The sequence below is a fragment of the Leuconostoc sp. C5 genome, assembly GCF_056530425.1.
In genome coordinates, this window is the sequence record NZ_CP134351.1 from 1,248,258 (window position 1) to 1,305,928 (window position 57,671).

The following is a 57,671-nucleotide window of genomic DNA, read 5'->3' on the forward strand; positions in this document are numbered from 1 at the left end:
CGTTTGATAATAAAAACTCTGGCGACACGCTTGGAGACCAAGAATCATCGCCACCAACACCCATATGATAGCCATCAATGTTCAACCAAACACCCTCTTCAGGTTTTAATAGGTGTTGATGGGTGGCTGCTGACAATTGCGCTTGACTAAATTGACTCAAATTAAATGAAAAACGTTGTTCGAGTGCCCGAATGACATGATGATCAAATTTAAGATACGCCACTTCAGTACGCAAGCCATTTTCACTAGGAAAAACATACGGTGTATAAAGTTCCTTCAAGGAAGCATCCCATTTGCCACGAATAGCCGCTGAACGCCTATCTGGATAGTTTTCCATTGGTCCCAATCCACTATAAGTCACTGCGTCAGTCGTTGCGTTAATTTGAACACTCAATCCAATACGTGCTGGCTGTGGATCGGCAACTTGCCGCCAAACATCCACATATACTTTTAAATCACCAACATGATTTATTCGATATTCTTTACTAGATATAAACATGATATGTTGATCAATCGGTGATAAAAATTGATGTTGTGTCGTGATTCGTACCTCATCTTTTAATGCTGTCCAATTGAATTGCACAAGCTTTTCATTCAAGTGATTGAACCCTGTTGCTTGCCATCTTTCAAACCAAGCATTTGGATCAATATTTGTTACCTCACTCACTCCAATATCATTATCCAAAGCTGCTCTACTAAATTGATCTTTCAATGGAGTCAGTACTTTTTCCTGCCCATTCTTTATCCAATTAGATAACCAACCTGTACGCTTATTAAACTGCCAGATAGCATCATCTAAAGAAATGGACAAGGAGTCTGTCGCATCATTTATAAGGAAATCTTCATAATCATCAGATGATCGTACGTCACTAATCATTATCGGTTTATTTCTCAAAATAAATTGCTTGTAAGCCAGTAATGTACCAGACCGGATAAGGCCATCAGTGCTATCTTGAACAATCTGGCAGTTCATATAAACATCTTCATTGCTGTTATCGGAGAAATTCAAACTGACTCTCTCTTCAGTTTGGGGTGCCAAATTAAGTTTGATTTTTTTAGTCTCAATCACCTGATCATTTGACAAAATTTGATAAATTAAGGTTGCATCATTGACTGTTTTGAATAAATGCTTATTTGAGACAGTCATATAGTTAACTTTTCCAGTTGGATCTTTTTCCAGTTGGAAAGCGAAATATTGTTGACAGTATTTTGCCTCCAGCAAGGCTGGTTTTGGAGTGCGATCGGGAAATAGTAACCCATCCAAGCTAAATTGGCGATCATTAGGATAATCACCAAAATCACCACCATAAGCATAATATGATTGGCCTTCGTTATTTTTTGTGAGCAGGCCCTGATCTACCCAATCCCAAATGAAGCCACCCTGAAGTCTTGGATATTTTTCAAAAGCCTCCCAATATTTATTAAATCCACCTAAACTATTCCCCATGCTATGCGCATATTCACACAATATCAGTGGTCGATTTTCTTTTGGCAAGCCAATCCATTTTTTAATAGCCCATTTTGAGTTGACCTCTTCCACTTGATCTTGGTCAACACGTGCATACATCGGTGCAATAATGTCCGTTGCCGGTGTATCAGCACCACCACCCTCATACTGAATTGGACGAGAGGGGTCGGTATTTTTAAGCCATTGATACATTGCATCATGATTATGTCCATAGCCAGACTCATTCCCCAACGACCAAATAATAATTGATGGATGATTATAGTCTCTCTGAACCATTCGTGTCACTCGCTCCATCATCAAGGGTAAGTATTTAGGGTCATTTGTAAGGTAATTCATTGGCTTGACACCATGTGTCTCGATATTTGCCTCATCTACTAAATATAATCCATATTGATCACACAGCTCGTACCATCGTGAAGCGTTGGGATAATGAGAAAGCCTTACTGCATTAAAATTATGCTCCTTCATCATACGGATATCATCAATCATTGTTTTTTCATCAACATAGTATCCTGTTTTTGAATTAAATTCATGCTTATTGACACCACGAATTAATAACGGTTGATTATTTAAAGTCAGTAAACCATCTTTAATTTGAACCTTCCTTATACCAACTTTCTTATTTTCAATTTGATAGTTTTCTTCCCCATCGTGCAAAGAAACTTTTATATCATATAAATTTGGTACTTCAGCTGACCATAATGCCGGATTTTTTACTGGTAATTCTAAACTAACTTGACCATCATTAGTACCACGTTCGTCGATTACTCGATTACCAAATTGTTCTGTTGCTTTGAACAAGCTCATACCATGGTAAAATAATTCAGCAGTCACACTCAAGTTATCCGCCGAATTTCCAACTAATTGTGCCCTAACCTCAACAGTTGCGTCATCAAGATCTTCATCCAGTTTTGTCTCAATTGCTAAATCCTGAAATCTTGTTTTTGGAACACGAATAAGATCAACATCACGGAAAATTCCCGACATTCGCCACATATCTTGATCTTCAAAATAGCTCCCCTTGCTCCACTTCAACACCAAAACCGCAATACGATTTTCACCAGCTCGCAATTCTTCAGTGATGTCAAATTCTGCTGGTAAGCGACTGTCTTCCGAATAGCCGACCCATTCTCCGTTAACCCAAAGATAAAATGCAGACCCAACACCATTAAAGACAACATGTGATTCTGTGTTATCTGCTAACCATTTATTATCAAGAAAGACCTTTTTGGAATAAGCGCCAACCGGATTCTCAGTCGGCACATACGGTGGATTTACTGGAAATGGATAAGTAACGTTTGTATAAACAGGAACATCATAGTCCCCCTGTAACTGCCAATTACTAGGAACATGAATAATTTTTGACGTAGGCAAGTCTTTTTTTCGCCATTCTTCGTCAATGTCTGATAGATTTTCAAAATAACTAAACTGCCAAGGTCCATTGAGGCTTTTTCGTGGTTGTTTAATTTCTCGTTTGTTTCGTTTATTAGCGTAGCTCATACTCGTGTGTAGTGGTAATCGATTCCAATTCGTTACCACTGGATTTTCCCAATCATGGCGTGCTAATATTTGTTTTATACTTGTCATATTTAATCCTCGAGAATTCTTCTGCCAAATTATACACACATCTTATCATCGATGTTCAGAAATGTAAACGCTTACCTATCGGAGTTCATCTACTTTTGGGACGCAAAGAACTTGTTAACCCTTTATTCATCACTATTGAATAGCTTGAATACGACAGCAACTGCAACTATAATGAAGGAATTAGGAGTGTTGTATTAATTTCATTGATTCATTGGAGGAAATAATGGACAAGAATAGTAATCCACACGTGTTAAAAAAAATACCTTTGTCTTTACGCCATCATATGACGATTCCTTGGGCCACTTTTATTAAAAGCGAAAATATTCCAGCTAAAAATGCTAGTCTCCAGGAACGCGCCTCAATTGTTGGTCGAATTGGTATTCTCATGTTGTCTTGCGGTACTGGCGCATGGCGAGTGCGAGATGCAATGAATAAGGTTGCTAGAAAACTAGACCTCACATGCTCTGCCGATATTGGATTAATTTCATTGGAATATACTTGTTTTAGCAATAATCAAAGTTATTCTCAAGTATTATCGCTGCCAAATACAGGTGTAAATACCGACAAGCTAAATATTTTAGAGCATTTCGTTAACAATATCCAAGATGATTTTTCATCTTTAACTATTGGTCAAATTCATCATACGATTAACGACATTCAAAATCGACCAAAGCAATATACGCCGATCATCTCTGGACTTGCTGCTGCTCTGGCATGTAGTGCGTTCATTTTTTTACTTGGCGGCGGTATTCCAGAGATGATCTGTTCATTTATTGGTGCTGGGATTGGAAACTATGTCCGTTCAATTTTAGGTAAACATGCTATAACCACCATTGTGGGCGTCGCTATCAGTGTTGCCACAGCATGCATCACCTATATGTTTGCATTTAGAATATTCGAATTTTATTTCCATATTTTAGCTCAGCATGAAGCCGGATATATTGGGGCTATGCTCTTCGTTATTCCTGGTTTTCCTTTTATTACTAGTATGTTAGATATCTCGAAATTAGACATGCGCTCTGGTTTGGAAAGACTAGCTTATGCCATAATGATCACGCTAATTGCCACATTAGTTGGTTGGTTAGTCGCTTCGCTGGTTCATTTTAGACCAGCAAATTTTTTGCCACTTGGCTTATCGTCAGTCACACTGATGTTACTTCGTATCCCAGCCAGTTTTTGCGGCGTATTTGGTTTCTCAATCATGTTTAACAGCTCGAAAAAAATGGCTGCTGTGGCTGGATGCATTGGTGCAATTGCCAACACTCTGCGACTAGAACTAGTCGATTTAACTACTATTCCTCCCGCAGCGGCGGCATTTTTTGCCGCTTTGGTTGCAGGATTAATCGCATCGATGGTCAATCGTTACAATGGTTATCCAAGAATTTCCTTAACTGTTCCTTCCATCGTCATTATGGTGCCTGGTTTGTATATCTATCGTGCAGTATATAGTATTGGTAATAACCAAATCGGTATTGGCGCGCTATGGATGACCAAGGCTGCTTTAATTATCATGTTCTTACCACTGGGGTTGTTTGTGGCACGTGCCATACTAGATAAAGACTGGCGGCATTTTGATTAATATAAACAAAAAAGCAGTAATACTCTAAATTAGAGTATTACTGCTTTTTTAAAAGAATATCAATATCCTTTATTTAGATCAACAACATTTTGAACGAACGTACCATCAGCCATAAATGAAGGAACATTTTTTTCAAACAAACGAAATAATCCACCAACACGACCAGCACTTTCTTGTTCACCCCAACTTGTATGTTGTGTCAATAAGATTTGTGGCCGCTCAAATAATGGATGATTCATTGGTAATGGTTCAGGTGTTGTGACGTCTAATGCAGCATATTTGACACGAGAATCATCAATTGCTGAAAGTAGGTCGTCCTGATTCAAAGTTGTGCCACGCCCAATATTGATAAACAAAAACAATTGATTAAACTGTTGGAAAAAATGCTCATCAAAAAAGTTTTCGGTTTCTTTTGTCCCTGGTAACCCGTCAACAACAACTTGCGATTTAGCTAGTGCTTCTTGATAGTCAGAAATTGCATAAGTTGCATCGAATCCTTCAACTGGACGACCTGTAGTATTTACACCAAAAACTACACCGCCCAATGATTTTACAGCGTGAGCAATTTGCTGTCCAATTCGACCAGTACCAAACACCAAAACTGGTAATTCACTCATCAAATACTGATCTGTAAAAGGCTCCCAATGTTTTCGTGTAGAATAAACATTTAAGCCACGAGCAAAGTGGAGAATATAGCCCAAAACAGTTTGAGCTATAGGTACCGCTTTTAACCCACTCGCATTTGTCACAGTAATTTGACGCTCCTGTAGTGTTTTCAAGGGTAAGTAGTCAACACCAGCCGATTGCGCCTGAATCCACTTTAATTTTGATTCTGGGTTAGCAAGGATTTTATGCCCAATTTCTGTATCCCAAGCATAACTTATCAATACCTCAGGTAATTGCTCATCGGTAATCGTGTCCGGTGTCACAACGCTAATATCATATTGTGCAAGAAATTCACGGTTTTCTTGCGTTATTGCTTTCACTGCCAGTAATAATGCCATTTTAATTCATCTCCAATAATACTTGATTTATCACTGATATGATAAATAATTTTAGTGATGTTGTGCAATGACCTAATTCATAGGCTTCAGCACTACCTTTAATTATACGAGATTTCTAAATAATTAACATTAAAAAGATTCATCGTTAGCTATTGCACAATTTCCTTCTAAGCGTTATAGTAGTTTTATCATATTTTTCTAAGAAAGAAGGACGTATTATGTCAGAACAACGAAAGGCTAAAGCTGAAGATTTTGATTGGGACAACTTGGGATTCGAATACCATGACCTTCCTTATCGTTTTCGTGCCTATTATAAAGATGGTAAGTGGAGCGAAGGTGGTCTCGAAACAGACTCAAACATTCCAGTCAATGAGGCAGCAACCGGACTTCATTATGGTCAAACAATTTTCGAGGGGTTGAAAGTTTATCGCCGTAAGGATGGTGGTGCAAACATTTTCCGTCCTGACCGTAATGCAAAGCGTCTACAAAATTCAGCCGCTCGCTTGATGATGGCTCCCGTCCCCGAAGAACTTTTTGTGCGTGCTTTAAAAGAAGTTACGAAGGCAAACCAAGATTTCATCCCACCTTACGGAACTGGCGCAACACTTTATCTACGTCCCTTTGAATTTGGTGGTGGCCCAGTTGTCGGCGTGCATCCAGCAGATAACTATGTCTTTGAAGTATACGCAACTCCTGTTGGTGCTTACTACAAGGGTGGATTAACACCAACAGCCTACGTTACTAATCATTATGATCGTGCTGCTCACGGTGGTACTGGTGCAGCCAAGGCTGGTGGTAACTATGGTGCCTCAATGCTTGCTGGTGATGAAGCCCATGCTGCTGGTTATTCTGATGTTGTTTACTTGGATCCTCGTTTGCATGAAAATATTGAAGAGTTGGGATCAGCCAACTTCTTCGGTATCACAAAGGATGGTCGCTTCTTAACACCAAAGTCACCTTCAATCTTGCCATCTGTAACCAAATATTCATTGCTTCAAGTAGCTGAAGAACTTGGCCTAAAAGCTGAAGAAACAACTATTTCAATCAATGATCTTGATCAGTTTGCTGAAGCTGGTGCAATGGGAACTGCTGCTGTAATTTCTCCTGTAGGTTCAATTACACATAACGGTAACAAGCACGTATTCTATTCTGAAACTGAAGTTGGTCCTTGGACACAAAAGCTTTACGATCGTTTGACAGCCATCCAATATGGTGACCAAGAAGGTCCCGAAGGCTGGGCAGTTGACGTACCACTTGATTAATATACTAAAAAAACGTCTTAGTGACGTTTTTTATTTTGTACTTAAAAAGTATTGACAGCGCTGCAGATTCTTGTTATTCTATTATAGTTGTTTGATTCAAGCAAATAACAAATTGATCATGGCTCGTTGGTCAAGTGGTTAAGACGCCGCCCTTTCACGGCAGAATCGAGAGTTCGATTCTCTCACGAGCTACTAATTAAGTTACAACTTTGGTTGTAGCTTTTTTTGTTTCTATATATCAATAAATCAAAAAATAAGAGCCTAAAATGGCTCTTATTTTTGCTTAATCACAAATGATTTCTTGTTTTTTTGTTTAGCTGCAGCCACTTTTGCTCTTGATTCTTTTTTATGAGTTACGGGCCGATGATGCTTACTTTTATTCTTATTTTTGGAACGCTCGTTCACCTCAGGAACACGAGGATTAATATTTTCTAGAACAAAGTATGGTGCGCCAAAATTCACATATTCATACAAATAATCCTGTAAAGATTGAATTTTATCATGATTATTCACTGCTTTATTATTATTATAAAAGCCCTTCAAGCGTAATTGTTCAGCAGAAATATCCCCTACAATATAATCATACTGAGCTAATAGCGGTGTGTATCGTATGGCTAGTTTATCTTCATCAAAGGCATCTTTAAAGTCTTCAACTATTTCTAGCGTCAAACGGTCAATTTCAACCTCGTTACCCAGCTTTTTAACTTTATAAGTCCCTTTGCGTTCCTCTTGTTGTTTGAGTGTACGTTCTTTTAGTGTGTCGTGATCCATTAGTTATCCTTATATTTATTCGCATAATAGTTTGCCATAAGTTCACGCAAAAGTAGATTTAATTCTATTTTTGCTGGCGCTTGCGCTACATCTGGGAAAAAAGAAATCCACTTGTAATGATCGAGTGTCGCTATTTTATACAATTTACCTTTATCGATCGCCTCTCCATTATACAAAACTTCACCATTCTTTTGTCGATCAATACCATCAAAGCGCATATAACCAAAAATTTTACCTCGAAACCCACTACCTTTCATAGGATACTGCGCTAAGTTCGTTATCTGTTCGTCAATACTGTGCAATAAGGAGAGCAGCTTTTCTCCAGATATGGTAATTAGCATTGGATTAATTGCGTGTGGCATACTTTCTAGTAGTTCATAGCGACTTAGTTTTCCTTTTGGTAACTCTTCACTAAACATCCCTGTAGAAATCATTGACACTGGCACATTATAATACTGCTTCAAAGCACGTAAGCCATCATAAACTTGTTCATCTGATGTTATCTCACGAGGCAATGTGCACACGTACTGTTGTTCGAGTAATTCTCGCCCTTTAGCAATCCAACCCCGAACTGTTTTATAATCATCATCGTTTTCTGCTAACTCATAAGTGGGTGTTGCTATCGCCGACTTATGAATAATTCGATGACCCTTGATAGTTAATGTGATATCACCGACATTTTCGCCATAGCGCCCTGCCGCTGCTAACAGAGTGCCACTAACCATTTTACCTTGCGGTAGCAGATGATGCGTATGGGCACCCATAATAACATCTACGTCATATTTCTGAGCAATATGCTCATCTGTTGGCAAACCTAAATGAGAGAGTAACAAAATAATATCTACTTGATCACGCAAAACTGGTAAGTACTTGTCTAACGTCTCATCAATAGCAATGGGATCCCAGCCAAGTGCCGGATAAGTTAGTTGGTATGGCGCTGTTAATCCTATGACACCTATTTTCGTGTTATCTTTAGTGGTCAAAATTTTATAATTTTTAGCCCACTTAGGTTGTGTATCATGAGGCATTTCCTTCAAATTAGCCAATAATACATCAAAGTTAGCATTATCATATAAATGATTCATGGTGTCATGTGAGAAAACAAGCCCCTCGTTGTTTCCAATAGTCACACCATCATAATGTACATCATTCATTAACGAAACATTGCTCAACCCCTGAGTTGCTTCAGTCAATGGATGTAACCTGTCGATTGCATCCCCAATATCAAATGTAAAGCTCTCATCATACTTAGCCTGACCTGCTAATAAATAGCGTGATATGCGCGGCCAATTTTCGAAATGCGAATGAATGTCATTTGTATGTAATAAGTGAATTGTCCCCATTGGTTTCCTCTCTAGCCGATCACGAAATGATTTATATTTTAATTTTACACCTATCTACGTAAAAAGACGTCAACCGACGTCTTTTTATTGTCCAAAACGATACAAAAAATGACTAAAATCGTCCAAATTTGCAGGAAAAGCATTTAATCCCCAAATAAATTGCTCTTTTTCCCCTGGTACTTTGAAACGAACGCCCCATTCATCATTTTTACTAGGATCATCATAAGATGGGCCACGGTATTCACTCATCCAAGTCGTAATATAGGCCATTGCCTCCTCTGAAAAATGATCCCAAACTTTTGTTATATCAACCCAATCCTCACGATAACGCCAATTAAAAGGCTCCCCTTTGTCATTTAAATGTGGATTATAAAACATAAAGTCCTTATCTAAAATATCTTTTGCTTCCTGCGCCTTGAGATCACTCTGCCAGAAAGCATGCCCTTCTTGACGTTTTACGTATATGTAATCAAAGCCCGTAACCAAATTACCTCGATAAAATACTAAAAAGTCTAATCGTTCTTGTGCCATTCTATTCCTCAATAACTATTAAATCTTTAGGCAACGCCGCTGTCAAATTTTCAAAACCATCTGTCGTAACAATAACGTCATCCTCAATACGGACGCCACCCTGATTAGCTAGATAAATCCCTGGTTCAATTGTTAGCAAATGCCCAACTTGCATTTCATCACTAGAACGTGGGCTAATTGCTGGACCTTCATGAATGTCCAGACCAACGCCATGACCACCACCATGATTAAATTGCTGACCATAGCCATGTTCTGTAATATAATCACGTGCCACTTTATCAATTTCGCTACCCGATATTCCTGGTTTAACAACATCAATAGCATTTTGATTAGCCTGTTTAACAATTTCATAAATAGTCTTCAGTTCATCACTAACATTGCCCACAGCAATTGTTCGTGTTACATCCGAAGTATAGCCATCAACATAATACCCAAAATCGATGGTCACTAACTCACCATTTTCAATCACTTTGTCAGTTGCTTCACCGTGTGGTAATGCTGATCGATATCCAGAGGCAACAATTGTATCAAATGATGCTTTTTGTGCACCATATATTTTTTGTAGTCTGTCCAATTCATTAGCAACTTCACGCTCTGTCTTACCTGGTTTTATAAAGGGTAGCAAGTCCTTAAATGCTTTCACTGAAGCGTTAGCCGCCTTACGTAAAGCTTCTAATTCTTGTACGTCTTTGACTTCGCGTAACACTTCAATAGCTTTTGGCAATGCATCAAAATCAATATCTGCTGGCAATAATTCATCCAAGTAATCATAAATGTCATAAGGTAAGCTTGCTTCGAAAGCCAACTTCTTGATACCAAATTCTTGCGCTGTTTCTACGGCAACACCGTAATAATCACGTGTGACTTTAAAATCAACACCCTCAGGTAATCTATTTTTGTAGTCTTCTTCGTAACGAGCATCTGTAATTAAGCGAGCATTCTTCTTGCCAACAACTACAATACCATCACCTGTGCCACCTTCAAATCCAGTTAAATATTTTGTATTAAAACCTTGATAAACAATCATACCGTCCAAGTTAAGCTTGGCCAGTAGCTTCTGCAATTTAGCAATACGCGCCTCATAGTACTTTGACATAAAAATCCTCTTTCCTATAACTGATTTAATTATAACATCTGCAACGTTAATCATTTGTAAGTAAAAAGACTAACATATTATCTGCATAATACGTTAGCCTTCTCAATAATTATTACTTACTTTGCAGCAGCAACAATTTCATTGTATTGTTCACGTGTGTAAACAGATACTTGACGCTTTTCGCGACCTTTACGTTCAAACTTAACAACACCGTCTGTCAAAGCAAACAATGTGTCATCGCCACCCTTTTTAACGTTTACGCCTGGATAAATATGCGTACCACGTTGGCGGTAAATGATTGAACCAGCAGTTAAGTCTTGTCCGTCAGCAACCTTAGTTCCTAGACGACGACCAGCTGAGTCACGACCGTTGGCTGAAGATCCGCCACCTTTGTGGTGCGCGAACATCTGCAAGTTTTCTTGATTCATCAACATAAGTCTATTCTCCTTTACAAGTAATGATTACGCGATTGAATCAATCTTCACGCGTGTATATGGTTGGCGGTGGCCTTGCTTAGTATGTGAATGCTTCTTGGCACGGTACTTGAAAGTAATAACTTTCTTTTGCTTGCCTTGCTTTTCCACAGTACCTTCGACCTTTGCACCTTCAACAAAAGGTGTACCAATCTTTGAATCAGTTAATACAACTTGGTCAAAAGTAACCTTTTCACCTGCTTCTGCATCTAACTTTTCGACGAAGATTGTGTCGCCTTCAGCGACTTTATATTGTTTGCCGCCAGTTACAATAATTGCGTATGCCATTATTGGTTTCTCCTTATACTTAGACTCACCATCACAGGCGGTCGGGCCCTTGTCCCGAGCATGCTTTGACCTGTTCTGAGTGGTTGTAGCTATGCTAACAACCGTTTAATTATAACAAAAATAGATCATCGAGTCAATGATTTTCAAAAGAGCTTCAAATAATCCAGAATAACTCAGATGACCATCATATCAGTTCATTACCATTGCTAAAGTCGAATAGGTTCAATCCGTTGCTGGCAACCGTGTTGGTATTGATTCGCCATAGCTCTGTAAATTCTTTAAACAAGTCAGATTGCGAAATGTTCATATTATCCGCTAACCACTTAGCCATGATGGCCCAAAAGCCAGCATTGATAACTTCCCATTGATATTGTTGCGCCCGTCGTTCTTCGTCGTTTAACTCACTGGTACGGGTTGCCATTTGGGTACGCAGCCTACTATATAGTGCATCACTAAATGGTTTGTCAATATCATGGTTCAAAACAGCATTATAAAAAGCCGCTTGTTTACTAACCGTATTGATCATGTCGGTTATTTTAAAAGTTTGTTGCGTATGTTCCAGTAGGTCATTAATCAAGGAATCATTAATCTCAGATATAAGATGTTCTTTGTTACGATAATATTTGTAGAATGTGCCGCGCGTGATATTCGCACGAGCCAATAGGGTTGTGATAGAAAAATCTGGCTGAGTTGATAGTAATAAAATTGTTTCAGCTTGAATAATGTGTTTAGTACGTACAACACGTGCATCAGTTTTATTTGACATAAATTTACTCCTGACTAAAATATTATGGTTATTCCCACTTTATTTGCTATATTCTTCAATCATCAATTTCAGTTAGTAATTATTAACCAATCAGATATTCTAATTATTCACTCTTAGTAAATCATAACATATTGAAATTAAATGAAATATTACTTTTCATGTCACGGGCAGCGACAGCATATTCACTAATCTTTTCCAATAAAAAAGTACCCTAATCAGGCACTCGTTACATAGTTTATTATATTAAACTATTGTATTTAACAGACATGATTATCCCCATCCCCGTCTATGTATGGTGATCCCCCAATAATGAAATGAATAAGGATCTTATGAAATAAAATAGAACATAGAAAAGATCACCGTATGTTTATAATAGCACTATTTCTAAAAAAGGTACAAATTAATATGACAAATATTCTAAAATTACAAATTTTAAGGTAAAAATTGCGACCACTTTTCATCAATATGATAAAAGTTGTGATTTTCTTCACTTCGTTGTATTATTAAAGCGTACAATAAAAAGGGAGAAGAATATCGTGAAAGAAACAAATTTTATAAAGTACCTAAGCTGGATTGCGACCGTCATGGCTGTGTTAATGTATGTTTCGTATATCCCTCAAATAGCAGATAATCTAGCTGGCTCTAAGGCGAACCCCTTACAACCACTGGTGGCGGCTATCAATTGTACCTTGTGGGTTATCTACGCACTAAAAAAGAATCATCGCGACATACCTGTCGCCTTAGCTAATTTTCCAGGCATAATATTTGGTCTAATCGCTTTCGTGACTGCCATTTAACTTCTGGACACCCTATATTGTGATTTTATAAACATTTTTAAAGGTTGTGTTCATTAAAATCAGGGAAACATTTTTTATAATGTTCCCCTGATTTTGTGTCATTTCATTTGTGCGTTTTTTGCTTTTTATAAATAACGTGATAATTAACCCAGGGGGTATTTATAAGAACTGTCACCAAAACTTTAACCCATGTTTCCTCAATGACTACGCTAAGAATGCAACTCCCGATAATAGTTGATACAAAGAAATAATCAGCTGCTTTCAGTTTTATTAGCTGTCTTAATACCAATTGCTCTCATGTCACTAGATAAATTTTGATGCTTTCAACATCATCAAAATTCCAGTATCGAAATTTCCAAGACTAGACTTATAGATGCGCAATACTTATCAGTAGTATCTTTATGCTTCAAACCAGACAAATAATCTTGCTCGGGTTCTTTAGACTTTTTCATGTTATTTAAGACCTTCTTTTCATCGTGTTAGTGCTATAATTTATCTATACATCTAGGGGGAAAGTATGGTAAATTTTATTGTTTCTTTATTACATCTTCTAATCTTTGTAAGTGCTATCGGATCGTTTGTGGTTTTGAAACCTTTATTCAAAACATTCACCAAAGCCCAAAAAATATGGGTTATCATTCTAGTAGTTGCTGTTATCATTGTATTTTTTACTAATGAAATGCCAGATATGATTAAAGGGTATAGCGACGGCTACAATGCTTATAAATAATCAAAAACCATCAACATTATTGATGGTTTTTATTTTGGTGTTGTCTTTTCATGATTAAGCACTTTTAATAGCGTTTTGTGCTAATTTTAAAATGGCATAATTTAAACTATTTTTTTCAAAAAATGGAACAAAACAGCAGCTATAAGAACCAAAATAATTGGAATAAATACACCAATCATTAACCATGATTCTACTGAAGCTTCATCACTCATATCGTCACCTTCAATGTGTTATTTACTAACATCATACCAGTAAATAATCACATATTCATAATCCTCCCAAACTAATTTTAAAACAAAAAGCACCGTAGTGCCTTATTTTAATGAATATAAATTGTAATGACAGTTACTAATCCGAAAAAGATGCCTGGAACGTTAGAAATTATGATTGGCCAATCTTTATATGTTTTACTCCAACCATACCCTGTCCAAAGAGAAGCGTTAATCATTGCAACTAAAGGCTGTAAAAAACCAACAGGATGACCCGAAAAGTTATTAAGTAGTTTTAATCCTGTGCACATTTGTGGATTATAAGTTGGTAACTTTTTATAGAATCTCTTCCACAACCCGCAATGACATCTTGTGAGAATTTAAAGATCACCACATCACGCACTTTTTTGACTATTTCAATATTATACTCAAAGATGAACGTAAAGCGGGTCTCGAATGTATAACAAAAAACTCTTTAAATGAACCTTACAACATTTAAATAGTTCTTTGTAAATCACTTATTCTTAATTGTGAGCACTTCTTCAATTTCTTAAATGCTTTTATCAAAAAAATTGCTGGGAATAATCTATACTTTCAAGTGAAGACTATCTATTGGGGATATCTCTTAAGCGGAAAAACGTGTTTAGAGATGTAACCACTGCGTGGTGTTTCATTAGACAAAAAGCACAAAAATCGAAAATACGATTTTTAAAAGTTTAAGAAGAACTACAATATCACTTCCCAACACCTACATAGCAACACTTAAGCAAACAAAAACCGTCCTATCAACATTCGTGATAAAACGGTGTAAATGCGCTGAGGGGGATTCGAACCCTCGACCTGCCGGGTAGAAACCGGCTGCTCTATCCAGCTGAGCTACCAGCGCGTACTATAATATAATAACATTTTATTACGTTTCATGAAAGTATTTTTTTTAATCTTAAATTGATTTATACTAACAGTAGATAACATTGGGAGAATACCACATGAGAAAAGCATTTATTGCCTTGGGTGTCGTGATTGCAGCGTTGCTCATCGCCTTTATAACTTTTAATCAACAGCCAAAGTACGCAGATGTTTCTATGCCAAAAGCTGATTATACCCATTTACAAGAATCGCGCACCAATATAAAAAGACTGATTGATGATTTAAGTAAATTTAATTACAAAAAAGACAGCACAATGGTGGCAATTGAAAAAGATGCTAAAATTATTGCTAACGAAAACAGTAAAGATCTAAGTAGTTCTGACGCACAGACGCTTCGTGATGCCTTATATGGGCAAAATGGTATTGTCACAATCGTTAAAGCCGCACAAACTGGTAAATACAACATTGACGCTAGTGTTGCTTCACGTTTCCATACCGGATTCGATTCAATCATTACCATGTCTGTCAACGCAATCAATAAAAGCTCTGCTCAGCGTGCAAATATTGTTACTCAGATGAAAAAAGACTTAAATATCGAAGAAGCCATATACCAAATTGGTGCCAAGCATGAAGAATAAAAGCGATTCTAACCAATCGCTTTTTTATTTTTGCTCTTTTCACAATAAACGAACCTTATCTCAAAATAACTCCTATTCCCTTGAACAAATTGACTACATTTAACTATTTATTATCCTGCAATCTCATGTTAAAATGGTTACCTATTATTTTTTTATCCCAAAACTAGGAGTAATAATATGATGAATGTTCGCACGGTGAAGTTAGCAGACGCACCAACATTATTGAATATCTACAAACCTTACGTCGAAAGAACAACCTCTACTTTCGAGTACAATGTTCCTACTATCCAGGATTTTGAAGACCGAATCGCCAATACGCTTGAGAAATACCCTTATATCGTCATAGAAGAAGATAACACGATTTTAGGCTATGCTTACGCTCATGAGTTTAATAGTCGTGGCGCGTACAAATGGACCGTTGAAATTAGCGTATACGTCTCACAAGAAGCTCGCAGTCGCGGAATAGGTAAAATGCTCTATTCCGAAATTGAAAATATATTAAAAAAGCAAAATGTTGTTCATATTATCGCTTGCATTACTGAAGAGAATGAAACAAGTAGGAAGTTCCATGAACGAATGGGCTATGAGAATGTTGGCTTGTTTAAAAAAATAGGTTTTAAATCTGGAAAATGGCTAGATAACTTTTGGATGCAAAAAACACTCTGTCCTTCTGATCAACCGAAAGAGTTTGTGCCTTTTAGCTCATTATAATTATCCGTACTAATTCAAATACTTAACATAAACGTGATAAATCGTTTGCAACAAGTGGTATTATAATAGTTATATTTAATTTGGGAGTATAGCTATGGAAAATAAACGTCTAGGAATTATTTCAGGCCTCTCTGCATACCTTCTGTGGGGCATGCTTGGTGTGTTCTGGGAACTATTAAGTGTTGTCCCAGCAATGGATACTTTAGCCTATCGAATTGTTTGGTCGCTTGTAACCATTAGTGTGGTGTTAACCTTTCAAAAAAGTTGGAAAGAAGTCTGGCACGTCATTATTGAATTAATCCAAAATCACAAAATGGGTTTGATTATATTAAGTGCCTTCCTAATCTCAATTAACTGGTTTTTATATATCGATATGGTTACTCATGAGCAAGCCACTGAAGCGAGCCTCTCTTACTATATAATGCCACTAATGAATGTAGTTGTCGCAGTTATTTTCTTACATGAAAAACTATCAAGATCCAAAATAGTCGCCTTAATACTTGTTATTATTGGCGTTGTCATCCTAACTATTCAAACTGGATCACTACCTTTAAATACACTACTAATGGCGGCTACATTTTGTTTCTATGGCTTGATCAAAAAACAAGTACCCTTGCCAGCTACAATTTCATTAACACTGGAAACCCTCTTCGTTGCACCTATTGCTTTAGTTTATCTGTTCTTATCTCCACATGTGATGATACAAAATGGGCCTAAGATTACAATTCTATTGATTATGAGTGGTATCTTAACGGTTATCCCCTTACTCTTATTCGCTGTTGCCAATAAAAATACTGACTTTATCACGTTGAGTTTTATTCAATATCTTAATCCAACTATTCAATTGCTTATGGCCATTTTTGTTTTGCATGAAGCCTTTAACTGGCATAAGGTCATTGTGTTTGCTTTTATTTGGACTGGCATACTCGTATTTATTATTGGTAGTTTGAATAGCTATTATAAATTGAAAAAAACAGCTTCATAATAAAAAAGCATCCAGCATATCGCTTGGATGCTTTTTTATTTTCTACATGTCGCTTTATCAATGCTTACTTTTAACAAATGACAACCAACTTCACATACTATTCTCCTGCTGTCATCTTTATTCCAATAATTGCAATGATTAGTAGAACGACAAAGAACCATGTAGCATTTGAAAATTTATCATGAAAAAGCACAACACCTACGATAACCGATCCCACAGCCCCAATACCTGTCCATATCGGATAGGCAAGACTAAACGAGAGATGCTTCACCGCTTGTAATAGGCAAAGCATACTTGCAATTAAGCCTAAAATTGTTACGGTTGCCCAACCCACTTTAGAAAAACCATCACTTAACTTCATAGCAGTTGACCATAATATTTCCGAAATACCCGCAAACAACAAAAAGATCCAAGACATAGTTATCCTCCAAAATTAAAGCAGTTAAATAATCTAATTAGTTCAATGTTTTTTAAACAATGGTAACAGCTTAGTCAATTTTTTATTTTTTAATACAATTAAAGTCAACAATGCAATGACACTTATCCAAAATGAAATTATTTGAACCGGCGTCTTTACATATTTCACATCAATTTTACTAATACCTTTTTCTATAGGAACAACGATGGCATTGTTTTTATTATATTTTTCAGGCATTTTTTCCCCATTCACGTATACTGTGAACCCAGGATAAAAGATATTTGGCAAGACAACATCAGTATACTTTTGTACTGAATTAATTCGATAATGTATGCTGTCGTATCCTGTTGTCCAACGTGTTTGTTGTATCTCTTTCTTTGGATTCATCAACGGAATAGAATGTTGTTCTAACTTATCTTTGATTTTGAATGCATTATGTGGCAAATAATCATATACATAATTATTTAGTGTGGCATTTTGAAAATCATCCCAAGAAACTATGTTAACAGCATTGCCGTTTGGGTTTCGCTTAATACTAAAATTAAGACTAGTGACTGAGAGCAATCCAATAGAACAAAATAGCGTTACCAGCAAGTAGCGACTCTTTCTATTTTCAACAATATTAGCAATGGCAATTGCCCCAAGAAAAGCTGAAATAAAAGTCGCAGTATAGAGAAATCTGCCAACGAATTGTATGAACCCTAAATATTTATCAAAAATTGGCCAAGGAAAGATATTAGTTACAAGTATTAAATTGATCAGCAAAACTACTGATAAGTATTTTAATGCGGGATGAAATTTGTTCCAGCCATTAATAACAAAGAATACAACGATTAGGCCTGATAAACCTAAGCTGTACGAAGCCAACTTGTCTGTTAAAAATACACTCATTGTAGGTAAAACAGTATTTGACAACAATAGTTTATTGACAGAAATATTTTTAACAAACAACAAATTTTGTAGAAGTGGTGCTAAGAAAAACGCTGAAAGTAATGCTGAAAGCATTCCTGCGTAAATTAACTTTACTATACGCGCTAATTTGATATTCTTAGCTTCTTTAACAGTAAATGTCATTGAGAATGAGAAGACCAACATCAAAACAACAACTACCGCATCAGGTAGATCACATAAAATGAGTCCGGCAACCCCTAAAGACATTATCCACCATTTTTTATGATCTTTTAATGCAATCTGATACATTCCATAAAAAGCAATTGGCATAAAAATAAAAATAAAAGATCCACCAAAGCTACGGTAAAACAATGTTATAGAAATCGCAAAATGACTAAATCCATATAGCGCACTACTTAATAGAGCAATGAAACGACTTTTTGTTATTTTTAATGTACAAATGTACATTGACATAAATGTTGAAAAAAAGATTAAAGCAATAAATGCCAAATAACCACCGTACGCATTGCCAAAGATTATGTGCAAGAGCACCTCTGGAAGCATAGTTATCAACGGATAAAAAAGATTTTGTGGATATCCAAATGATCCAAAAGTTTTAGTCATCACACTGGGAATTGCTTGATCCAAATGACCATGACTTAAATTCAAATAACTTTCTGCGACACGAGCCATATGGAAACGCCCATCCCATCCCTCTTGATGGATATAGGCTGGCCCATGCAAATAAGGTAAAATAATCAAACAACTGAATAACGCAAAAAGTAAGCAAACACTTATGTTTAAATGCTTACCAATTATATACTTAACTTTATTTATCATACTATTCTACTTTCCCCAAAAAAGAGCGAAATAACCTTCATTAACATCTCCAAAATAAGAAACACGCTCCTATGTATCATAACAGAAGTAATAGTGTTTTTAAAGCAAAAGTTTCTATAATAATTTCTGAAGTGAACTTTCACCATAATTTGCTACTTATCACTGTTCGATTTTCAGAAATAGCAGCTGTCTATCAAATACTTTGTAAGCATTTAATGTTTTTTAAATCTGGCTATGTTTTTATATAACATACCCCATATACCATATTTGTGATATCCTTTAATTATTAGCGTCAAAATGATACTGATTTAAAAAGGACAGAATTTCATGGATTGGAAAAATTATTCTTTGCAAACTCAAAATGCCGACTGGGCATTTTTGGATGAAATGTTAAGACGATCAAAAAGTAAAAAATTCGAGTTATCAGATTTTTTTGAAAATTATCAACACAAAAGATATGTCCTCGAAAATTGGAGTCGTAATCATTTACACAAACAAGTATTTTTTTCAAATTTTGATGAAATTATTCGGATTGAATGATTTTAAGAATAAACCCTCCATAAATTTTTTTGCAGTTTGAGTTACGAAAACAGTAAATGGCTCCTACTGTGTACTGTGCTGTTTTCTAACGTTGTATTAAGTTATGCAAAATAAAAAAAACGTTGATATAACAACGTTTTTGTACATATAAGAACATGAGATAACATATAATAAAGGAGCTAGCGGGATTTGAACCCGCACACCGCGAAATGCGGCTCGACGGATTTCGAGTCCGTTGCAGTACCGGATTGTGCCATAGCTCCATAACGAAGAACCCAAGCAGGTTCCTGATTATTTAAAATAAATGTTAGTTTGTTGATGCCTTACGACGCTTAGCAAACTTTTCACGCTCAGCTGTGTTCAAGATAGCTTTACGGATACGTACGTTTTCAGGAGTTACTTCAACATATTCATCATCATTCAAGAATTCCAAAGAAGCTTCCAAATTCATGATGCGTGGTGTCTTAATTGAAGATGTTTGGTCTTTGTTTGATGAACGAACGTTTGATTGTGGCTTCAATTTTGTAACGTTGACTGAGATGTCATTGTCACGCGCATTCATTCCAACAATCATTCCTTCATAAACTTCAATACCAGCGCCAACAAACATTTGTCCACGATCTTCAACACCCATAATTGCATAGTTTGTAGTTGTTCCTTGGTTAATAGAAACCAAAGCACCATTACGACGTCCTGGTTCCCAGTTACGAACAACTGGACGATATTCAGCATACGTATGGTTAAAAATACCATATCCACGTGTAGCTGACATAAATTCAGTTGAATAACCAATTAAGCCACGTGAAGGTGCCATATAAGTCAAACGTGTTTGTCCGTTACCAACAGACTCCATGTTGACCATCTCACCCTTACGTTGGTTCAATGAATCAATAACTGTTGATGAATATTCATCAGGTGTATCGATTTGAACTGATTCATATGGTTCTGATTGAACACCATCAATTTCACGGTAAATAACCTGTGGACGAGAAGCTTGTAACTCAAAGCCTTCACGACGCATCGTTTCAATCAAAATTGACAAGTGTAATTCACCACGACCAGACACTGACCAAGCACCAGCTTGTCCAATATCTTCAACGCGCAATGACACATCAGTATGCAATTCACGACGCAAACGATCTTCAATTTGACGTGCAGTAACAAACTTACCTTCTTTACCTGCAAACGGACTGTCATTTTGACGGAATGTCATTTGCAAAGTAGGTTCGTCGATACGTAAAATTGGTAATGCATCTGGATGAGCAGGATCTGCAACTGTTTCACCAACAGAGATATCTTCCATACCAGAGACAGCAATCAAATCACCAGCTTTAGCTTCTTGGATATCTACTTGGTCTAACCCGATGAAACCAGCAAGCTTAGTTACACGGAAACTTTGTGTTGAACCATCCAACTTCAAAACTTCAACGTTGTCACCAATTTTAATTGTTCCGCGCTTAACACGGCCAATACCGATACGACCAACGAAATCATTATAGTCCAACATTGCCACTTGGAATTGTAATGGTTCATCTGAATTGTCAACTGGTGAAGGAATTGTATTAAAGACAGCATCAAAAATTGGCTTCATCGTATGTTCTTGATCGTCAACATTTGGTGACAAAGAAGATGTACCGTTCATCGCTGAAGCAAAGATAACTGGGAAGTCCAAATCTTCTTCATCGGCACCTAATTCAATAAACAAATCCAATACTTCGTCAACAACTTCTTCAGGACGTGCACCAGGACGGTCCACTTTGTTAACGATAACGATTGGTGTCAAATGTTGTTCGAAAGCTTTTTTCAACACAAAACGAGTTTGTGGCATTGTACCTTCAAAAGCATCAACGACCAACAAAACGCCATCAACCATACCCATGATACGTTCAACTTCACCACCGAAGTCCGCGTGTCCAGGTGTATCCAAAATGTTAATTTGCTTGTCCCCAACCTTAACGGCTGTGTTTTTTGACAAGATAGTGATACCACGTTCTTTTTCAATATCGTTAGTATCCATTGCACGATCACCCAATTCCTTGCGTGAATCCAATGTGTCTGATTGCTTCAAAAGTTCGTTAACCAGCGTCGTCTTCCCGTGATCGACGTGGGCAATGATAGCGATGTTACGAATGTCTTCGCGATTTGCCAATTTTCTAGTACTCCTTTAATTTAAATGCTGCCACATACAAAAGCTAGGGACACTTCGTTCCCTAGCTTCTATGCAACGCCAAAATATCGCGATGCGCTCGATTCGTAGCAACTAATACTATGTTAGATGATAACATATCTAACTGCTTTCCGTCAATATCTGAAACAATTAATCCTAATGTTTTTGCTAAAACTTGACCAGCAGCAAAATCCCATGACATCATTTTTGAAGAATATCCAACGGCTTGACCACGTAAGACACGGATAAAAGACGGACCAGCAGCGCCAATAACTCGGTATCCCAAGGCACTTTTAGCAATTTCGTCATATCCAAACATCCCATAGAGCAAGCGCGCACCACTCAATAAAACAATTCCTTGATTAAGCTCATCATTTTCTGGTGGATCTAACCGCAATTGATTGGCAAAAACACCCATTTGAGGACCCCCATGATAAACAATATTATTTACCACATCCATAATCCATCCTAAAATAGGTTGGTTATCAATGTAAAGTGCTATCATAATAGCAAAGTCATCGTGCTGTTTATAGAAATTCATGGTACCATCAATTGGATCGACAAACCACACATGTCCAGCCATACTAATTGGTTTATCACCAAATCCCTCTTCACTCACAATTTGTGCATCTGGATCAAATTTTCGAATGTACTTGTTGATTATTTGCTCATTGCTTTTATCAATATTTGTAACTAAATCACGTGCATCGTGTTTAGTAGCTACATCTAAATGCTGATTCATTGCCGCTATTGTAGATTTTTGCAATTCATCAAGCCACACTAATACAGTTTGGTCAATTTCTTGAATTTCAAATGGGCTTAATGTGCTCATAAGCGTACTCTGTCTTTCGTCGAATTTTGGACAAATTTTATGGTTTTATATATGCTGTATCCCGTTTGGCGTTCAAAATCCTTATCAAATTTTTTCTGCTCGCTTTTGGCAGGCATTATTTTTCTGTATGCATCGTAGTTTTTTAATACCTCTTCACGAGAAGATCCTTTTTCATAAACACCTAACACACTGTTTATAAAATTTGTCACAATAATAATATCTTGGGTCGTCCAATCACCATCGATTGGTAATACATAATTTTCATTCATAATTTTATTTTAACATGTTATAACGTTTGATATACTAGATTGTGAGGTAAAAAAAATGACAATCAGATTTACTATGGATAAAATCACACGGGACGGGGATCCCGTACTACGTAAAACGGCTGCGTCCGTTTCTTTCCCTTTGAGTGAAGAACACGCACAACTTGCTAAAGATATGATGGAATATTTAGTTGTATCTCAAGATGAAAAACAAAATGAGAAGTACGGTCTACGTCCAGGTGTTGGATTAGCTGCTCCACAAGTAGGCTACTCTTTGCGTATGTCATCAATTTTAATACCTGCACTTGACCCAGAAGACACAATTGACGAACCTTATTTTAAGGGCACAATTTTCAACCCTGTAATTATTTCAGAGTCCGTCAAGCGAGGTGCCTTAAACGTCGGTGAAGGTTGTCTATCAGTTGATGAAGATGTGCCTGGCTTCGTACCTCGTGCTTATCGAATAACAGTACGCTACCAAGATGAAAATGGTAATAAGCAAACAATTAAATTGCGCGACTATCCTGCCATTGTTTTCCAGCATGAAATTGATCACTTACATGGGCACTTATATTATGATCACATTAATATGCAATCGCCTTGGGAAGTTGATGAAGATACAAAATATATTGATTAATTTGGTCAATCTAAAAAGCTCTGCAGATAATCACTGCGGAGCTTTTTGATTACAATTTATCGAAGAAACTCTTTTTCTTAGTTGTACCGTCGGTAGCTTCCTTGAAAGCTTCCAACGCCTTTTTCTGATCTTTATTAAGTCGTGTCGGTACTTCGACAGTCACAATAACAAATTGATCTCCGTGTCCATTGCCACGCAAACGCGGAGCACCCTTACCACTCAAGCGGAAACGCTTACCAGTTTGAGTACCAGCTGGGATTCTTAACTTCACTTCACCGTGAACCGTCTTGACTTGAATTTCGTCACCCAACGCAGCTGTCACAAAGCTTATCTTTTGTTCTAAGTAGACATCTGCACCATCACGTTCAAATCCATCTCTTGATGGTGATACTTGGAAGACAACGAACAAGTCTCCTTGTGGTCCACCATTAACACCACTTTCACCTTGTCCACTCAAACGCATTTGCTGCCCAGTTTCAACACCAGCAGGTACAGTAACCTTAATCTCGTGTTGCTTACCATCACCACGGTTAAACTTAATCGTAGTTTCCTTACCAAAAATGGCCTCTTCAAAAGTCAAGTTCATGCGGTACTGTAAATCTTGTCCTTTGCGCGGACGATTTGGATCAAATCCGCCACCAAACATTTGACTAAATATATCACCCAAATCGGAGAAGTCGCTAAAGCCACCTTGGCCGCCAAAACCGCCTTGGCCACCAAAACCACCTTGTGCGCCGTTAGGTCCAAATTGATCATATTGCGCACGCTTTTGTTCATCACCTAGCGTCTCAAAAGCTTCTTGAACTTCTTTATATTTTTCTTCAGCACCAGGTTCATGATTCAAATCTGGATGGTATTTTTTTGATAGCTTACGATAAGCCTTTTTAATTTCATCTTGACTGGCGTCTTTACTAACGCCGAGACGGTCATAATATTCAGTGTTATTCACGCGCCCGCTCCTTCTAATTTATGTACACAAACCGCACTCAATGAATGCGGTTTGTTTTAATAATTACTTCTTATCGTCTTTATTTGGATCAACTTCTTCAAAATCACCATCAACTGTGTTGTCATCAGCAGACTTTGCGTCTCCTTCAGCTCCGTCCTTTGGCGCTGCTTGTTGATACAACTTCATTGCTAATTCACCAGCTACCTTAGTTAATTCTTCTGACTTAGCCTTCAAATCTGTCAAATCAGCATCATCAGCTGCGGCATCTTCCTTAGCTTTTTTCAAAGCTTCCAAAGCGTCTTGTGTTGGCTTCTTTTCATCGTCACCCAACTTGTCACCAACTTCTTCCAAAGTCTTTTCAGTTTGGAAAATCAATTGATCAGCTTCGTTGCGTGTATCGACAGCTTCTTTCTTCTTAGCATCAGCCTCTTCGTTTGCCTTGGCATCGTTCATCATCTTTTCAATTTCTTCGTCTGACAAACCACCAGCAGCTTGGATTGTAATCTTTTGTTCCTTCTGTGTTCCTAGGTCCTTAGCAGAAACATTAACAATACCGTTACGATCAATGTCAAATGTCACTTCAATTTGAGGTACACCACGTGGTGCGGCCGGAATATCTGCTAATTGGAATCGACCCAATGTCTTGTTGTCGGCAGCCATTGAACGTTCACCTTGCAAAACATGAATGTCAACAGCTGGTTGATTGTCAGCTGCAGTTGAGAATACTTGTGACTTTGAAGTTGGAATCGTTGTGTTGCGTTCAATCAACTTAGTGAACACACCACCCATTGTCTCAATACCCAATGACAATGGTGTAACATCAAGCAAAACAACATCCTTAACATCACCAGTAATGACACCACCTTGAACGGCAGCGCCCAAAGCAACAGCTTCATCAGGGTTAATTGAGTGGTTAGGTTCCTTACCTGTCATCTTCTTAACAGATTCTTGTACGGCTGGAATACGAGTTGAACCACCGTTCAAGATAACCTCGTCGATGTCAGAGAATGACAATCCGGCATCCTTCAAAGCACTCAAAACAGGTTGCTCTGCTTTCTTAATCAAATCAGCTGTTAATTCGTTAAACTTTGCACGTGTCAATGATGTCTGTAAGTGCAATGGTCCGTTATCACCTGAAGCAATAAATGGCAAATCAATTTGAGCTTCGTTTGCAGATGACAAAGTCTTCTTAGCTGATTCTGCGGCATCCTTCAAACGTTGCAAAGCTAATTTGTCATCCTTTAAATCAACACCATTTTCTGACTTAAATTGTTCTGCCAAATAGTCAATAACTTTGTTATCAAAGTCATCACCACCAAGATGAGTATCACCGTTTGTTGACAAAACTTCAAACACGCCATCTCCTAATTCAAGGATTGACACATCGAATGTTCCACCACCTAAGTCATAGACAAGAATTTTTTCATCCTTATCTAGCTTGTCCAAACCATAAGCCAATGCGGCAGCTGTTGGTTCGTTAATGATACGTTCTACTTCCAGACCAGCAATCTTACCGGCATCCTTAGTAGCTTGACGTTGTGCGTCGTTAAAGTAGGCAGGAACTGTGATAACAGCTTTTTCAACCTTTTCACCTAAGTAATCTTCAGCATAGCCCTTAATATATTGCAAAATCATTGCTGAAATTTCTTGTGGTGTGTAGTCTTTACCATTGGCATTAACTTTATAACCAGCTTCACCCATGTGAGACTTGATTGAAATAATCGTGTCTGGGTTTGTAATTGCTTGACGCTTTGCAACATCACCCACTTGACTTTCGCCATTTTTAAATGAGACAACTGAAGGTGTTGTACGACCACCATCTGGATTTGTGATGATCTTTGGTTCGCCACCTTCAAGGACAGCAACAGCTGAGTTTGTCGTTCCTAAATCAATACCAATAATTTTTGACATAAATATTTTCTTCCTTTACTTTAAAATCATTTTCATCTTTTTAAGGTGTGGTATCTCATCGATTGAATCACCATGCAAAATCGTTCTTATTTCGCCACTGCAACCATTGCTGGTCGAATTACGCGGTCTTGTAATATGTAACCCTTTTGCAAAACTTGTGCAATCTGGTCAGATTCAACTTCATCTGACTCAACACTTTGAATTGCTTGGTGCTTAGTTGGATCAAAAGATTCACCAATTTCACCCGTTGACGTAATACCATTGTCTGTTAAAGCTTGATTTAACGTCTTAAGCGTCATCTCCACACCTGTTTTAATTTGCTTTGACACTTCATCGTTAGCTTCAACTTGAAGGGCTCTTTCCAAATTATCAACGGCTGGCAATACTGCACTGGCTAATTTTTGTCCATCATACTTGCGTACATTTTGTAGTTCACGCGCATTGCGCTGTTGTATATTTTGAATTTCTGCTTGTGAACGTAATAATTTTTCTTCGAGGTTGTTAACTTGCTCTGTTAGCTTATCAATTTCCGCTTGTTTCGGATCAGGCTCCACCTGTAAATCATCAGCTTCAGATTCAATTTCTTCGGTCAAATTTTCATCAGTTTGATCAGAAATGTTCTTATCTTCTACAACTTCTTCGTTTTTTTCTGTCACAAGTGTGACCTCCTAGCTATGTATATTCAATCATTTTGCGACTTAACGCTTCACCAAACGCGTCTGTAAGCAACGTATTGGTACTATATGACATAGGAATTGGACCAAGTAAAGCAATAATACCACTTCCTTGATTTGGTACCAAAAATCCACGCGTAATCAAGCTGAACTCTGAAAGTAATGGCTCGCCAATCTCACGTCCAATTTTAACTTGAACATCTCGTGTTGGCGAAGCAATTTGTCTAACATCCTCAGCATTGTTCAAAAATTCCAACAGAGGCTTCACATCAGCGATATCTGTTTCTTTACTAAAGTCTAGAACATTCAATCGGCCGCCAATATGGACGTTATCTCCGTTCGATCGTGCTAACACGTCGCCAAATAGTTGCAAAAAAGCTGCCGGCGTTTTAATCATGCGACTCATTTGCGTAGGCAACTCATCAGACTGCATCATACGCAACACATCATTAACCGGTCGACCGACCATCTGATCATTGATGTATGCAACCATACTTTCTAACGATTCAATCGCCATTTCATTTGGTAATTTAAATGTCTGGCTAGTCACTTTACCATCATTAGTAACCAATACTGCAATCAGCTGATGGCCCTCCAATGGAACCAATCGAAATCCCGAAACTTTAATATCAATTCGCCTTGGCTTCAAAATTAACGCAGTATAACCAGTTAAATTTGATAAAGTCCTAGCTGTTTCGTCTAGCAAATCATCTATCTCATGGAAGTTTCCACGGAATGATTGAATGACCGCTTGTACATCGCGATCAGTCGCTCTGCGTGTCATCATCAGGTGATCTAAATAATAACGATACCCTTCGTATGATGGTACACGACCAGCAGAAGTATGCAATTTTTTTATAAGATCATCAGATTCTAGCGCTGCCATTTCGTTACGAATCGTAGCAGAGCTAATTTTAATATCTAGATGTTCTTGTAGACTTTTTGAACCAACCGCATGCTCACGCTGTGTATACTCATAAATAATGGCGGTTAAGATTAACTTTTGTCGTTCTGTTAGCGCCATATTATCGACTCCTTTTAGCACTCACTATATCTAACTGCTAACACTTATTATAATACACTATTTGAGAAATAATGCAAGTCTTTTTAGCACTCTTTTTATAAGAGTGCCAACAAACTGTATTTTATAATTTTGTATTAAAATAATGCCTTGTTTGTCTTGCATCTTCATTAAGTTGATCTATCAGTGCTTGAACGTTTTCAAATTTCACTTCACCACGCAGATAATGACACCATTGTATCTGAACAAACTCACCATATATTTCTTCTTGATAATCTAAAATGTTAATTTCAACTGTGATTGGACGAGCATCACCAAACGTCACATTGCGTCCGATGCTAGCCATTCCTAGATACCAAGTATCATATACTTTTATTTTTACAGCATAGATACCAATACCAGGCAGCCATTCCTCTTCAGGTGTTTGTATATTGGCAGTTGGGAAGCCTAATTCACGGCCTCTAGCTTCGCCATGGACGACTATACCTGATGTCGAATGGACACGACCAAGCTGCTGTGCGGCGCCATCTACGTTCCCCTGATCTAACATAGATCGAATTGTTGAAGAAGAAACTTTCTGATTATAATCATCAAATTCAGACACAGTAATAACATCAAAGCGATTAGTTGCATATGTTGCTAAATGTAGCATATCACTATCCGTTCCCGCTGCACCATACAAATGGTCGAATCCTGCTACCACCGTAACAGGGTTTAATTGCATGACCACCTCATCTACAAACTGTTGACCACCTAATTTAGCAAGTTTAGAAGTAAATTGCATAACATAAACCCGATCAACACCTAGCTGTCTCATGATGGACTTCTTTTTGGCTAATGGTGTTAAATAACGCAGTGGTTTTTTCAACGTCTGAAAAGCTACAATTGGATGTGGATCATAGGTCAACACAGCCAAGGGCACCCCTTGTTTTTCAGCTTCTGCTTTCGCACGAGCTAAAACAGCCTGATGCCCGCGATGAACACCGTCAAAAAAGCCCATTGCAACGACCTGTTGAACCGGCTTTTTAAAATCTAATATCGGATAATGTAAACGAATTAATTCTGTCATAGTCATTGGTTATCAAATACATAACGAGAGCGCCATAATTGCTCAATCTCGTCATATTGATATACTGCTTTCAGTTTGTTTTGATAATATAGTTGCAAATAGCTGTCATTTGCAGGCCAACTAGAAATTTTCTGACCATTTTTTACAGCAAACCATTCATTTTCACTCAAATTTTTAGTTGGCCACTTCAATACTTCTCTAATAGGTATTACTTGTTTTAATACTTCTTCATACGATAGTGTGGACAAAAAATCCAGGTCACGTGCTTCAGAAATTTTGAATCCGCTCCCCATCGTTCGAGTTAATTGTGTCATTGTTGCCGGGATCCCAATTATTTTGCCTGCATCTACGGCTAAAGTGCGAATATACGTGCCCTTGGAAACTGTGGCTTCAAACTTGAATACCTGCTTACCATCTATAAATTTAATACCGGATGTACGTTTGAAGTCATGAATTACCGCTTTACGAACTGGACGTTCAACAGTCTCACCATTTCGAGCATACTCATAGAGCCGCTTACCATTAACTTTTACAGCAGAGTACATAGGTGGCCTTTGTGTGATTTCGCCATTTAATTGCTGTATTGCTTGATCAATTTTCTGGTCAGAAAAAGGCGTTACAATATCCAGCTGATCAACGATTTCACCATCAAGGTCCTCTGTTTCTGTTGAAAATCCTAATGTAATTTCACCAATATAACTTTTTGGCCGTGTTTGCAATTCATCAATCAACTTTGTCGCTTTACCTAAAGCAACTACTAGGACACCATCAACATTCGGATCTAAAGTGCCAGCATGGCCAACTTTTTTTTGACCAATAATACGGCGTACTCTACTAACAACATCAAAAGATGTCATGCCACGAGGCTTATTGATAACTAACAAACCATCAACTATCTGATTCTTTGTCATTTTGCAATTCCCCTACTTGCCAGACGTTTTGTCCTGCATAAACAGAACCATACCGAATATTTGGTAGGTCTTGGTTTGCCCAAACAACATAAATGCGTAGTGCTTCATGATCAGCAGATAGCACCTTCTGATTTGTCGTTCCAATAACATCACCTGCATGTAATTGTTGTCCTACACCGTATTGAGCCAACCGAACGACATTTGATGTGCCCACGACAGTTACAGTTACAGTCTGTTCTGAAATATCTGTTAGCGTCAAATAATCATTAGTGGACTCAGTAACAATACCCGAAACCGGTGCCATTAAATTACCACCATGCGGCACTAGCATAACCCCGTTTTTAGTTTTAAAGGGTTCATCGCGGCTGTCGGTAATTTTTTGTAAATCCCCAGTCACTGGCGCTACTAAAACAGGCGTATCATTATTACGCGCTAATCTAGTCGCATTGATTTGACCCGTACTCTTCAATTGTGATAATTTTTTTTCTGAACCAAAAAGTCGTTTCCAGAAGTTCATCTTTAGCCGCGTACCTTTTCAATATATTTTGTCATTCGCTTCATTCCTTCTGCCAAGTCTTCATCGGACGCAGCGTATGAAATACGAATGTAAGCTTGCGCTGCATCGCTGAAGGCCGAACCAGGAATAACCGCCACTTTACCTTCTTTTGCTAACTGTAAAGCAAACACATCGCCATCAGTACCTAAATCAGCAGGCAATTTAGCAAATAAATAAAATGCCCCTTCTGGCTCAACCACATCAAACCCTAACGCCTGCAACTGTGATAACACTTTGTCTCGACGTTGACGATAAATATCACGCATCTTTACTGGTGTGTCGTTTACATCACGTAAAGCAACCAAAGCCGCATCTTGAACAAATGTAGGTACAGCGAAAACAAGCGTTCCATGTGTTTTTTGCAATTGCGCAATTGTCTCAGCTTGGCCTAAAATAAATCCCACACGATAGCCTGTCATGGCATGAGATTTGGATAAACCATTAATGTAAATTGTGCGTTCAGGTATGTATTCAGCAAATGATACATGTTCTTGATCGTAAGTTAGGACGGAATAAATTTCGTCAGAAATGACCCATAAATTATGCTTCGTAAATGTTTCAGCTAATGCAATGATCTCATCACGTGAGTATGTTACTCCCGTGGGATTAGTTGGGTAATTCATCAAAATAGCTTTAACGGGTACCGTCGCATTTTTGATGGTTTCTTCGACCATATCAGGTGTTAATTTAAAATCGTTTGCTGTTGTATCAATGGACAAACGCACACCATGTGCTAAATCAAGAGAAGAAAAATAAGGTCCATAGGCTGGTTCTGGTACCAACAAGCCATCATTATCATTCAGGAGGGTTTGAAATATAACATTTATGGCTTCACTCACACCCTGTGTGATGATAATATTTTCTGGACCATTATAATTTAAATGATACTCACGATTAAAATACGCAACAGCAGCTATTCTCAAATCTGTTTCACCTTGACTTTCAGCGTAGTGAGAACGATCGTTTGTAATTGCATCAATAGTCGCTTGCTTAATACGTTCATCAACAGCAAAACCAGGTTCACCAAATGTTAATCGTAAAATATCTGGAATATCACGAACTTTTAATTGAAAATCCAATAGTTTGTCAGGCGCCATATCCAATACTATAGAATTGAAGGGTTGAGTTGGATTAGTCATATTAAATCTCATTTTCTTAAAAATTAATTGTATAGAACTATTTTAACACAAAAAGCGCTCATCCTAATGGAGAGCGCCCAATATTTGATAATTTATTAATTTTCAGTGTGCAGCTTGCGAATCAAGTCCTCAATATGATTTCCGTATTGAACAGATGTATCACGCACAAACTTCAATTCTGGCGTTTTGTAAACCGTCAATCGTGAACCTAATTCTTTACGAATCAATCCACTAGCAGCTTCCAAGCCGGCTTGAGTTTTCTTAGCATCACTGGCCAAATCAGATAAAATGGAATAATAAATTGTTGCTATCTGCAAGTCACCAGACAATTCAACACTTGTTACTGTAACCTCTTTTACTCGCGGATCATTAATACGCTTAAGTAATAAATCAGTAACATCACGTTGTACTTCTTGAGCGAGACGACCTGCACGTTGTGGATTTGCCATAACTATTTCGCCTTCTCTTTCTTTCTATTAAAAGACACAACCTACCAAAAAGCATTCAGCGTAATCGGTCTCTTACTTAGGTTTAACTTCTTCCATTACATAGGCTTCAACAACGTCCCCAGCGTGAACATCATTAAATTTGGCCACTGTAAATCCGAATTCAAATCCCATCTTCACTTCGTTAACTGCATCTTTACCGCGCTGCAATGAGCCAACTTCACCGTCAAACACTACCACATTATCACGTATGACGCGAACCTTAGAATCCTTAGTAATTTTACCTTCTTCAACCATGGCACCGGCAATAGTTCCGACCTTAGAGAATTTGAATAATTCTTTAACTTCGACTTTTCCAATAACCTTTTCTTCGTATACAGGTTCAAGTTGGCCCTTCATAGCTGCTTCAACATCGTCGATCGCATTATAAATGACATTATAGAAACGAATATCAACCTTTTCAGAATCAGATTGTGATTTTGCCAAAGGTGTAGGACGAACGTTGAATCCGATAATAATTGCACCAGATGCTTCAGCCAAAGTAACATCCGATTCGTTAATCGCACCAACAGCAGTATGGATAATATCCACACGAACACCGTCAACCTCAATCTTTTTCAGTGATCCAGAAAGTGCTTCGACAGATCCTTGAACATCAGCCTTGACAATAACTGGCACCGTCTTCATCGCTTTTTCAGCCATTGTATTGAACAATGTATCCAAAGTAACAACTGATCCTGAATTACGAACTGCTTCTTGTGCTCGCTTTGCACGTTCTTCACCGGCTGCGCGAGCTGTCTTTTCATCAGCCATAACAATGAAACGATCACCAGCTTGTGGCACCCCATTCAAACCAGTAATTTGGATAGGTGTCGCAGGCAAAGCTTCTGATAGCTCAACGCCACGTTCGTTTGTCATTGTACGTACACGGCCATAGGTATTACCAACAACAATTGGATCACCAACATGCATTGTTCCTTGTTGTACAAGAACAGTAGAAACTGGTCCACGTCCCTTATCCAAGCGGGCTTCAATTACTGAACCACGTGCTGGCATATTAGGATTTGCTTTCAATTCCAAAACTTCAGCTTGCAACAAAATCATTTCCAGTAGTTCATCAACATTTTGACCAAACTTAGCTGAGATTTTAACGAAGATTGTGTCACCACCATACTCTTCAGGAACTAAGTCATAAGCCATTAACTGATTCATCACATCGTCAGGATTTGCTCCAGGCTTGTCAATTTTGTTAACAGCAACAATGATTGGCGTTCCCGCTGCCTTAGCATGATTAATCGCTTCAATTGTCTGTGGCATAACACCGTCATCAGCAGCAACAACAAGAATTGTCAAATCAGTTACGTTAGCACCACGTGCACGCATCTCTGTGAAGGCGGCGTGTCCTGGCGTATCCAAGAATGTAATTAATTTATCATTAATACGTGTTTGGTATGCACCGATATGTTGTGTGATACCGCCTGCTTCACCTTCAGTAACATGAGAATTACGTAGATAATCCAACAATGTTGTCTTACCATGATCAACGTGTCCCATGATCGTCACAACTGGTGGACGAGAAACTAACTTGCTCTCATCAATATTTTCATCATCAAAGAATCTGTCAATATCTGCAACGTCTTCTTCTTCTTTTGCTTGTGCTTCGATACCATAATCAGCTGCCAAAATTTCGATTGTATCTTCATCCAAACTTTGGTTTTGATTTGTAACAATGCCCAGTAAGAATAACTTTTTAATAATTTCTGCTGTATCACGATGCAACAACTTTGACAAATCTTGCACGTTCATACCAACACGATATTCCAAAACTGCTGGTAATGGTTGTTCTTTACGTACTGTTGCTGGAGTTGATGGTTGGTGTTTAGCAGCAATACGACGTGACTTTTTAGAACCGCGTGGACGATCATTACGGCGTGGTGTTTGTTGGCCAGTACCATTAGTATTACGCTTACGTGAGTTATTGCGCGCAGAATTATTACCAGAAGCGAGAGCGCCACCAAACTTCCCTGCACCAGTGGTTGTTGATGCAGTAGCTGGTTTAGTTGCACTAGTTTCTTTCTTTACAGCTGGCTTAGTTGCTGCAGCTGGCTTCTTTGGATGCTTAGCAGCTGCAGAAGCTTGGCGCTTCTTTTCATTTTCATTCACGTACTGCTTCAAGCTATTATCCGGTTTAGCAGAATAATCAACTTGCCCTTCACGTGGCTTCGTTGACCAATTTTTCTTCTCTCGAATCATTGGACGCCCTTCAGCAGGTGCAACGCGTGATCCAGGACGATTGTTGCGGTTTCCACCGTTATTTGAACGGTTTTGGCCACCAGTAGATGTATTCGAGCGATTCTGATTATTGCGATTTTGGCTTTGGCCACCATTATTTGGACGATTTTGATTGTTATTGTTAGGACGTGCAGGACGGCTTGGACGTGAGCCTCCTTGGGCTGGCGTTGTACCATCTGCTAACTTTGCCGCATGACGGCGTTGTGATGCGGGCAATTCCTTACGTTCTGGGACTGCCTGTTTTCGTGCAGGACGGTTTGAACCTGAGAATTTCTTTTCTTCTGTCATTTAGTTCCGCTCCTTTTCTGAAATTAATTGTTTAATTTTTCGACTAAAACCTTGATCAGCAATGGCGAAAACACCTCGGTTAACACCAATGGCATCCGTTAATTGCTTTTTAGTATAGTCTTGTACTAGTTTGATATTATAGAAGTTTGATTTATCGGCGAATTTTTTTGCTTGGCTTTTACCACCATCACTGGGAAAGAAAACTAGAAAAACCTTTTGCCCACGAATAGCTGATAACGTAGGTTCTGTTCCAAGTACTAGTTTACCAGCGCGCATTGCTAAACCAACTAAATTCAATATTTGGTCATTCTTATTTATCACCAAACAACTCCCGACGTGCTTGTTGATGGTCAACGTAAGCAATGAGTTCATCATAGAATTCATCTGCTACTTTCACACCAAATGCTTTATCAAAGATACGCTTTTCTTTAGCCATTTCTGCATTTTTTACATTTAGGCTAACATACGCACCACGACCATTGGCTTTCCCTGTTGGGTCTAAAGTCACGTCACCTTCTTTACTACGCACGACTCGAACGAGTTCTTTTTTAGGAAACATTTCACCCGTTACAATGTCTTTTCTCATTGGTATTTTACGAGGTTTCATATGTACCAGTATGACTATAAATCACTTGATTTATGATCATATTTCCTTTCAAATTATTCTTCGTTTTCGTCAGCAGCTGTAGCAGCTGGTGTTGGGTCTAAGCTAGCTGCTGCTTCACTTTCAGATTTAATGTCAATCTTGAATCCCGTTAAACGTGCTGCTAAGCGAGCATTTTGACCCTTTTTCCCGATTGCTAGAGATAACTGATTATCTGGAACAATAACCGTTACCGCACGGTCGTTGGCTGGATCAAAAATGACATCAGTTACTTCTGAAGGGTTTAAAGCATTCGCAATATACTGTGCTTCATCTTCAACCCACTCCACAATATCCATATTTTCACCAGCTAGTTCGTTAACAACGCTTTGTACACGTGCACCACGTTGACCAACCATGGCCCCAACTGGATCTAAGTCAGTATCATGCGTATAAACGGCAATTTTTGAGCGATCACCAGCCTCACGCGCAATAGACATGATTTCAACAGTACCATCATAAACTTCTGGCACCTCTTGTTCAAACAATCGTTTAACCAAATCAGCTGCTGTTCGTGATACAAAGACTTGTGGTCCCTTGGCATTGTTTTCAACTTTGTTAACCAAGACCTTAATACGATCTCCCATGTGATACCGCTCATTGGGCATTTGATCGTTTGGGGCCATTACAGCTTCTTGATTGCCAGGTAAGTTCACATATAGGAATCGTGCATCTTGTCGGTCAACTTCACCTGTTATAATTTCATCTTCATAATCAGAAAACTTGTTATAAATAGCTTGTCGTCCAGCTTCACGCATTTTTTGCACAATCACTTGTTTTGCAGCTTGTGCCGCCATACGACCAAAATCTTTTGGCGTAACATCAAAGCGAATCTCATCTCCTGCTTCATATGCTCGATTGATTGCCAATGCATCGGATAAAGAAATCTCTATTTCTTCATCTTCAAGATCATCATCTAAAACAACATGCTTTACTTGTTTAATACTAATGTTGCCCTTTTTATCGTCGAATGTTGCTTCGACATTATCAGCGGTATTGTATTGCTTCTTGTAGGCGGCTTTCAATGCGTCTTCAAGCGCTTCGACAACAACTAAACGATCAATTCCTCGTTCTGATTCAAGAGCATTAAGTGCTTCCACTAATTCTTTACTCATTTGATTTTCTCCATTTTTAACGATTTAAAACTGGACATCCAGTATTGCTTTAGCTATTTCGTCAAAGGTTAATGGCAAACGTCCATTAGTTGTCGTCAGCGTCAAGCCATCTTTGTTTAGATCAGCAATCTTTCCTTGCCACTTTTTTTGGCCTTCTTTGGCAACAAACAAGGATACTAAAATATTTTCATTGGCCTCTTTAGCCCACTCAAAATGCCATAATTCCTTTAATGGTCGATCAGCGCCTGGTGATGAAATATCTAAAACATAGGCTTCAGGAATTGGATCTGGATCCACGGTATCTAACAATTCATTAACTTCTTGCGTGAATAGTGTCAAATCATTCATCGTAATAAATTGATGATCAGGTTTATCCAGCAAAATCCGTAAAACTTTTTGTCCACCTTCTTTGGTAAACGTTAAATCCCACAGTAAATCATTATGTGCTTCAATGATTGGTGAAATCAAGTCAATAACTGTCTGTTCGGTTTTGTTTGCCATTTATTTTCCCCTTTCGATGAATAGTTTTGTCAATTACGTTTACTAATATAGCGTTAACACTATCTTATATTGACAATAAGCGTGCTAATCCCATAAAAAATGAGCCGGCCGCTTTTCCAAGTGACCCGCCCATTTACAATTGCTATGTAAATTAACTATATTTATTGTACCCTATTTATTAAAATAGTGCAAATTACAGTGCACATACGTCAACAACATAAAAAAGCCCGCAAGCTGGGGCTTTTTTATACTAATCCTTCGAATGAAACAATTAGAAGAAGTTGCTGGTTTCTTTTACCAAGAAGCCTTACGAACACCAGGAATTTGACCCTTGTGTGCTAATTGACGGAAGTTCAAACGTGACATTCCAAATTCACGCATGTAAGCGTGTGGACGGCCATCAATCCAATCGCGGTTATGAACGCGTACTGGAGATGAATCCTTTGGCAAAGCTGCCAATCCAATATAGTCACCCGCAGCCTTCAATGCTGCACGCTTGTCAGCGTACTTTGCAACTAAAGCTTCACGCTTTTGTGCCTTAGCAATCTTTGACTTCTTTGCCATTACTTAATCTCCTTAAATGTTACTACTTTGCGAAGTTTTGGTGAGTACTTCTTTAACTCAAGGCGGTCAGGCGTATTACGACGGTTTTTAGACGTCAAGTAGATACGCTCACCAGTTTCATCATTTCCTAGAACGACGTGGATACGCATAATCCTTGCTCCTTAGTGTTTTTCTTAAAATTTTTATTTGCTTGTCAATACAAATATCTATTATACATGAACCGATTACCAGTGTAAAGGTCTGTGAATAAATTTATCAACATTTTATCCACAAAAATTCATAATTCGAATTAAATTAATTTGGTATGAATTTTTTTAGAGTTGGTTTTCTAATGGTGGAACTACTTGCTTCTTTCTAGAAACAACACCAGGTAGATCAATTACATTATTGTCAAGTTTTTGATTAAATGCTGCTTCGATTGATTGAGCAGCATCTCCAATGTACAAGCCCTTAGAGTTTGAATTCAAGATATCAGTAATCACAAACAAAAAGTCTTCATAACCTTCCTCTGCAATTGCTGCTTCAATTCCTGCCTGACGAGATAATACTTCATCAATATCAACAGTGTTGACTTGACCAATCCGGAATTGGTGCCCGCCCATTTCAAATGATTTGGCATCACCATCAATTAATTCTTTATCAGTGCGTGATGACAAATCTGTTCCAGCTTTCAACAAATTCAAACCATAGGCAGCATAATCTTCAAGTCCTGCAATCTTAGCTAAGGCTTCCAAAGCGGGTTGGTCGTATGATGTCGTCGTTGGACTCTTGAGCAATAATGTGTCAGATATAATTGCTGAAGCTAATAGACCAGCAATTTCTGCAGGAATAACAATGTTTGCTTGTTTGAATTCATAGTACAAAATAGTTGCTACAGAGCCCCATGGCTTAGCCGTGATATACAAGGGTGTAGAATTTGTGAACGCAAACTTATGATGATCATAAATGTTTTCCACGGTAACGTCAGCTAAATTATCAACTGATTGTGCAGCTTCATTATGGTCAACTAAAACAACTGTTTCTGTATCGGCCTCAGAAATTACACGAAGCGGCTTAACTTTAAAATAATCTAACGCGAATTGCGTTTCAGCGTTGGGCTCACCTTGCGCGACTGCTTCTGTATCCTGCCCTTGTTGGTTCAATAAATAACTTGCAGCGATTGCTGATGCGATTGTATCTGTATCTGGGTTCTTGTGCCCAAAAACTAAAGTCTTAGCCATTAGTTTATCTCCTAGCATTTTATATTTTTATTTTAACAAAAATTAATCATTTTGTCTCAGAAATTGTTAGCGGTTTTATAATCCACGGTTCGCCATTTTTATCAGTGTCAACGACATATTGTCCATTGCCAATACGTTGTGATTCATGATAATCACTTAATTGTAATTCTTGAATTTGATAACGCTTTGTCAAAATAGAAAGTGCTTTCACATTGCTATCAAATATTGTCGCTGTGGCAACTTTATAGGCTACAGTTTTCTTTTGTGTGAAAATGAGAACACCTTTATTACCACGTTTTGAATGGTTAATTAACGATACTGGCATATACTTGAAGGCGCCATTTTCAGCAACAATAGCAACACTTTGTTTATCATCGGTAATAAACAAGGCAGCTTTAATCGTGTCATCATCGCGTAAGTCCATTGCCTTGACTCCAGAGGTACGGGAACCAATTTCTGGCACCTCTTTTATCGCGTATCGTAAACCAACACCATTATGTGACAACAATAGCACATTTTGGCGCTTAACATTTTGGAAGTACGCAACATTAACAACGTAGCTCACATCTTTTTTAAGCTTAATAGCCATCGAAGATTTCTTTTTATAAGCTTTGGGAACAATATCTACTAAAGTAGTTTGTTTAATAAATCCATCATTTGAAACTATTGTAAATGCGCCACCTTGTTCGAGATTATCAACAGCGATAGCTTTAATCACCACTTCGTCTTTATCCCAGTTCGATAGTTGCTGTGAAAAATGTTCTCCTGTATCTTTCCATTTTGTATCAGGTAGTTCATGAACCGGTCGATAAATAACATTCCCCTTGTTGGTAAACATAAACAAATGATTTGTCGTATTTAGGGTTCCTTGGAAAACAACTAGATCATCTTCTGCCAGACCATTTTCATTATCCGAAGCTTTAAAGGAACGCAAAGATGCACGCTTATAGTAACCATTACGTGACACTAACACTTGAACATCTTCTTCAGCAATCGTTACCGCTGTATCAATTACCAAATTCTCAACTTCTGCTTCAATAACACTGCGACGTGGTGAAGAATAGGCCTTAGTAATTGCCTTAATTTCTTCGCGAATAACATCTTTCAATGCTGACTCTTCGTGAATAATTTGGTTCAAACAATTAATTTTATCATTCAACTGGGAAAATTCTTCTTCTAATTGCGTCACATCTGTGTTGGTCAATCGATACAATTGCAACGTGACAATGGCTTCAGCTTGTGCTTGTGTAAACTCAAAACGATTAATTAAGTTTTGTGTAGCGTCTTTACGATTCTTAGATGCTCGAATGGTAGCAACGACTTCATCCAATATAGACAGCATGCGGATTAAGCCTTCAACAATATGTTGCCGTGCTTGTGCTTTAGCCAATTCATATGCTGATCGCTTTAATACAACCTCTTTTCGGAACGAAAGGAAAGCTTCTAAACCAGCCTTCAAACCAACGTGTACTGGTCGTTGATCATGAATAGCAACCATATTGAAGTTATAAGATATCTGCAAATCAGTTTTTTTGAACAAATAAGTCAAAATACCATTGGCATTTGCTTCTTTAGATAATTCAATAACAATAGACATTCCCTCGCGATCGGATTCATCGCGGACTTCTGAAATGCCGGTTACTTCTTTATTTAATCGAATGGCATCAATTTTTGATACCAAATTTGACTTAACAACCTCATAAGGCAGTTCAGTAATTTCAATTTTCTTCTTGCCAGCGCGAAGATCAGATATTTCTGTCTTAGCACGAACAACGATTTTACCACGTCCAGTTTTGTACGCTTTTTTTATACCATCAAGTCCCTGAACAATACCACCAGTCGGAAAATCAGGGCCTTTTACATAGCGCATTAATTGCGATAAAGTAGCGGCTGGATGATCGAGTAAGTAGATTAATGCGGCATTGATTTCTTTCAAATTATGGGGCGGAATTTCTGTTGCATATCCCGCCGAAATACCAGTTGCGCCGTTAATAAAAAGACTAGGAATACGAGAAGGTAAAACTGTTGGCTCATAAGTTGTGTCATCAAAGTTCAAAACCATGTCCACGGTTTCTTGACCCAAATCCGCCATCATTTCACCAGCAATTTTAGACAATCGCGCTTCAGTATAACGCATTGCTGCAGCCGGATCATTGTCCACTGAACCATTATTACCATTCATGTCTATCAACGGCTCACGAACTTTCCAATCCTGCGATAAACGTACCATGGCTTCATAAATTGATGAATCACCGTGCGGATGAAAATTACCCATTACGTTACCAACAGATTTTGCTGATTTACGATATGGATGATCATAAGTGTTTCCATCCTGATCCATTGCAAACAAAATACGCCGTTGCACTGGCTTCAATCCGTCTCGAATGTCTGGCAAAGCACGTTCTTGAATTATATATTTTGAATAGCGCCCAAAGCGCTCCCCCATCACTGCTTCAAGTGAGAGTTCGGTTATACGATCTGCCATCTAAGTGCGGTTCTCCTTGATTAAAACATCTATAAAATTACTAATTACAGATAAATGTCATAAAAAGTTTTATTTAAAATATTAAGTAATAACCTAACCATATTTTGAATAGCTAGCTATTCTTATCTAGTAACAAGTGAAATCAGTCGTCACCATTCTGCCAAGTCTTAATGACTGGCACATTTTTTTGTTCTTTAAATTTTGTACCAGTTTCTTGATTGCGCGCTTTTTCAAAAACATCACTAGACTTTGTGTCATCCCCATCAACTGTGTCTAGAATTGACCCGGCTTCATCCAATGTAAAGTGAACATTGGCTTCAATCCATTCACGCCGCGGATCAACTTTATCACCCATCAATGTAGTGACACGTTTTTCAGCTAACACAGCGTCATCAATTTTAACACGTATTAATGTTCTTGATTCGGGATCCATTGTCGTTTCCCATAATAATGGCGCATTCATCTCACCAAGTCCCTTGAACCGTGTTAATTCATAACGTGCATCACTCTGACTGGTAATTGATTCTAACTCATCATTAGTCCAAGCAAATTGATCTTCTATTTTCTTGGAAGAGTACTTGACGCGGTATAATGGTGGTAAGGCTATGTAGACACGCCCAGCTTCAATTAATGGCCGCATATACTTATAAAAGAATGTTAGTAGTAGGGTTTGAATGTGCGCGCCATCATCATCGGCATCTGTCATAATGATAATTTTGTTAAATGAAGCATCTTCAACTTTAAAATCAGTTCCAACACCGCCACCAATGGCATAAATCAATGTTGATATTTCTTCGTTTTTTAAAATATCTGCTAACTTAGCTTTTTCAGTGTTTAGTACTTTTCCACGTAGCGGCAAAATGGCTTGGAACTTACGGTCACGACCTTGCTTTGCAGAGCCCCCAGCTGAATCACCCTCGACTAGAAAGAGCTCATTTTTATCAGCATTTTTAGATTGGGCAGGTGCTAACTTCCCGGAAAGCAGACGATCTTTCGCCCCTTTAGTTTTACCAGTGCGACTTTCGTCGCGGGCGCGACGAGCTGCTTCTCGAGCTTCGCGCGCGCGAAGTGCCTTACGGATTAAGTTTTGTCCGAAGTCACCATTTTCCATTAAGAAGCGTCCAAGAGTTTCATTAACCACAGAGTCAACAATACCACGTGCCTCTGGCGTTCCTAGTTTATCTTTGGTCTGTCCTTCAAACTGCAAAAACTGTTCTGGAACACGCAATGAAATAACAGCTGATAATCCTTCACGGACATCCGTGCCTTCTAAGTTTTTATCTTTATCTTTTAGTAAGTTCACTTTTCGTGCATATTCATTAAAAGCCTTTGTCCACGCAGTTCGGAAACCGACTTCGTGGGTTCCACCATCCTGTGTACGGACATTGTTAACAAATGAAAGAAGTGTTTCAGAGTAACCATCATTGTACTGCGCTGCAACATCAACAACAATACTCTCTTGTTCACCCTCAAAGGTCATAACTGGTCCGATAGTTTCTTTGTCTTCATTCAGAAAACCAACAAACGCTTCAAGACCTTTTTCATAATGATATTCTTCAACACGAACTGGATCAACTCTTTCGTCGGTTAACGTAAACTTAACACCACTCATTAAGAATGACGATTCACGCAAACGTTCTGCTAAAATATCAAATTTATAAACCGTAGCACTAAAAATTGTCGCATCTGGCTTGAAAGTAACCGTTGTCCCTGTTGGTTCCTTAGTTTTACCTAAATCTCGTAAGGTACCAACTGGATTACCACCATTCACGAATTCTTCTTGCCACTTATGGCCTTCGCGAACAATGGTTACCGTTAAGCTCTCCGACAATGCATTAACAACAGAAGAACCAACACCGTGTAACCCACCGGAAGTCGCATAGCCACCCTGCCCAAACTTTCCGCCGGCATGTAAAACTGTTAAAATAACTTCTGGTGTGGGCTTACCAGACTCATGCATGCCAATTGGCATCCCACGGCCAAAGTCTTGTACGGTGATAGCGTTATTATCATGTATCGTAACGCGAATTTCATTTCCATAGCCACCAAGTGCTTCATCGACAGCATTGTCAACGATTTCATAGACCAAGTGGTGCAAACCACGACCATCTGTTGAACCGATATACATTCCTGGACGTTTACGAACGGCCTCAAGTCCTTCTAAAATTTTTATTGAATCTGAATCATAATGATTTTTTTCTGGCATATTAATCTATCCTTCGATACACGAACCAGTGTTCGTGCGCTAATGTCAATCTATTTTATCATAGATGAAAATCTTGTTTCTGACAAGTGTCAATATTTTATTTTCAATAAGTTATGCCATATACTACTTAAATATATGGTAAACTTGTACTTGCTTTTATATTAAAGGGGTTTTTTATGTTTACTACTATATTAATGTTTATACTCTCTTACTTGATCGGATCTCTAGTCCCAGGATTTTGGGTAGGTAAAATCTTTTACCATAAAGATATTCGCGATGAGGGGTCAGGTAACATTGGTACTACCAATTCATTCCGTGTTTTGGGTATCCGAGCTGGCATAACTGTGCTGGCACTTGATATGCTTAAAGGTACGGCAGCAGGCTTGCTTCCCTTATTGTTCCATAGTAGCATTAATCCAATGTTAGTGGGTATTGGTGCCATACTGGGGCACACGTTCTCCATCTGGATTGGCTTTAAAGGTGGTAAAGCAGTTGCTACTTCAGCTGGTGTATTACTTGCCTATAATCCCATATTTTTCATCATCATTATTAGTATTTTCGTTATTTTATTGTCAATTAGTTCAATGGTATCTCTGAGCTCTATGATTAGTTTCTCATGCGCCGTCCTAATATCACTATACTATCATGATTGGATACTAACGATAGTTGCTACCATATTAACAATTTTTGTTTTCTACCGCCATCGTACAAATATTTCCCGAATCAGAAATGGTACAGAAAGTACTATACCATTTGGCTGGTATTATAACCACAAGAAAAGCGCTCAATGAGCGCTTTTTGTATCGAATAAAATTGTCACCGGTCCATCGTTTGTTAAGCTAACTTGCATATCCGCTCCAAATTCTCCAGTTTCAACCTGTAATCCACTTTCCCTTAATGTCGCATTGAATTGATCATACATAACAGTCGCAAATTCTGGTGCCCCTGCCTTGGTAAAACTTGGACGATTTCCTTTTTTAGTATCAGCAAACAACGTAAATTGTGAGATAGATAAAATAGCACCAGAAACGTCTTCGATACTACGATTCATACGGCCACTTTCATCTTCAAAAATTCGTAAATTATGTATTTTCCGAACTAAATAATCTATATCTACTTGATCGTCACCGTCAGCAACGCCAACTAACAATACATATCCTTTGTTAATTGCTCCTTTTACTTGGTCGTCAATTTTAACACTAGCTTTGCTTACGCGTTGCAATACAACTTTCATGCTATCTCCATTCTAAAAATACATTTACTTGCTAACATCATACGTGAAAAACGATATCGTATCAAGAACTTTCAAACGTCTTCCAGTTTTGACACAATTTTTATCATAAAAAGCCTCAAAATTGTTTTATTTGAGGCTTATCAACATATTTTGACATATTTTAATGAAATGTGCGTTCCACATCGTATACTGCTGGTAGATTGTTTAGAGAATCCATAATTGCTGTCAGCTGTTCTGAATTTTTGACACCTATTGATAGAGAAACTTGCGCCATCCCGTTTTTTGTCACATGACCGTTAACAGAATTAACATAGCGCGTTCGTCCATTAACACTACGAAGTACATCGTTTAGCAATCCACCGCGATTTTCACCATGAACAGTCAAATCAGCATCATAATTAGGTTTTGAGCCATTTTCATCTTCCCACTGTACATCCACAAGACGTTGTCCTTGAAGTTGAGCGGCTCGAATATTTGGGCACCCCACACGATGAACAGAAATACCACGTCCCTTCGTGATATAACCTTTAACATCGTCTCCTGGAACTGGTGTACAACATCGACCTAAACGTACTAATAAATTATCCACTCCTGCAATAACAATATCATCAGCCGTTGATTTTTGTCGTTTGGTGAAAGCTGTTTCATCACGAGTGATTTCGTGGCCCTCCTCCAGCATTTCACGCTGTAATTCTGCTGTAGCAGCTTCCTCATTAGCCTCTCGTATCTTTTCGGTTAATTTATTAGCCACACCAGGTACAGCAATATCGCCAAATCCTATTGCTGCCAACATATCATCTGGCGTATGATAGTGCATCTTATCTGCGGTTTCTTGAATATTTTCTGGCGTCAGAATCTCAGCAGGATTGAAATTATTGTCTCTTAGGTTTTTAGCTAACAATTCACGCGCTGCGGCGATGTTGTCTTCTCTATCCAACTGCTTAAAATACTGCTTAATTTTGTTTCGTGCTCGGCGTGTCGAAACAATCTCTAACCAGTCACGGCTTGGTTTAGCATTAGCAGAAGTGATAATTTCTATAATATCACCGGTTTTTATTTTATAATCCAGTGGTACGATTCGACCATTTATTTTTGCACCAGTTGTTTTAATCCCAATATTTGTATGGATTGAAAACGCCATATCCAACGGTCCGGCACCTTTAGCCAGTTCGAACACATCACCACGAGGTGTAAACGCATAAACACGATCAGAAAACAAATCACCCGTTACACCATCCATAAAGTCTTCGGCATTTTTGGCATTTTCTTGCAGTTCTAATATGCCTTGGATGACATTTAAGGCTTGCTGACTGTTATCATCGACATTTGCCTCTTTATTTGAGCCCCGATTTTTTTTATATGCCCAATGTGCAGCTACTCCATATTCAGCCACTTCATGCATATGATGCGTACGAATTTGCACTTCCAATGGACGTCCGTCAGGACCAATAACTGTGGTATGTAAACTTTGATATCCGTTCGCTTTTGGCAATGCAATATAATCTTTAAAACGGCCAGGAATCGGTGTCCATTTTGAGTGTATTGCTCCTAATACAGCATAAGTGTCCGGAATCGAATCCGTTAATACACGAACAGCCAATAAATCATAAATTTCTTCAAAAGCCTTATGCTTATCCACCATTTTTCGATAAATTGAGTAAATATGCTTTGGACGACCATACACATCAACATGACTTAATTCAAGATCTTTTATCGCACCATTAATCTGCTCTACTGCTTCCTGTACGTAGCTAATTCGTTCTTCGCGCTTCATATTCATCAGTGAAGCAATATGATAATATTGCTCGGGATCAATATAACTTAAGGATAAGTCTTCAAGTTCCCACTTAATCGTACTAATACCAAGGCGGTCAGCCAGTGGCGCGTAGATTTCCAATGTTTCTTTTGCAATGCGCTTTTGTTTTTCTTCCCGTAAAGCGCCTAAAGTGCGCATATTGTGCAAACGGTCGGCTAACTTAACAATAATCACACGTATATCTTTTGACATAGCTAAAAGCAACTTACGATGGTTTTCTGCAAGCTGTTCTTGTGAACTTTGATATTGAATTTTACTAATTTTCGTTACACCATCAATAATTTGGGCAATTGTTTCTCCAAAATTATCTCGAACATCCTGTAACGTAGCCGTCGTATCCTCAACAACATCATGAAGATAGCCTGAAATAACCGTTGCCGTATCCATCTTCAGTTCTGCCAAAATACCAGCAACTTGAATTGGATGAATAATATATGGTTCCCCAGACTTACGTTTCTGCTCCTTGTGCAACTCTGACGCCCATTCGTAGGCCTTTTTAACATTTTTTGTATCTGATTCGGACATGTATTGTCCGACCATCTCGAGGACTTCCGGTCCTGTATAATGCTTTGTTTTTGCCATATTTTAGCGTATAATGTGTGACCATTTATCCATGTTTCAGTGTTTGATACACTACTGTCTTAAACAAGCTAGATCCACTGATTTCAAAGATGTCGCACACAATTCCCTTCATGGATTCCGGAGAGTACAAAATCACTTAACAAAACGATTTGCACCTTATTAACGCTTTACAATGCGTACTCTCATTATAAGCAAAATTTAATTTTTTCACAAGCCACGTTTAAATCTGTGCACGAGTGGGTCATAAGCGCTAAAATTAAATAATAAACTTTACTTGTTTAATTATTTAAAAATAGGGAGATAACGTGCTTAGTCATGTCAAAAAATCAAGAAAAATCTCTTTGGAAACGTAACGTATTGGTCCTTTGGTTTGGTGTGTTTATGACAGGAATCGCTCTGAGTGAAGTCATGCCATTTCTTTCTTTGTACATTGACACCTTAGGCCATTTTAGTAAAAATCAGCTAACATTTTATTCTGGGGCAATTTTCTCTGTGTCATTTTTAGTTATGGCGATCGTGTCCCCTTTATGGGGGAAGCTCGCTGATAGAAAAGGTCGCAAATTAATGATGCTTCGTGCTGCACTTGGTATGGCGATTGTCCTATTTTTAATGGGGTATGTCACTAATGTTTGGCAATTATTCATTCTTCGTGCCCTTCAAGGTGCTACGGGCGGCTATATTTCCAATTCAAATGCCTTAATTGCCACACAAACCCCGAAAGAACACGCCGGTCACGCACTTGGCATTTTGGTAACTGGTATGACAGCTGGTAATTTACTTGGTCCACTATTTGGTGGTACTTTAGCTTCAGTTGTTTCATATCGTATGTCTTTTCATATCACCGGTATCATTTTATTTTTGGTATTCATACTGACCATGTTTTTTGTTAAAGAGGAGCCTCACGTAGCCCCTGCTGATTCAAATCCAACGTCAACAGCTGATCTCTGGCACGCACTACCCAACAAACAATTAATTTTTGGACTATTTATTACTACAATGTTAGTACAAACAGTCAATACCTCCATCAATCCCATTATCAGTCTGTTTGTCCGTGAGTTAACAAACAACAGTAACAACACTACCTTTCTCGCCGGTGTCGTGGCAGCAATGCCTGGTATTGCAACAGTTTTTGCAGCTCCACAGTTTGGAAAAATTGGTGACCGCGTGGGTACACACAGAATGATAAAAATTGGTTTTTGTATTGCTATCGCTGCATTAGTCCCAACAGCATTTGTAACAAGTGTCTTCATGCTAATGGTATTTCGATTTATTATTGGTATTAGTGATGCCACCATGTTACCAGCTGTGCAGACCTTGCTATCTAAAAACTCACCCTCAGCAATGACTGGCCGAATCTTCAGCTATAATCAAAGTTTCCAATCAATCGGAAGTGTCATGGGTCCAATGTTTGGTGCCCTAGTAGCCAGTGTATTTGATTATCGAGGTATTTTTATTTTCAGTGCTTTGTTAATCGTATTGAATGCTATCCTGTTTAACTTTAACACCAAATCTTTGAGAAAATAAGCATACAAAAAGGATGAACTTTATGATTCATCCTTTTTGTATGCTTCAAGTTTTCTCAAGTCAACAGTTGCTTCTGTCCATCTTTGTAACGGCACATAATCATGGCGCTTATTAAAAGATAATTTTTCTTGTGATAGTACAGCAACACTTTGATTATTTTCTGTCAAAAATACTTGCCCAGTATGTTTGTACTTTCCTTTTGTATGTTTTCCAGTTCGCCACCTGTGCAAAGTCGCGCCATCTTTAGGAACATAGTTTCCTGACAGATCCTGCTCAACTACAATACCTGTAAACAGATGTGTTTCATACTTGTCTTTACTCATAATATTTGATGCCCACCCCTAATTCAAATCTTGTACCATCAATAGGCTCTGTGGGTTGCAAGTGGAGCTCATAATCAATATTGGAAGCCACTAAGCGGACATCTGTTTGTAGTGTCAATTTATTAACATTATCCAATAACTTTCTATCTTGCTCCGTCATCCGATCTAACAATGATCGAACTGTCATACGTAGCCACTGAACCTGCATTACTTTGCTTATAAAGGCAACTTGTCCAAATGGCATAGGACGTAACCATGTATCATAACTGATGTTTGAGACTTCAACATGATCTACCCAGTCATTACCATTTTGACACCATATTACCTGGTACACGCCTGGATTTTCCAGATGTGTTTGTGTTAGCTCTTTTGGCAAATCAACAATTTGTGGCACAATTCGCATTTCACCGACCATGTGTTGGGTGATGTTAATTGGATAAATTTGATGCCCATCAGAAAATACGTTTAAGGCAAATTCAGTTTGTGTTGTTTCCGGTCCACTTGGTGTATGCTTTTCCTTTGGCAAAATCAACACGTTCTGATTGAGTTCGCGTAATGCCTTAATTAACTTACGTCGATTCCCTGGAACAATTATGGCTATCGGATTTTCGAGTTCAACAACCTTCATGACGTCTGAAATTTCCAATGGCTCCAAATATTGCTTATCAGCCAAATTTTGCATCAGCGTTGCATCACTAGCGTTATTATTCATAATTACAGTATGGTACTGCAGACGTCGTAGTTCAGATAACACAACGGTTGTCGCATAACCACCAGATGCAGCATCCCCTAGTCTAAATGCACCACTACCGATGACCAGAACAGTATTATCACTGACCTGTTCAGATTCATTTTCTTCTTCGTAAGTCGAGTAATATTGACGTGCATTCTCTGGAAACTCACCGGCCGATGGTTCTAAAGCTTTATAAGTTGGGTCAATGTTGTGTTCCTTTGTTAAGGCTCGAATAATTTTAAAATCGGTATCCCAAAAAAGAGCAATTAGACCATCTGATAAGCCATACCTTTTACCACGCCGCAATGACACGATACTGTCTACATCTTTTTCAATCTCAAGTTCTAATTGCAATAGATGCCTTAATTGATAAAAGTAAAATTCGTCAATATTTGTTAATTCGGCTAACTCGTCAATTTCGTAACCACGTTTTATGGCTTCAATGAGTAGCAACACACGATTATCTTCAGGATGAATTAGCTGCTGGATTAATGCGTCATCACTAACATGTGCCATATTTGTTGGTGAAAATGTGGCATTGTTAAAATGTGCCGATCGAATGGCTTTTTCGAGAGCCTCAATGAATGTACGCCCAAACCCAATCGTCGAGCCAACAGACTTTTGTATACTATTCAGCTGTCGATTCACCGAAACATTGGATTCCTCTAACTCACCGAATGGAAAAATTGGCAACTTTACCGTGATATGATCCATCATCGGTTCCATCATAGCCATTTTTTGACCAAAATCGTGTGAAAGCACAATGTCTTCTAACGCAATACCCATCGCCAAGTTAATGGCTACTAGCATTACTGGATATCCAGTTACAAGCGCCATACGACTAGACATTTGATCAATATAGGGTGAAACCTTAATGATATAAATAGCACCCGTCGTATCGTCAAAGGCAAATTGAACGTGCATTACACCTTGTAGTTCTAATAAATCAGCAACTTGGAAGGCATACATCCTCATTTTTTCCAAAATTTGGTCTTGAATCGTTAATGTTGGTGACACACTTAATGAATCAGCAGTATGAATACCAATTGGATCCATATCCTCACTGGCACCGATTTTCATCTTGTTCCCGCGAAAATCTCGTAACACTTCCATTCCAATTTCTTTCAAACCATTTATGGCTTTAGAAATAATGATTTCTTGCGTCATTGACTGTGTTTTGGCGTTATCAATTGCTTCTTCAAATTCATCTAACCGCTCAACCATCTGACGTGTATTAGTATTTTTTGGATGCAGAGATCTAATCATTAATGGGACCTGAAGCTCACGTAACAATTCGTTTGCATCGTCTTGCGCTTTGACAACATGGCTTGTGATAACTGGTAAACCAGCTTCTGCCATAAACTTCGTAAAATCAGCCAGATTATTAATCCTTAGTAACATATCAATGCTCAAGCCAAGAGTTTGAGGTACTAAACCGTCCCCATGCTCCCATGATTGCACAACATCTGCCCATAACCTTACCGCGCGCACGCCACCAAAAAGTGGTAGCACCGTGTCAATATGGTTATGCTTAATAACCTGTTTAACGTTTTCAACTGTCAAAGGCTTCCAAATTGTTTCAGACGCTAAACTTTCTAGAGACAATGCGTAAGGGTTTTCGTCAATTAAAAAGACATTAATACCATGTCCCTTTAATTCGGGCATGACCTGATAAATGGCTGCATCATGCTCCGATTCAAGACCAAAATCATTTGATCCCGCACCAATGAATAAAATATTTTTAGCTGTGATGTTCGACATAATCTTCTACCGTTTCAAAAAAATCTGCAAATACCGCTGTCGCTTCATATGGTCCTGGAGCGGCATCTGGGAAAAACTGTACACTAAAAGCTGGATAATCACGGTGACGCAGTCCCTGTACAGCACCATCTACTAAATCACGATAGGTAACAAATAATTTCTTATGGTCAAGTAATTCTTCGTCAACCGCATACCCTTGGCCCTGCATTGCATAAAAAATTTGCCTAGAAATAATTTCTTGAATAGGATGGTTCATGCCGTGATGTTCAGATGGGAGTGCCACCAATGTTGCATCATTGGCTAAAGCAAATAATTCATGGCCCAAGCCAATACCCAGTAACGGCGCCTTTGTTTGCAATACTCTGATCAACGTAAGAACACTTTCTGGCAGTGAGCGCGGATCGCCAGGGCCTGTAGATAGGATAATGCCATCTGGATCTAAGGTTAATACTTCATCAACACTTGTTGTATATGGTAAAACGGAAACATTGGCATCGTAATCCCCTAACATGCGAAGAATACCATGTTTTAAACCGAAATCTATTACTACAATATGACGACCACGCCCGGGATTAGCATATGGCTTAGAGGTCGCTGTATTTTGGACTTGTTTATTTGTTAAAACTGTCGCTACTAATTGATCTACTGCGTGATCATCAGCGTAGTCAACAATTGTAGCTTTTTGTGGCCCAGTTTCTCGCAAATGTCTGATCAATTTTCGTGTATCAACTTGATACAATCCAGGAATATTGTGTTGCTTCAGGAAACGATCTAAATTCATACGACGTTGCCGATTAACTGATACCTCAGCCAAATCATGTACGATCATTCCTCTTATCATTGGTTTCACTGATTCATAAGCCTCAGCATGAATACCCGCTGCCCCGATAACAGGCATCGAAAAGACAATCATTTGCCCATCGTAAATTGGATCTGTGATAATTTCTTGATAACCAGTCATGGCCGTATGAAAAATGATTTCCCCAAAAGTGGTGGCAGGTGCACCAAAGCCAAGGCCCTCAAAAACCGTGCCATCTTCTAGGATTAAATGTCTAATCATAAGCTATAATTCTCCAAACTGCTGTATACAAATAGACAGTATTGTATACAGCATTAAAGTAACAGATTATCTGTTATCTACTTCCCCACAAATATATCAATTGATCCTTAGCCACCAAAAAGTTATTAATGAACAATTTCAACTGCATCTTTTCCATCAATTTCTTGCACAAAGACTTTAATCTTTTCATTCTGTGCGGTGGGAATATTTTTTCCAACAAAGTCTGCTCGAATAGGCAATTCTCTGTGTCCACGATCCACCAAAACAGCTAGTGAAATCGTTTTAGGACGACCAATATGAATCAGTGCATCCAATGCTGCTCGAATAGTTCGTCCTGTAAACAATACATCGTCAATCAAAACAATATTCTGTTCGGAAATGTTCAATCGCTCTTCTGAGTTCAAACCTAAATCGTTATGCTGATCAGGTTTATCATCCCGAAAGTTAGTGATGTCAATGGCCATGACCGGAATTTGAACGCCTTCTAATTGTTCTAAACGATCTGCAATACGGCGTGCAAGATACTCGCCACGTGTTTTGATTCCCACCAGAACCAAATTTTTACCGCCCTTATTACGCTCAATTATCTCGTATGTAATACGAGTTAACGCGCGCTGTAATGAGGCATTATCTAAAACTTCTTTATTTGGCATATTCATCTTCCTCTCTATTAATCGGTGTTAATGTTGATAAAGCAAACTGAAAGTAATCTGGTAATGGACTGTCAAATGACAGTTCATCGCCTGTTGTAGGTTGCTCTAAAGTCAGTGTCTTAGCATGCAATAATTGCCCATTCAACTGTGTACCATCTAGCTTCTGTGCCGTGCCGTATACCGGATCCCCAACAACTGGATGACCAATGTAACTCATATGCACCCTTATTTGGTGCGTTCTGCCAGTTTCTAAACTCACTTTTAACAGCGTATAACCAACATATCGTTTTAAGACACGAAAATGCGTGACAGCCTCACGTCCGCCTTCAATAACTGCTTGTTTTTTTCGATCAATTTTATGACGTCCAATCGGAGCTTCAATTGTTCCTGAATCTTCCGTAAATTCACCACGGACTAGCGCGTAATACACGCGCTGATTTTTATGAGATTTTAACTGTTCAGATAGTGAACGATGAGCCTTATCGTTTTTTGCGACCATTAGTAGGCCGCTGGTATCACGATCAATGCGATGTACTATTCCAGGTCGAAATTCACCATTGATGGTTGACAATGGTGAATGATGAAGTAATGCGTTCACCAATGTACCAGAACTATGTCCTGCAGCAGGGTGCACGACCATTCCTTGTGGCTTATTTACAACAATAATATCATCATCTTCATAAATAATATCAAGCGGAATGTTTTCAGCTTCGATCTTTGTTTCTTGAGTCTCAGGTGGAGTAATAGATATTGTATCTCCACTGACAACTTTATATGAGCGTTTTACTTTATGATTATTAACTAAAATCGTACCATCCACTAGCCAATTTGAGAGTGTGGTACGTGAGTAACTCAGATTTTCTTTCGATAACACAGCATCAACACGCCCAGCTTGATCTGTTATATGAATTAATATTTTATTTGCCATCAGTATCCATGTAATCCTTAATTTGTTGCACAATGTTTTTTGTAAGATAATATTTTCGTTCTCGGTCAGCACGAACAAATGATAAAACATGACCATTCAACTGCCAATGTTCAATATCTTTCAAAGAAATTTTTTCATACTCTGATAATAACACCCGACCCAAAAAAAGATTAGGCCCAGCGATGTAAACACGTCGACGAACGACTAGTAGTACGCCTAATAAAATCATCACCATAATAAACAAAATTGGTAGGATTTCAAGTTTGAAACTCATTTCATCCCAAACGACAATACTGCCCATAAAAAATATACCCCACCACAACCAACTAATTGTACCTGTTGAATCCAGTGGTTGAAAAAAACCGCGTCTTGGTATCATGTGTTGCCCTTTTCTGTAAACGTATTCAACTAATATTTTACCAGATTTCAATTAAAGGAATGTAAAAAGTTACTGCTAACAATGCATAGCTTATTATCCTCAATGTATTATTCGACGACAACATATAATATTTCAACAAAATTTGTTATACTTTCGATATACGTTCAATTAAAAGGAAACTTATATGATTACACTATATGTTGACGCAGCACGTGACGTATCCACTGGTCGTTCGTCAGCTGGCGCAGTTTTAATTATTGATAAAGTACAAAAACAGCTAAAAACAGCCTTGAGAGAGACTGTTAATAATCATGAGGCTGAATTTTTGGCAGTTCTTTGGGCATTAAAGTACCTACCTAGCAATGAAAATGTACAAATATATAGTGATTCAAAAATCGTAACTGATGCCTTGCATAAATCTTATGCAAAACACTACCAAGGGCTTGTTGATGAAATCAATCTACAATTAACACCATACCCTCTAGTTTTGATCAATTGGGTTCCAGAAAAAGAAAATCGCGGAGCTCATAATTTAGCTTTGCAAGCATTAAAAAACGCGAACCATTAAAGTTCGCGTTTTTTAATTGTTTACAATACAAGTTGGTACGCCCATCGAACACCATTAATTTCTTCTCCCTCATTAATGTGCACAATGCCACGCTTCTCAAATCCATTACCCGTGATAACAGCTTGCATTGGCAAGTTACCTGGATGAGTATCAATTCGAAAATCGCTTGTACCGTTTTCATAGAAAAATGTCAAAATAGCAGTCATGAATCGCTGCGCCAGTTTTTGCCCCCGGTACTTATCAAGAATAGCAAAGCGATGAATGCCAATGTAATCTGTTTCATCATTTAGCCATTGACCGTCCTCTATTAGCGTATATATCGGGTCTTCACCTGCTAATATTGCTGTATATCCCGCAACTTGATGATCCACAACCAACACGAATCCTCTTTGCAGTACTAAGTCTTCCTCAATCGTATCTTGATTAGGATATCCCGATTGCCACTGTGAAAGCCCTTGTTCTTTCAGGTAATAACGGGCATTATTGATGATTGATACAATTGATTTTATATCCTCCTCATGCGCCCGTCGCATATAAACTGATGTCATATTCCCGTCCTTATAATTAGAAATAATTTATTTTATCATAAAAATTATAATAGGACAATCATAAAATCTTTACCGTTCTCTTTTCTTCACAGTAACTTTCCAAACGATTCATAGCTGTCTCTAGCATGTCCAGAGATGCCGCATAACTAATTCGTACATATCCTGCACCACCTGGTCCAAATCCAGATCCAGGAACGACTGCCAATTGTTGCCTATCTACCAGGTCATAAGCAAACTCCACGTCATTTTGATTTAAATCTACAGGTATTTTAGCAAACATATAAAATGCGCCGCTTGGTGTTGCCATTTCAAAACCTAGTTTTGTCATTTTTTCAACTAAGTAGTCACGTCGTTTTTTATATTGCTCTTTCATCCATAATGTATCGTCCTTACTTTCAGCACTTTTAAATGCTTCAGTAGCCGCTGCCATTGCAGGATTTGAAGGTGTCATTATGACAAAACCATGCACCATATTAATTTTCTTCATTAATGCCGCAGGACCCGCCAAAATACCGATTCGATAGCCCGTCATGGCATGGGACTTTGATACGCCATTAACAACAATTGTTTGTTCTGGTAAAATGCTTGCCATTGAAACATGAGGTGCATCATAGCTCAATTCAGAATAGATTTCGTCTGAAATGATTAAAATATCTGTTTCTCGTACCACGTCTGCTAAAGCTTTCAACTGTTCTGCTGTGTAAGTCACGCCAGTTGGATTAGAAGGATTGGTGATAATAATTGCTTTGATATGATCTTCGGTAGCAATGATTTCGCGTAAATGATCTGGCGTTAATACGAATTCGTCTTCCGAAACGTCAATAAACACTGGGTGTCCGCCATTAATGCGTGTCATTTCAGCATACACTGGGTAGGCGGGCGTCGGGATCAGAACCTTATCATCAGGATTCAAAATTGCTGCCAATAATGTATAAAGACCTTCTGTGGCACCAACTGTTGTAATGATTTCTTCAGCTGGGTCAAAATCAAGCCCATAACGATCATTTAAAAAGTCACTAGCTGCTTGACGTAGTGTTTTCTTTCCTGCTGAAACTGAATAGTGTGAATCATCTGCACTAATTGCAGCTAAAGCAGCTTCTTTAATATGCTGGGGAACTGAAAAATCTGGCTCACCAATTGTTAGTTTCAGAATATTGGGAATATCACTAACTTTTTCGTCGAATGAATGGATTGGGCTAGGCTTTACTTTATCTAAATTATCATTAAAAATACCGACTTGTTCTAACTTTGACTTAATCATATTGAATCCTCATTTCATTGTTGCTTTATTCTATCAATGATGAATTATTTTTTCACGAAAATATTGTACAAAGAAAAAATTTATCATTGGTCATATTGCATAAATAGCCACCCTGAAAATAAAAAAACAAGAGATCATTGATCCCTTGTTTTTTATCTAACACGCTTACCCCAGTACTGGAAGTAATCGACACGCAATGCCCCATTATATAGTTTGCGTCGTTTTGTCGCTTTTTCACCGTAAGATTTTTCAAACTCTAAGTCACTAGTTAAAATATACTTACTCCAACTTGGTAGATTACGATAGACAGAACCCATTTGCTCGTATAACTCACGGGCGGCTTCGAGTTCACCTAAACGTTCACCATAAGGCGGATTAGTCACCAGTACACCGTTAAGTTTATCAGTTGTCCAGTCTTTGGCAGCTAAACGCTTGAAAGTGATATCCTGACCAAGTCCCGCATGTTTGGCGTTTTCTCTAGCAATATCAACCATATTTTCGTCAATATCAAACCCTTCAATATCAAGAGTACGGTCATAATCAGCTTGCGCTTCAGCCGCATCACGCACTTTGTCTGACAATTTTTTATCAAACCAGTCCATGCTCTCAATATCA

Annotated in this window: 56 protein-coding genes, 3 tRNA genes, 1 pseudogene and 1 other annotated feature (2 of these 61 cut by a window edge); of the genes and pseudogenes, 13 read left to right on the forward strand and 47 right to left on the reverse strand. The window is 38.3% G+C overall.

Going from position 1 to position 57,671, the window contains the following annotated elements; translation table 11 throughout:
* Window positions 1-3,055: the 5' portion of a beta-galactosidase gene (locus RHP56_RS06330; RefSeq protein ID WP_102753586.1), read on the reverse strand. 56 nt of this gene lie to the left of the window's left edge; 3,055 of the gene's 3,111 nt are visible here — the first part of the coding sequence; its start codon is at window positions 3,053-3,055; the stop codon falls past the left edge of the window.
* 223 nt (window positions 3,056-3,278) lie between these two features.
* On the opposite strand from RHP56_RS06330, the gene RHP56_RS06335 reads away from it, so the two are divergent.
* Window positions 3,279-4,634 (forward strand): threonine/serine exporter family protein, encoded by a 1,356-nt coding sequence (locus tag RHP56_RS06335; protein WP_011680027.1) that lies wholly within the window; start codon window positions 3,279-3,281, stop codon window positions 4,632-4,634.
* 59 nt (window positions 4,635-4,693) lie between these two features.
* Here RHP56_RS06335 and RHP56_RS06340 read toward each other — a convergent pair whose 3' ends face one another.
* Window positions 4,694-5,638, reverse strand: a complete 945-nt coding sequence (locus RHP56_RS06340) for an NAD(P)-dependent oxidoreductase (RefSeq protein WP_011680028.1) — start codon at window positions 5,636-5,638, stop codon at window positions 4,694-4,696.
* A gap of 218 nt (window positions 5,639-5,856) precedes the next feature.
* Between RHP56_RS06340 and RHP56_RS06345 the strand changes: the two genes are divergently transcribed.
* Both RHP56_RS06345 and RHP56_RS06350 read left to right on the forward strand, forming a co-directional pair.
* Window positions 5,857-6,900, forward strand: a complete 1,044-nt coding sequence (locus RHP56_RS06345) for a branched-chain amino acid aminotransferase (protein ID WP_011680029.1) — start codon at window positions 5,857-5,859, stop codon at window positions 6,898-6,900.
* Window positions 6,901-7,020: 120 nt separating this feature from the next.
* Window positions 7,021-7,092 (forward strand) — tRNA-Glu (locus tag RHP56_RS06350).
* Between the two features lie 81 nt (window positions 7,093-7,173).
* On the opposite strand, the gene RHP56_RS06355 is transcribed toward RHP56_RS06350, so the two are convergent.
* The 7 genes from RHP56_RS06355 to RHP56_RS06385 all read right to left on the reverse strand — a co-directional run bounded on the left by RHP56_RS06355 (window position 7,174) and on the right by RHP56_RS06385 (window position 12,168).
* On the reverse strand, window positions 7,174-7,671 hold the full coding sequence (locus RHP56_RS06355; protein ID WP_011680030.1) for a YutD family protein: 498 nt from the start codon (window positions 7,669-7,671) through the stop codon (window positions 7,174-7,176).
* The gene (locus tag RHP56_RS06360; RefSeq protein ID WP_096639318.1) at window positions 7,671-9,014 is read right to left on the reverse strand and encodes a bifunctional metallophosphatase/5'-nucleotidase; all 1,344 of its coding nucleotides are present in this window, start codon (window positions 9,012-9,014) and stop codon (window positions 7,671-7,673) included. Before RHP56_RS06360 ends, RHP56_RS06355 begins: the two co-directional genes overlap by 1 nt.
* An 84-nt stretch (window positions 9,015-9,098) precedes the next feature.
* A complete protein-coding gene (locus RHP56_RS06365) occupies window positions 9,099-9,545 on the reverse strand; it encodes a hypothetical protein (RefSeq protein ID WP_102753585.1) in 447 nt (148 codons plus the stop codon).
* Between the two features lies 1 nt (window position 9,546).
* A complete protein-coding gene (locus RHP56_RS06370; RefSeq protein WP_014324876.1) occupies window positions 9,547-10,641 on the reverse strand; it encodes an aminopeptidase P family protein in 1,095 nt (364 codons plus the stop codon).
* 116 nt (window positions 10,642-10,757) lie between these two features.
* Entirely contained in the window at window positions 10,758-11,075 is a 318-nt protein-coding gene (gene rpmA / locus RHP56_RS06375; RefSeq protein ID WP_002814840.1) for a 50S ribosomal protein L27, read from the reverse strand.
* 27 nt (window positions 11,076-11,102) lie between these two features.
* A complete protein-coding gene (gene rplU, locus RHP56_RS06380) occupies window positions 11,103-11,402 on the reverse strand; it encodes a 50S ribosomal protein L21 (RefSeq protein WP_002814842.1) in 300 nt (99 codons plus the stop codon).
* A gap of 11 nt (window positions 11,403-11,413) precedes the next feature.
* Window positions 11,414-11,497 (reverse strand) — a sequence feature (ribosomal protein L21 leader region).
* An 89-nt stretch (window positions 11,498-11,586) separates the two neighbouring features.
* Window positions 11,587-12,168 carry a TetR/AcrR family transcriptional regulator gene (locus RHP56_RS06385; protein ID WP_002814844.1) on the reverse strand — a complete coding sequence of 194 codons (582 nt, stop codon included), beginning with the start codon at window positions 12,166-12,168 and terminating at the stop codon, window positions 11,587-11,589.
* Between the two features lie 536 nt (window positions 12,169-12,704).
* On the opposite strand from RHP56_RS06385, the gene RHP56_RS06390 reads away from it, so the two are divergent.
* Together RHP56_RS06390 and RHP56_RS06395 are read left to right on the forward strand one after the other, a co-directional pair.
* Entirely contained in the window at window positions 12,705-12,965 is a 261-nt protein-coding gene (locus RHP56_RS06390; RefSeq protein ID WP_050891633.1) for a SemiSWEET family transporter, read from the forward strand.
* A gap of 517 nt (window positions 12,966-13,482) precedes the next feature.
* Window positions 13,483-13,695: a hypothetical protein gene (locus RHP56_RS06395; protein ID WP_011680036.1), complete on the forward strand. Its 213-nt coding sequence runs from the start codon at window positions 13,483-13,485 to the stop codon at window positions 13,693-13,695.
* Window positions 13,696-14,014: 319 nt separating this feature from the next.
* Here RHP56_RS06395 and RHP56_RS06400 read toward each other — a convergent pair.
* Window positions 14,015-14,200 (reverse strand): annotated as a pseudogene (locus RHP56_RS06400) (SemiSWEET family transporter); the annotation flags it as partial.
* A 516-nt stretch (window positions 14,201-14,716) separates the two neighbouring features.
* Window positions 14,717-14,790 (reverse strand) — tRNA-Arg (locus RHP56_RS06405).
* Between the two features lie 100 nt (window positions 14,791-14,890).
* On the opposite strand from RHP56_RS06405, the gene RHP56_RS06410 reads away from it, so the two are divergent.
* The 3 genes from RHP56_RS06410 (at window position 14,891) to rarD (ending at window position 17,105) form a co-directional block, all read left to right on the forward strand.
* Window positions 14,891-15,409 (forward strand): hypothetical protein, encoded by a 519-nt coding sequence (locus RHP56_RS06410; protein WP_002814970.1) that lies wholly within the window; start codon window positions 14,891-14,893, stop codon window positions 15,407-15,409.
* 177 nt (window positions 15,410-15,586) lie between these two features.
* Window positions 15,587-16,120, forward strand: a complete 534-nt coding sequence (locus RHP56_RS06415; RefSeq protein WP_080987886.1) for a GNAT family N-acetyltransferase — start codon at window positions 15,587-15,589, stop codon at window positions 16,118-16,120.
* A 94-nt stretch (window positions 16,121-16,214) separates the two neighbouring features.
* Entirely contained in the window at window positions 16,215-17,105 is an 891-nt protein-coding gene (gene rarD, locus RHP56_RS06420; protein WP_084014425.1) for an EamA family transporter RarD, read from the forward strand.
* Between the two features lie 97 nt (window positions 17,106-17,202).
* Here the strand turns inward: rarD and RHP56_RS06425 are convergent, their stop codons facing one another.
* Window positions 17,203-17,523, reverse strand: coding sequence for a DMT family transporter (locus tag RHP56_RS06425; protein WP_002814974.1), 321 nt, complete (start codon window positions 17,521-17,523; stop codon window positions 17,203-17,205).
* 42 nt (window positions 17,524-17,565) lie between these two features.
* Entirely contained in the window at window positions 17,566-19,254 is a 1,689-nt protein-coding gene (locus RHP56_RS06430) for a glycosyltransferase family protein (protein WP_129870208.1), read from the reverse strand.
* A gap of 327 nt (window positions 19,255-19,581) precedes the next feature.
* Here RHP56_RS06430 and RHP56_RS06435 point away from each other — a divergent pair, with 327 nt between their 5' ends.
* Complete coding sequence (locus RHP56_RS06435; RefSeq protein WP_010291057.1) at window positions 19,582-19,794, forward strand: hypothetical protein; 213 nt, start codon at window positions 19,582-19,584, stop codon at window positions 19,792-19,794.
* Between the two features lie 174 nt (window positions 19,795-19,968).
* Here RHP56_RS06435 and RHP56_RS06440 read toward each other — a convergent pair.
* From RHP56_RS06440 to RHP56_RS06455, 4 genes are all read right to left on the reverse strand, one after another.
* Window positions 19,969-20,057, reverse strand: a tRNA-Ser gene (locus RHP56_RS06440).
* 44 nt (window positions 20,058-20,101) lie between these two features.
* Window positions 20,102-21,943 (reverse strand): translational GTPase TypA, encoded by a 1,842-nt coding sequence (gene typA, locus RHP56_RS06445; protein WP_050883840.1) that lies wholly within the window; start codon window positions 21,941-21,943, stop codon window positions 20,102-20,104.
* Window positions 21,944-22,004: 61 nt separating this feature from the next.
* On the reverse strand, window positions 22,005-22,793 hold the full coding sequence (locus RHP56_RS06450) for an inositol monophosphatase family protein (RefSeq protein WP_462794670.1): 789 nt from the start codon (window positions 22,791-22,793) through the stop codon (window positions 22,005-22,007).
* Entirely contained in the window at window positions 22,790-23,062 is a 273-nt protein-coding gene (locus tag RHP56_RS06455; RefSeq protein WP_002815004.1) for a UPF0223 family protein, read from the reverse strand. Before RHP56_RS06455 ends, RHP56_RS06450 begins: the two co-directional genes overlap by 4 nt.
* A 55-nt stretch (window positions 23,063-23,117) precedes the next feature.
* On the opposite strand from RHP56_RS06455, the gene def reads away from it, so the two are divergent.
* The gene (gene def, locus RHP56_RS06460) at window positions 23,118-23,696 is read left to right on the forward strand and encodes a peptide deformylase (RefSeq protein ID WP_102753188.1); all 579 of its coding nucleotides are present in this window, start codon (window positions 23,118-23,120) and stop codon (window positions 23,694-23,696) included.
* A gap of 49 nt (window positions 23,697-23,745) precedes the next feature.
* Here def and RHP56_RS06465 read toward each other — a convergent pair whose 3' ends face one another.
* The 19 genes from RHP56_RS06465 to parE form a co-directional block, all read right to left on the reverse strand.
* Entirely contained in the window at window positions 23,746-24,645 is a 900-nt protein-coding gene (locus RHP56_RS06465) for a DnaJ C-terminal domain-containing protein (protein WP_011680046.1), read from the reverse strand.
* Between the two features lie 63 nt (window positions 24,646-24,708).
* Complete coding sequence (gene dnaK / locus RHP56_RS06470) at window positions 24,709-26,556, reverse strand: molecular chaperone DnaK (protein ID WP_011680047.1); 1,848 nt, start codon at window positions 26,554-26,556, stop codon at window positions 24,709-24,711.
* A gap of 86 nt (window positions 26,557-26,642) precedes the next feature.
* On the reverse strand, window positions 26,643-27,212 hold the full coding sequence (grpE, locus tag RHP56_RS06475; protein WP_011680048.1) for a nucleotide exchange factor GrpE: 570 nt from the start codon (window positions 27,210-27,212) through the stop codon (window positions 26,643-26,645).
* A 16-nt stretch (window positions 27,213-27,228) separates the two neighbouring features.
* Window positions 27,229-28,254, reverse strand: coding sequence for a heat-inducible transcriptional repressor HrcA (gene hrcA, locus RHP56_RS06480; RefSeq protein ID WP_014324886.1), 1,026 nt, complete (start codon window positions 28,252-28,254; stop codon window positions 27,229-27,231).
* Between the two features lie 121 nt (window positions 28,255-28,375).
* A complete protein-coding gene (gene ribF / locus RHP56_RS06485) occupies window positions 28,376-29,320 on the reverse strand; it encodes a riboflavin biosynthesis protein RibF (RefSeq protein WP_281446845.1) in 945 nt (314 codons plus the stop codon).
* A gap of 2 nt (window positions 29,321-29,322) precedes the next feature.
* Window positions 29,323-30,231: a tRNA pseudouridine(55) synthase TruB gene (gene truB, locus RHP56_RS06490; protein ID WP_014324887.1), complete on the reverse strand. Its 909-nt coding sequence runs from the start codon at window positions 30,229-30,231 to the stop codon at window positions 29,323-29,325.
* Entirely contained in the window at window positions 30,209-30,748 is a 540-nt protein-coding gene (locus RHP56_RS06495; protein WP_025268218.1) for a PTS sugar transporter subunit IIA, read from the reverse strand. Before RHP56_RS06495 ends, truB begins: the two co-directional genes overlap by 23 nt.
* 2 nt (window positions 30,749-30,750) lie before the next feature.
* Entirely contained in the window at window positions 30,751-31,926 is a 1,176-nt protein-coding gene (locus RHP56_RS06500; RefSeq protein WP_061399414.1) for an aminotransferase class I/II-fold pyridoxal phosphate-dependent enzyme, read from the reverse strand.
* A gap of 95 nt (window positions 31,927-32,021) precedes the next feature.
* The gene (gene rbfA, locus RHP56_RS06505) at window positions 32,022-32,375 is read right to left on the reverse strand and encodes a 30S ribosome-binding factor RbfA (protein ID WP_002815019.1); all 354 of its coding nucleotides are present in this window, start codon (window positions 32,373-32,375) and stop codon (window positions 32,022-32,024) included.
* Window positions 32,376-32,447: 72 nt separating this feature from the next.
* Window positions 32,448-34,952, reverse strand: a complete 2,505-nt coding sequence (infB, locus tag RHP56_RS06510; protein ID WP_011680054.1) for a translation initiation factor IF-2 — start codon at window positions 34,950-34,952, stop codon at window positions 32,448-32,450.
* Window positions 34,953-35,273 carry a L7Ae/L30e/S12e/Gadd45 family ribosomal protein gene (locus tag RHP56_RS06515; protein WP_011680055.1) on the reverse strand — a complete coding sequence of 107 codons (321 nt, stop codon included), beginning with the start codon at window positions 35,271-35,273 and terminating at the stop codon, window positions 34,953-34,955.
* Window positions 35,263-35,559, reverse strand: coding sequence for an RNase P modulator RnpM (rnpM, locus tag RHP56_RS06520; protein ID WP_025268221.1), 297 nt, complete (start codon window positions 35,557-35,559; stop codon window positions 35,263-35,265). Before rnpM ends, RHP56_RS06515 begins: the two co-directional genes overlap by 11 nt.
* A gap of 53 nt (window positions 35,560-35,612) precedes the next feature.
* A complete protein-coding gene (gene nusA, locus RHP56_RS06525) occupies window positions 35,613-36,710 on the reverse strand; it encodes a transcription termination factor NusA (RefSeq protein ID WP_011680057.1) in 1,098 nt (365 codons plus the stop codon).
* Window positions 36,711-36,734: 24 nt separating this feature from the next.
* Entirely contained in the window at window positions 36,735-37,211 is a 477-nt protein-coding gene (rimP, locus tag RHP56_RS06530; protein WP_002815024.1) for a ribosome maturation factor RimP, read from the reverse strand.
* Window positions 37,212-37,505: 294 nt separating this feature from the next.
* Window positions 37,506-37,775: a 30S ribosomal protein S14 gene (gene rpsN, locus RHP56_RS06535; protein WP_002815025.1), complete on the reverse strand. Its 270-nt coding sequence runs from the start codon at window positions 37,773-37,775 to the stop codon at window positions 37,506-37,508.
* Complete coding sequence (gene rpmG, locus RHP56_RS06540) at window positions 37,775-37,924, reverse strand: 50S ribosomal protein L33 (RefSeq protein WP_002815032.1); 150 nt, start codon at window positions 37,922-37,924, stop codon at window positions 37,775-37,777. Before rpmG ends, rpsN begins: the two co-directional genes overlap by 1 nt.
* A gap of 165 nt (window positions 37,925-38,089) precedes the next feature.
* Complete coding sequence (locus RHP56_RS06545) at window positions 38,090-38,995, reverse strand: manganese-dependent inorganic pyrophosphatase (RefSeq protein WP_050891655.1); 906 nt, start codon at window positions 38,993-38,995, stop codon at window positions 38,090-38,092.
* A 46-nt stretch (window positions 38,996-39,041) separates the two neighbouring features.
* Window positions 39,042-41,480 (reverse strand): DNA topoisomerase IV subunit A, encoded by a 2,439-nt coding sequence (gene parC, locus RHP56_RS06550; RefSeq protein ID WP_011680059.1) that lies wholly within the window; start codon window positions 41,478-41,480, stop codon window positions 39,042-39,044.
* Between the two features lie 142 nt (window positions 41,481-41,622).
* Window positions 41,623-43,686 carry a DNA topoisomerase IV subunit B gene (gene parE / locus RHP56_RS06555; protein ID WP_014324893.1) on the reverse strand — a complete coding sequence of 688 codons (2,064 nt, stop codon included), beginning with the start codon at window positions 43,684-43,686 and terminating at the stop codon, window positions 41,623-41,625.
* 176 nt (window positions 43,687-43,862) lie between these two features.
* Here parE and plsY point away from each other — a divergent pair, with 176 nt between their 5' ends.
* Entirely contained in the window at window positions 43,863-44,477 is a 615-nt protein-coding gene (gene plsY / locus RHP56_RS06560) for a glycerol-3-phosphate 1-O-acyltransferase PlsY (protein ID WP_084014434.1), read from the forward strand.
* Here the strand turns inward: plsY and dtd are convergent.
* Window positions 44,471-44,920, reverse strand: a complete 450-nt coding sequence (dtd, locus tag RHP56_RS06565; RefSeq protein WP_084014435.1) for a D-aminoacyl-tRNA deacylase — start codon at window positions 44,918-44,920, stop codon at window positions 44,471-44,473. The two genes, plsY and dtd, sit on opposite strands and share 7 nt — an antisense overlap.
* 160 nt (window positions 44,921-45,080) lie before the next feature.
* A complete protein-coding gene (locus RHP56_RS06570) occupies window positions 45,081-47,318 on the reverse strand; it encodes a RelA/SpoT family protein (RefSeq protein ID WP_042250305.1) in 2,238 nt (745 codons plus the stop codon).
* Between the two features lie 315 nt (window positions 47,319-47,633).
* On the opposite strand from RHP56_RS06570, the gene RHP56_RS06575 reads away from it, so the two are divergent.
* Window positions 47,634-48,842, forward strand: coding sequence for a multidrug efflux MFS transporter (locus RHP56_RS06575; RefSeq protein ID WP_014324896.1), 1,209 nt, complete (start codon window positions 47,634-47,636; stop codon window positions 48,840-48,842).
* Between the two features lie 20 nt (window positions 48,843-48,862).
* On the opposite strand, the gene RHP56_RS06580 is transcribed toward RHP56_RS06575, so the two are convergent.
* The 6 genes from RHP56_RS06580 to RHP56_RS06605 all read right to left on the reverse strand — a co-directional run bounded on the left by RHP56_RS06580 (window position 48,863) and on the right by RHP56_RS06605 (window position 54,679).
* Complete coding sequence (locus RHP56_RS06580) at window positions 48,863-49,165, reverse strand: DUF7671 family protein (RefSeq protein WP_011680064.1); 303 nt, start codon at window positions 49,163-49,165, stop codon at window positions 48,863-48,865.
* Window positions 49,158-51,659, reverse strand: a complete 2,502-nt coding sequence (locus RHP56_RS06585; protein ID WP_102753187.1) for a carbamoyl phosphate synthase preATP-grasp domain-containing protein — start codon at window positions 51,657-51,659, stop codon at window positions 49,158-49,160. The genes RHP56_RS06580 and RHP56_RS06585 overlap by 8 nt, the downstream gene beginning before the upstream one ends.
* The gene (locus tag RHP56_RS06590; RefSeq protein ID WP_011680066.1) at window positions 51,640-52,719 is read right to left on the reverse strand and encodes a carbamoyl phosphate synthase small subunit; all 1,080 of its coding nucleotides are present in this window, start codon (window positions 52,717-52,719) and stop codon (window positions 51,640-51,642) included. The genes RHP56_RS06585 and RHP56_RS06590 overlap by 20 nt, the downstream gene beginning before the upstream one ends.
* Window positions 52,720-52,844: 125 nt before the next feature.
* On the reverse strand, window positions 52,845-53,372 hold the full coding sequence (gene pyrR / locus RHP56_RS06595) for a bifunctional pyr operon transcriptional regulator/uracil phosphoribosyltransferase PyrR (protein ID WP_011680067.1): 528 nt from the start codon (window positions 53,370-53,372) through the stop codon (window positions 52,845-52,847).
* A complete protein-coding gene (locus RHP56_RS06600; protein WP_011680068.1) occupies window positions 53,362-54,300 on the reverse strand; it encodes an RluA family pseudouridine synthase in 939 nt (312 codons plus the stop codon). The genes pyrR and RHP56_RS06600 overlap by 11 nt, the downstream gene beginning before the upstream one ends.
* Complete coding sequence (locus RHP56_RS06605; protein WP_014324899.1) at window positions 54,290-54,679, reverse strand: EbsA family protein; 390 nt, start codon at window positions 54,677-54,679, stop codon at window positions 54,290-54,292. Before RHP56_RS06605 ends, RHP56_RS06600 begins: the two co-directional genes overlap by 11 nt.
* Window positions 54,680-54,863: 184 nt before the next feature.
* Here RHP56_RS06605 and RHP56_RS06610 point away from each other — a divergent pair, with 184 nt between their 5' ends.
* Entirely contained in the window at window positions 54,864-55,247 is a 384-nt protein-coding gene (locus tag RHP56_RS06610) for a ribonuclease HI family protein (protein ID WP_002815051.1), read from the forward strand.
* A 20-nt stretch (window positions 55,248-55,267) separates the two neighbouring features.
* Here RHP56_RS06610 and RHP56_RS06615 read toward each other — a convergent pair whose 3' ends face one another.
* The 3 genes from RHP56_RS06615 to RHP56_RS06625 all read right to left on the reverse strand — a co-directional run.
* The gene (locus RHP56_RS06615; RefSeq protein ID WP_011680070.1) at window positions 55,268-55,795 is read right to left on the reverse strand and encodes a GNAT family N-acetyltransferase; all 528 of its coding nucleotides are present in this window, start codon (window positions 55,793-55,795) and stop codon (window positions 55,268-55,270) included.
* A gap of 58 nt (window positions 55,796-55,853) precedes the next feature.
* On the reverse strand, window positions 55,854-57,056 hold the full coding sequence (locus RHP56_RS06620) for an aminotransferase class I/II-fold pyridoxal phosphate-dependent enzyme (protein WP_010289224.1): 1,203 nt from the start codon (window positions 57,054-57,056) through the stop codon (window positions 55,854-55,856).
* Window positions 57,057-57,208: 152 nt separating this feature from the next.
* Window positions 57,209-57,671, reverse strand: partial view of a THUMP domain-containing class I SAM-dependent RNA methyltransferase gene (locus RHP56_RS06625; protein ID WP_102753186.1) — the end only. Its footprint extends 671 nt past the window's final position; the window shows 463 of its 1,134 coding nt (coding positions 672-1,134); its start codon lies off the right edge, out of view — the gene reads right to left on this strand; its stop codon occupies window positions 57,209-57,211.

Coding starts and splice junctions, on each gene's coding strand:
- RHP56_RS06335 (WP_011680027.1), top strand. CDS start 3,279: ATGGACAAGAATAGTAATCCACACGTGTTAAAAAAAATACCTTTGTCT.
- RHP56_RS06340 (WP_011680028.1), bottom strand. CDS start 5,638: ATGGCATTATTACTGGCAGTGAAAGCAATAACGCAAGAAAACCGTGAA.
- RHP56_RS06345 (WP_011680029.1), top strand. CDS start 5,857: ATGTCAGAACAACGAAAGGCTAAAGCTGAAGATTTTGATTGGGACAAC.
- RHP56_RS06355 (WP_011680030.1), bottom strand. CDS start 7,671: ATGGATCACGACACACTAAAAGAACGTACACTCAAACAACAAGAGGAA.
- RHP56_RS06360 (WP_096639318.1), bottom strand. CDS start 9,014: ATGGGGACAATTCACTTATTACATACAAATGACATTCATTCGCATTTC.
- RHP56_RS06365 (WP_102753585.1), bottom strand. CDS start 9,545: ATGGCACAAGAACGATTAGACTTTTTAGTATTTTATCGAGGTAATTTG.
- RHP56_RS06370 (WP_014324876.1), bottom strand. CDS start 10,641: ATGTCAAAGTACTATGAGGCGCGTATTGCTAAATTGCAGAAGCTACTG.
- rpmA (WP_002814840.1), bottom strand. CDS start 11,075: ATGTTGATGAATCAAGAAAACTTGCAGATGTTCGCGCACCACAAAGGT.
- rplU (WP_002814842.1), bottom strand. CDS start 11,402: ATGGCATACGCAATTATTGTAACTGGCGGCAAACAATATAAAGTCGCT.
- RHP56_RS06385 (WP_002814844.1), bottom strand. CDS start 12,168: ATGTCAAATAAAACTGATGCACGTGTTGTACGTACTAAACACATTATT.
- RHP56_RS06395 (WP_011680036.1), top strand. CDS start 13,483: ATGGTAAATTTTATTGTTTCTTTATTACATCTTCTAATCTTTGTAAGT.
- RHP56_RS06410 (WP_002814970.1), top strand. CDS start 14,891: ATGAGAAAAGCATTTATTGCCTTGGGTGTCGTGATTGCAGCGTTGCTC.
- RHP56_RS06415 (WP_080987886.1), top strand. CDS start 15,587: ATGATGAATGTTCGCACGGTGAAGTTAGCAGACGCACCAACATTATTG.
- rarD (WP_084014425.1), top strand. CDS start 16,215: ATGGAAAATAAACGTCTAGGAATTATTTCAGGCCTCTCTGCATACCTT.
- RHP56_RS06425 (WP_002814974.1), bottom strand. CDS start 17,523: ATGTCTTGGATCTTTTTGTTGTTTGCGGGTATTTCGGAAATATTATGG.
- RHP56_RS06430 (WP_129870208.1), bottom strand. CDS start 19,254: ATGATAAATAAAGTTAAGTATATAATTGGTAAGCATTTAAACATAAGT.
- RHP56_RS06435 (WP_010291057.1), top strand. CDS start 19,582: ATGGATTGGAAAAATTATTCTTTGCAAACTCAAAATGCCGACTGGGCA.
- RHP56_RS06450 (WP_462794670.1), bottom strand. CDS start 22,793: ATGAGCACATTAAGCCCATTTGAAATTCAAGAAATTGACCAAACTGTA.
- RHP56_RS06455 (WP_002815004.1), bottom strand. CDS start 23,062: ATGAATGAAAATTATGTATTACCAATCGATGGTGATTGGACGACCCAA.
- def (WP_102753188.1), top strand. CDS start 23,118: ATGACAATCAGATTTACTATGGATAAAATCACACGGGACGGGGATCCC.
- dnaK (WP_011680047.1), bottom strand. CDS start 26,556: ATGTCAAAAATTATTGGTATTGATTTAGGAACGACAAACTCAGCTGTT.
- hrcA (WP_014324886.1), bottom strand. CDS start 28,254: ATGGCGCTAACAGAACGACAAAAGTTAATCTTAACCGCCATTATTTAT.
- ribF (WP_281446845.1), bottom strand. CDS start 29,320: ATGACAGAATTAATTCGTTTACATTATCCGATATTAGATTTTAAAAAG.
- truB (WP_014324887.1), bottom strand. CDS start 30,231: ATGACAAAGAATCAGATAGTTGATGGTTTGTTAGTTATCAATAAGCCT.
- RHP56_RS06495 (WP_025268218.1), bottom strand. CDS start 30,748: ATGAACTTCTGGAAACGACTTTTTGGTTCAGAAAAAAAATTATCACAA.
- RHP56_RS06500 (WP_061399414.1), bottom strand. CDS start 31,926: ATGACTAATCCAACTCAACCCTTCAATTCTATAGTATTGGATATGGCG.
- rbfA (WP_002815019.1), bottom strand. CDS start 32,375: ATGGCAAATCCACAACGTGCAGGTCGTCTCGCTCAAGAAGTACAACGT.
- infB (WP_011680054.1), bottom strand. CDS start 34,952: ATGACAGAAGAAAAGAAATTCTCAGGTTCAAACCGTCCTGCACGAAAA.
- rnpM (WP_025268221.1), bottom strand. CDS start 35,559: ATGAAACCTCGTAAAATACCAATGAGAAAAGACATTGTAACGGGTGAA.
- nusA (WP_011680057.1), bottom strand. CDS start 36,710: ATGAGTAAAGAATTAGTGGAAGCACTTAATGCTCTTGAATCAGAACGA.
- rimP (WP_002815024.1), bottom strand. CDS start 37,211: ATGGCAAACAAAACCGAACAGACAGTTATTGACTTGATTTCACCAATC.
- rpsN (WP_002815025.1), bottom strand. CDS start 37,775: ATGGCAAAGAAGTCAAAGATTGCTAAGGCACAAAAGCGTGAAGCTTTA.
- rpmG (WP_002815032.1), bottom strand. CDS start 37,924: ATGCGTATCCACGTCGTTCTAGGAAATGATGAAACTGGTGAGCGTATC.
- RHP56_RS06545 (WP_050891655.1), bottom strand. CDS start 38,995: ATGGCTAAGACTTTAGTTTTTGGGCACAAGAACCCAGATACAGATACA.
- parC (WP_011680059.1), bottom strand. CDS start 41,480: ATGGCAGATCGTATAACCGAACTCTCACTTGAAGCAGTGATGGGGGAG.
- parE (WP_014324893.1), bottom strand. CDS start 43,686: ATGCCAGAAAAAAATCATTATGATTCAGATTCAATAAAAATTTTAGAA.
- plsY (WP_084014434.1), top strand. CDS start 43,863: ATGTTTACTACTATATTAATGTTTATACTCTCTTACTTGATCGGATCT.
- dtd (WP_084014435.1), bottom strand. CDS start 44,920: ATGAAAGTTGTATTGCAACGCGTAAGCAAAGCTAGTGTTAAAATTGAC.
- RHP56_RS06570 (WP_042250305.1), bottom strand. CDS start 47,318: ATGGCAAAAACAAAGCATTATACAGGACCGGAAGTCCTCGAGATGGTC.
- RHP56_RS06575 (WP_014324896.1), top strand. CDS start 47,634: ATGTCAAAAAATCAAGAAAAATCTCTTTGGAAACGTAACGTATTGGTC.
- RHP56_RS06580 (WP_011680064.1), bottom strand. CDS start 49,165: ATGAGTAAAGACAAGTATGAAACACATCTGTTTACAGGTATTGTAGTT.
- RHP56_RS06585 (WP_102753187.1), bottom strand. CDS start 51,659: ATGTCGAACATCACAGCTAAAAATATTTTATTCATTGGTGCGGGATCA.
- RHP56_RS06590 (WP_011680066.1), bottom strand. CDS start 52,719: ATGATTAGACATTTAATCCTAGAAGATGGCACGGTTTTTGAGGGCCTT.
- pyrR (WP_011680067.1), bottom strand. CDS start 53,372: ATGCCAAATAAAGAAGTTTTAGATAATGCCTCATTACAGCGCGCGTTA.
- RHP56_RS06600 (WP_011680068.1), bottom strand. CDS start 54,300: ATGGCAAATAAAATATTAATTCATATAACAGATCAAGCTGGGCGTGTT.
- RHP56_RS06605 (WP_014324899.1), bottom strand. CDS start 54,679: ATGATACCAAGACGCGGTTTTTTTCAACCACTGGATTCAACAGGTACA.
- RHP56_RS06610 (WP_002815051.1), top strand. CDS start 54,864: ATGATTACACTATATGTTGACGCAGCACGTGACGTATCCACTGGTCGT.
- RHP56_RS06615 (WP_011680070.1), bottom strand. CDS start 55,795: ATGACATCAGTTTATATGCGACGGGCGCATGAGGAGGATATAAAATCA.
- RHP56_RS06620 (WP_010289224.1), bottom strand. CDS start 57,056: ATGATTAAGTCAAAGTTAGAACAAGTCGGTATTTTTAATGATAATTTA.